This window comes from Caballeronia sp. LZ029 (assembly GCF_031451275.1).
In the GTDB taxonomy this organism is placed as follows: Bacteria; Pseudomonadota; Gammaproteobacteria; order Burkholderiales; family Burkholderiaceae; genus Caballeronia; species Caballeronia jiangsuensis.
In genome coordinates, this window is sequence record NZ_JARUXO010000002.1 from 751,166 (window position 1) to 808,551 (window position 57,386).

Genomic DNA, 57,386 nt, shown 5'->3' on the forward strand with positions numbered 1-57,386 from the left:
CGCGGCGACGACCCCGCGCCAGGGCGCAGCGATCGCGACGATCGGCGATGGCTTCCAGGGCGCACCGTCGGCATCGCGCAGCATGTTCGCAGCGGGCGTCGGCATTATCCACCGCTTCTGACCAGAACGAATCGTTTCGCTTCGAGCGTCCGATCGCCTGCACGCGTCGTCGTGCGGGCGATGCGAACGCGCGCCATTCAAAAGGAAGTCAAGGAGATAAGCATGAGAGCTCTGGATCCCAGGCGATTACTGACATTGCTGGCCGCGTGCATCGTGGCCGCCACCGTCGCGGCATGCGGCGGCGGTAGCAGCAGCACGGGCAGCGACAGCGCCACGAAAACACCGTTGGCCGTCGTGAAGCCTGTCGTCGATTGTTCGAAGCTGGCATCGATCGATCTCAGCGATATCGGCGGCGGCGGCAGCACCATCAGTTCGGCCACGGTCACGGCCGCGACGGTCAACGGCGCGACCGTCAATTTCTGCACGGTGAAAGGCACGCTCGCACCGTCGAACACGTTCGAGGTCGCGTTGCCGGTCGACTCGTGGACGCAGCGTTTCGCCGAGTTGGGCTGCGGCGGCCTGTGCGGCAATCTCAGCGATCCGACCAAGCAAAGCTCGTTCAGCTTCAGCTATACCTGTCCGCTCGTTCAGCAAGGCGGCTTCGTCACGGCGGCTACCGACATGGGCCACTCGGGACAGAGTTCCGCATGGACGACCGATCCGCAGAAGCAGGCCGACTTCGCGTATCGCGGCCAGCACATCACGACACTCGCCGCGAAGAAGCTGATCAAGGCGTACTACGGACAGGAACAGAAGTACTCGTACTTCGTCGGCTGCTCCGATGGCGGCCGCGAGGCGCTGATGGCCGCGCAACGCTATCCGGCGGACTACAACGGCATCGTCGCCGGCGCGCCTGCTGCGCACTTCCAGATCCAGAACTCGCTCTATCACGGCTGGAACGTCGAATCGAACAGCACGACGGGCACGAGCGCCGGCAAGGCCGTGCTCTACGCCGACAAGGCTCAGGTGCTGCACAAGGCCGTCGTCGCCGCATGCGGCGGTCAGGCGAGCGTGGCCGATGGCCTCATCGCCGATCCGCGCACGTGTCATTTCGATCCCGCGACCATTCAATGCGCGGCCAGCGCGTCGAGCACGAGCAACTGCCTAAGCGCTGCGGAAGTCGCGACGGCGAAGAAGATCTACAGCGGCCCGACCGATGCGAACACCGGCATGCTCATGCTGGGCGGCTCGCCGTTGTACGGCTCGGAAGCGAACTGGATCGGCGTCGAGGTGCCGACTTCGAACTCGACGGATGCGCCCGTGCCCGTGACGAGCCTCTTCAGCTACATGATCGTGACCGGCGCGTATAACCTGATCTTCACGGGATCACCCTCGATGCCGAACATCGACACCTTCGGCTATACCGACGCGAGCTTCTATCCGAACTATCTGCAGACCAACCATGCGCTCAACGATGCGACGAGCCCGGATCTGTCGGCGTTCAAGAATGCGGGCGGCAAGCTGATTGTGTGGCACGGCTGGGCCGATCAGCATATCTCGCCGCTCTTCACGATCCGCTATTACCAGGCCGTGAAGGACACGATGGGCGAAGCGAGCGCGAACGAATTCTCGCGCCTGTATCTGGTACCGGGCGTGGGTCATTGCGGCGGCGGCGAAGGCTTTCCGAACATCGATCTCGTATCGCAGATCACCGGTTGGGTCGAGCAGAGCACCGCGCCGAATGCCGTCATGACCTATCAGACCGATGCGACGACGAACGCGGTGACGGCATCGCGTCCGGTCTATCCGTATCCGGCCGTGGCGAAGTTCAACGGCAACGGCGACTGGCACGACGGAGCGAACTGGGCTCAGGGTGCGCCGCCGTATAACGATCCTGCGCCCGCGTGGGCAGGGGCGAGTTTCTATACGTCGTATAGCCCGAAGACGCAGGGGGTCGCGGCGCCGTAAGCGGCTACGCCATCACTCCATCATCGCCATTGTTGCGGCGGCGCGCGTATGCACTCTGCGCCGCTGCAATCCGAGCAGACACACGAGCGATACGGCCGCGAGCGAGCTATAGAACAACGCAAGCGGCCACCACTGCCCCGGCCACGCATGCGCGAGCACGGTGCCGATGAGCGGCGTCAATCCACCCGCCAGCGCCGCGCACGACTGATACGAGAGCGAGATGGCCGAATACCGCACGCCGACATCGAACGCGTCGGTCATGAGTCCGGCCATCACCGCATACGAACTCGACATGCACATCACCGCGATCGCGATACCGACGACGATCGCGACAGGCCGTCCCGTCGACACGAGCACGAACATCGGATAAGGCGACAGCATCGCGAGCCCTGCGGCCCATGCGAGAAAGCGGTTCGCGCCGACACGCTGCGCGATCCATCCCGATGCAAGCTGCGTGAAGAGCTGAATGAACGCGACGACGAAGAGACAATCGAGAACCAGCGCACGTTCGAGCCCGAGCGTTTCCGTCGTGAAGCTGAGCATGAAGGTGTTCACGAACCACGCGCCCGCCACGCCGATAACATTCGCGCCGAGACACAGCAGAACCGTGGGCCACGCGTTGCGCAAGACATCGACGACAGGCAAGCGCGCGGGCTTCTGCCGCTCGCTATACGCGGTGAACTCCGGCGATTCCGCGACGCGCGCGCGAATGAATACGCCGACGACAAGCAACAGCGCGCTCGCCATGAACGGCACGCGCCAGCCCCAGTCGAGCAGCGTCTCGCGCGGCAGATGTCCGACCGTGCGAAACGCGAGCAACGCGAGAATCAGACCTGCGGGGCTGCCGAGCTGCGCAAACGACGCGAGAAACGTCCGCTTGCCTTGCGGCGCATGTTCGCCTGCCATCAGCACCGCGCCGCCCCACTCGCCGCCGATCGCGATGCCCTGCGCGACCCGCAGCAACACGAGCAGCGCGGGCGCGAGCGCGCCGGCGGTCGCATAGGTCGGCAGGAAGCCGATCCCTACCGTACCCACGCCCATGATCGCGAGCGTGGCGACGAGCGCCTTCTTGCGCCCCACGCGATCGCCGAGATGCCCGAACACGAGTCCGCCGAATGGCCGCGCGAAGAAGCCCACCGCGAAGGTGCCGAACGATGCGAGCGTGCTGTAGAACGCATCGCCCGATGGAAAGAACAGCTTGCCGAACACGAGCGCCGATGCGGTCGCGTAGATATAAAAGTCGTACCACTCGATCGTCGTGCCGAGGAACGCGGCGAACGCCGCGCGGCCGGGCTGGCGGGCCGGGCCGCCGTGAGCATTGCTATGCATGAATCGTCTCCTGTTGATGACCGGTCTGCGTGCCGGTTCGTCCGTTCGGTTGTCTAGCCCTTCAGTACGCCCGCTTCGAAAAGGCGCTGCTGCGTGGCGGCATCGATGCCGAGCGTATCGAGCACCTTGCGCGTATCGCCGCCCAGCGCGGGAGGCGGCGTGCGATACGTCGCGGGCGTGCGCGACAGCTTGATCGGCGTGCCGGTGCCGCGATACGCACCGAGTTCCACGATCAGCTCGCGATGCAGCGTATGCGGATGCGCCGCGACGGCATCGACGGTATGCACCGGGCCGCATGGCACGCCGCCGCGAATCAGCGCCGCCGCGAGCGGCTCGCATTCATGCGCTTCGAGCAACGCTTCGAGCGCTTCCTTCAACTCGCGGCGATGCGCGCAGCGGCTCTTGTTATCGACGAAACGCGGATCGTCGGCGAGTGCGGGCGCGTCGAGATGCGCGCAGAGCTTCGCGAACTGACGATCGTTGCCCACCGCGAGAAAGATCGGCGCGGTGCCAGTGCGATAGCTGTCGTACGGTGCGATGTTCGGATGCGCGTTGCCGCTGCGCTGCGGCGTGCGTCCATTACCGAAGTAGTTCGGCAGATGCGGATGCAACAGCGACACCGCGCAGTCATACAGCGCGATATCGAGGGACTGCCCGCGTCCGCTCTTTTCGCGTTCCGCGAGCGCGAGCAGAATACCGGCAAGTGCGTTGAGACCCGTCACCATGTCGACGACCGGAAGGCCGACGCGCAACGCCGGACCATCGCGTTCGCCGTTCACGCTCATGAGGCCCGCCATCGCCTGAATCGCGGCGTCGTATCCGGGCAGGCCGCCGAGCGGGCCATCGGGACCGAAGCCCGACACCGCGCAATGAATGAGGCGCGGAAAGCGCTTCGAGAGATCGCGCTCGTAATCCATGCCCCAGCGCGCGAGCGTCCCCGGCTTGAAATTCTCGACGAGCACATCAGCGCCTTCGAGCAATCGCCACAGCACCGCGCGCCCTTCCTCGGACGACAGATCGACGCAAATCCCCTGCTTGTTGCGATTCACGCCGACGAAGTACGACGCCGTCTCGCCGACGAAGGGCGGCCCCCAGCCGCGCGTTTCATCGCCGCCCGGCGGTTCCAGCTTGATGACTTCGGCGCCGTGATCCGCGAGCGCCTGCGTGCAATACGGGCCGCCGAGCACGCGGCTCAGATCGATCACGCGCAGGCCGTGCAGCGCGCCATGAATACGTGCCGTGCTCATCGTGCGTCTCCTTCGCGTCGCGGCAGAAGCGTCATGGCTTCGTCGATGGTGACGGGCGTTTCATCGACGAGCTTGCGCAAGAGCGGCGCGTCGTCGCGCACGTCATGCGGCGCGAGCGGATCGCGCGGCATCAGCTTGTGACGCACGATCAGATGCGCGAGCGCGAGTCTGCGATGATCGGGCGCGACGCGTGCGGCTTCCGTCGCCATGAGCACGGCAGTGCTCGCGTGATAGAGCGCGCTCGCCGCCGCGCGCACGGATTCGTCGCGGCCGCATTCCGCGACGCTGTCGAGTGCTTTGCATGCGCGTGCGAACACATCGCGCAACATCGCAGTGCTCGCCGATGGCAACGCGCAATCGTCGAGCATCGCGCCGGCGTATTGCGCGAGCGTATCGAGCGCGCCCTCGCGACGCGCGGCCCGCGCGACATCGAGCGCGACGATATTGCTCGTGCCTTCCCAGATCGAGCCGAGATGCGCATCGCGCACGAGACGCGGATCGGCCCATTCCTCGATATAGCCGACACCACCGCGCACTTCCATCGCATCGCCCGTCACGCGGCGCGCATCGCGACATGCGCGGAACTTGATGAGCGGCGTGAGAATGCGCACGCACTTCGCCGCGAGCGCATCACCGCGATCCGCGCGCGCGAGCAGCGTCGCGATCTGCATGAACATCGAGCGCGCCTGTTCAGCGGGAAGCATCAGCTTGAGCAACTGGCGCTGCATCAGCGGCATGTCGATGAGCTTGCGGCCGAACGCCTCGCGATTTCGCGCGACGTGCAGCGCTTCGGTCAACGCGCGACGCATGAGCCCCGCCGCGCGCACGCCGTTCGACAGCCGCGACATGTTGATCATGTCCGCCATTTGATGAAAGCCGCGCCCTACCTCGCCGATGAGATACGCGTGCGCGCCTTCCAGCACGATCTCGCCGCTCGCCATCGAACGGCTGCCGAGCTTGTCCTTCAGCCGCACGATGCGATACGCGTTGCGCGTGCCGTCTTCTCGCGTCTTCGGCAGAAGGAAGAGCGCGAGACCCTTGATGCCGTCGGGCGCGTCGTCGGGGCGTGCGAGGACCATCGCGAGATCGGCGTCGGCGTTCGAGCAGAACCATTTGTCGCCCGTGAGCTTCCACACTTCATTGCCGTGCGCATCGACGCTGCGTGTCGCGCGTGTCGCGATGCGTCCGACATCCGAGCCCGCCGCCTGTTCGGTCATGAACATCGCGCCTTGATACAGCGTGTCGAAATCTTGCGATGCGAGCATCGGCAGATAGCGCTCGATCAACGCCTTCGTGCCGAAGCGGCGCAACGTGCGCGTGAGCGAATCGGTCATGCTGACGGGACAGCACAGGCCGAACTCCGCCTGCACGAAAAGATACGTGAGCGCGTATTTGACGAGCGGCGGCGGCGCGTTCTCACGATGACTCATCGCCGCGAGACCGAGCTCGGCATACGCGACGCGTTCGAGCGCGACGTAATCCGGATGCTTGTCGATATGCTGCAACGCTTCGCCCCGCCGCGTGCGCTGACGCAGTTCCGGCGGATGATGATCGGCATTGGTCGCCCATGCGTCGAGTTCATCGGATGCGCGCTGACCGAGATCGACGAGTTGTTCTTCGATGCCGCGATACGCCGTCTCGCCGAGATAACTCTTCAGCAGCGCGCTGAACGACGGATCCTTGTTGAAGAAGTTGATGCCGCGGCTGTCTGGAATGTTGGACGTGCCCGCATCGGGACGGATGTCTTGCATGAACTGTCTCCTGGCTTTTGTGTGGCGCAACCCGCGCTGCGCCAATCTTGAAACCAGACTACGTTCGCTTTCGATAACCGTCCAATACAATTGCTGGCACGTACGATAAGATCCGTCTATCGTAGCGCCGGAGAAAGCCGATGGAACTGAAGCAGCTTCGCTATTTCGTCGCGGTCGCGGAGGAACTGCATTTCGGGCGCGCAGCGCGCCGGCTTTTCATTTCGCAGCCGGCATTGAGCTTCGATATCCGTCGTTTCGAAGAACACCTCGGCGTGAAGCTTCTGGAGCGCAGCAACAAGTCCGTGGCGCTGACCAACGCGGGCCACGTATTGCTCGGTGAGGCGCAGCGCCTCTTGCAGCAGGCCGAGGAAGTAGCGCAAGTGACGACGCGTTCGGCGCACGGACTCGCGGGGCGTCTGCGCATCGGCTTCGTCAATTCGATGCTGTATCGCGGCTTGCCCGAAGCCGTGCAGCGCTTCGAAGCGGATCATCCTTCCGTCGAAATCGTGTTGAAGGAGATGAACACGGCGGAACAGGCGCGGGCGTTGCAGCAATTGAATATCGATCTCGGTTTCGCGCACTGGGGACATTTTCCGGCGGAGGTCGAAAGCCATCTGTGGTCCTCGGAGGCGTTTCTGTGTTGCCTGCCGGTCGATCACCGGCTCGCGAAACGAAGACGAATCGAGTTGAGCCAGTTATCGCGCGATCCGTTCATTCTCTTTCCGCGCGCCGTCTCTCCGCACTATCACGATCAGATCATCGCGACGTGTGTCGATGCGGGCTTCAGTCCGACGATTCGTCACGAAGCGCGCTTGTGGCAGACCGTCGTGACGATGGTCGAGTTCGGCATGGGCGTCGCGCTGGTGCCGCAAGCGCTGGCGAAGACGCAATCGCAACGCGCCGTCTTCAGGCCGCTCACGCGCAATCCGTTTCCTTCGCAGATCCTGCGATTGACGCGCGCCGAAAGTCATTCAGATGTCACGCGGAGCTTCGTGGCGTTTTTGCGGAAGTCGTAGCGACTTCACGTTCGGTGCATGCCCTTTCGCCCATAGAAACGGTTACGTTCAAAGAGATAAAACGTAGAAGGGACTATTCGAAATCTCACTACAGGCAAGATGTTTTTTCTGATGTCCGGTTTACTTCCACATCAGAACAAAGTAATCTTGCCTCGCTGAGTTGATACCGGCAGCGCATGTCCCGCGTAGAAAGTACTTCGCGTCATCGTCAGCAATTTTGACGTCCCCGACATGCAGTCGTTGCACATGTTACCGATGCCAAGCGCTCGAATCGAGCCTGTCATCTTCGAGCGCGCGCCAGATATCTGGCGGCGGTCCCGCTATCCGATCTCTGCACTGCCCCTGAATGTTCTGGCGCACCGTCTGCGCCCGATGCAGCAAACCACATCAGGCAGTCGTTCGGGTTACTAACGATACTTACCAATCGCTTCCGATGCGCAACGCACGCGATCGCTGTGCGCATTCCGGTTGGTCAATCTCATCGATATGAACAGTTCTGCCCTTCCCTTTTTTTCCCAATCCATCGCAGCGGCGGTCGTCGCAAGCGTGATGCTCGCCGCTTGCGGCGGCAGCGACAGCCCCGCCGACACCGCCTCGACCGGCAAGAGCGCCGCATCGCCGAAGTCCACCGCGAAAGCCGCCAGCGGCAGCGGCTCGATCTTCTACGGCGCGAACGGCCATAACAGCAACGGCGGCGCATACGACTTCACGAGTGTGCAGACGCAGCTCTCGCAGTTGCAGGATCTCGGCGCGACGATCTATCGCAATGACGTCTACAGTCAGACATCGGCGAACATGGTCGCCGGCGTCGCGAAGACGATGGAGGAAGGCGGCGTGACGGTGTATCCCGTGATGCTCATGAACCTCAACTACGACAGCGAGGACGACGCCTACAACGCGGGCTTCAAACTCGGTCAGCAAACCGCGAACAGCTATCACTACAAGTACTACGAGGTCGGCAACGAGCTGGAGGCGAAGGCGCTCATCGGCAATGTCGATGGCACCGTCTGGTATCAGTACAACAACTGGTCCTACACGCTCGCGCGCGGCGCGATCCGCGGCCTGATCGCGGGCGTGAAGTCCGTCGACGGCTCGGCGAAGATCGTGCTGGGCGGCACATGGATGCACACCGCGTTCTTCCAGATGCTCGCGGACGGCTCGCAACCGGATGGCACCTGGGGTCATCCGGCCGTGAGCTGGGATGTCACGTCGTGGCACTGGTATTCGAACGAAGGCGACATCACGCATGCCTGCGGCGGCACGGGATGCCATGACGTGCTCCAGATGCTCCACGACATGGGCAAGCCGATCTGGATCAACGAGTTCGGCGTGCGCCCGGACTTCGGTTCATACGATCAGATTGCGACATACATGACCGGCAATCTGATGATGGCGCAATTCGCGAGCGTCGCGTCGAAGTACAACATCCAGTCGATTCAGGCCTTCCAGCTCTATGACGACGGCGAAGGCGCCTACGGTCTTCTCGAAGGCGACGGCATCACGAAGAAGGCCGCGTACTGGGCGTACAAAGCCTTCGTGCAGAGCCACCCGATGTAAGTCGATCGGCGGCAAGAAACGAAAAAGTTGCCGCCGAATTAATAGCTTGAAATAACCTGCACGATTGGCGCTTTGCTCCGCATATCGAATCGCGGCGCATAGCGGGAAGATCTCGATGCGTGATGTCCGCCGAGGACATCACGCCCATCTTCCTTCGACACTACGCCAAGTCATGCAAGCTCAACCTTCAGGCAACTTCCGTCTCCTCTCGATGCGTCGCGCGCTCGTCGCCGTATCGCTCATGGCGCCGATGCTTTCCGCATCCGCCGAAGATCTCCCCGACGTCTGCTCCGCGCTACAGACCATCGTCGATTCGCCCTCGTTCGATACGCTCGCCAAGGGTCGCCCGCTGATGCCGACCGCTTCGCCCGGCCAGGGCGTATGCCGCGGCAGCGCGCATGTCTATGACTGCCGCTGGCGAGCGCATTGGGGCCCGGACGGCTTCGTGGGCGACCCGTTGCAGGAACTCGGCGCGGACATCGCCGCCTGCTTTCCCGACGTGCGTCACGACGTGAACACGGCCACGCGTCAGCACTTCGCGCTGCGCAACGTGACCGGCAAGCACGTCGTCACGATGACCGCCACGATAGAAACGCCGAACACGATGCGGCTGCGCATCGTCCGCTGAGTTCCGATCGCGGACGACGGCGAGAGCATGTTCAGAACGCACCTTTCTCGCGCACTCCTTGCTGTCGGCGCGGGTGCGCTTTCCGGCTGCACGTGGACGCTGATCACCGCCGCCGATGCTGCGGGCTCGCTCGTGCAGGCGGGCTTCACGGTTGCGTCGAACTATTCTTCGCCGACTTCGGTGACGGGCCCGCCCGCTGCGCTGCAATCCGTATGCATCGAATTGAATCAGAGCGTGGCGACGGGCGATTTCGTACCCGTGCTGCAAGTCGCGTTGCGCCGGCGCGGCGTGAATTCGGTGGTCTACAACCCCGGCACGTCGCCGCCCGGTTGCGAGGCGATGCTCGTCTACGGCGCGACGACCAGTTGGGACCGGCGCGCTTTCACGAGCGAGCCGGTGTCGTATCTGTCGGCGATCGATCTGACGCTCGTGCGGCATGGGCAGATTCTCGTGACCGCGCGGTATGACACGAATGGTCTGAACATCGACCGTTTCGCGAGCGCGCGGCAGAAGCTGGATGCGCTGGTGGACCGGATGGTGGTCTCCCGCACACAGTAATGCGCGCTTTCCTTACGGCATCTTTCCGATGCGATTTCGCGCGTCGAAGCAATGCTAATCTGCCCACGCTGTAGTTGTTGACCGATCCCTCTTGCGGCTCGCCATTTGTTTTCTGGCGAGCCGTCTTTTTTTGGTCCGACTACTTCGAATGGCCGAGCACTCACGCCGACTTCAGGAATGCTAGCATCGCCCTGAACGAAGATTCTTTTGCAAGTGGTCGGACCAGTGAGGCGCAGCATGCTCGAAGACAACCAGGAAGAGGCGTTACAGATCGCGGATGTCGTCGCCGGACGTATCGAAGCGCTGATCGTCGACGGCGTGCTGAAACCCGGTCAGGCGCTGCCTTCCGAGCGACGGCTGACCGCGAAGCTGGGCGCGTCGCGATCGGCGGTGCGGGAAGGATTGAAGGTGCTGCGCACGCGCGGCATCATCGAAACCTCGCACGGACGCGGCTCGTTCGTCGCCGCGCTGACGACGCAGCCCGCGCTCACGCCGATGATGCATCTGCTCGGTTCGCAGCCGCGCACCCTGTACGACATCTTCGAAGTGCGCGAAATGCTCGAAGCCGAATCGGCGCGACTGGCGGCGCTGCGCGGCACGCAGGCCGATTTCGCGCTCATCACCCGCCGATACGAAGAGATGCTCGCCGCGAACGAGAGCGACGTGGGCGAATCGGCCCGCGCGCGGCTCGACTATAACTTCCATCTCTCGATCTGCGAGGCGTCGCACAATCCCGTGCTGGTGCACACGCTGAGTTCGCTCACGGATCTGCTGCTCAGTTCGGTGTTCGCATCGGTCAACAACCTCTACCATCGCGAGGCGCGAAAGCGCGTCATCGATAAACAGCACGCCCGTCTCTACAAGGCCGTGCTCGGCAAACAGCCGGAGCAGGCGCGCAAGGCCGCGAGCGCGCATATCGCGACGACGACCGCCTGCATGCGGGAAATCGAGGCCGAAGAGCAGCGCCTGGTGCGCGCGACCTTGCGGCTCAAGGGCTGGACGTGATCCCGCGCCGCGCGTGCACGCACAAGCGTGCGAAAGACCGCGAGCCCTCGCCGCCATTGATTCACGCGGAAAAGCACATCTGGCACGCGAAAAAGAAGTGGTAGGACCAGTGGTTCGACATCTCGACAGTCTCTTACTGGCGCGGAACAATGCGCTGCAGCAAAGCCAGTAGCGGCACGAAGCCGCACGATTCAGGAGACTCTCACGATGAACCCAACCAGCCCGACAGCCACGACCGAGTTCGAAAACGCGACGTATGCGAAAGTGACCTTGCGTCTGCTGCCCTTCCTTTTCATCTGCTACGTCGCGGCCTATCTGGATCGCGTCAACGTCGGATTCGCGAAGCTGCAGATGCTCAACGACCTGAAGTTCAGCGAGTCCGTGTACGGGCTGGGCGCGGGTATTTTCTTCATCGGCTATTTCCTGTTCGAGGTGCCGAGCAACATCCTGCTGCATCGCGTGGGCGCGCGCGTGTGGATCAGCCGCATCATGGTGACGTGGGCGCTGGTGTCGGCGGCGTCGCTCTTCGTGAAGACGCCCGCGATGTTCTACACGCTGCGCTTTCTGCTCGGCGTCGCCGAGGCCGGGTTCTTTCCGGGCATCGTGCTGTATCTGACCTACTGGTATCCGGGAAAGCGGCGCGGCCGCATGAACGCGCTCTTCATGATCGGCATTCCGGTCGCGGGCGTGGTCGGCGGTCCGCTGTCGGGCTGGATCATGCAGGCGTTCAACGGCGTTCACGGCCTGTCGAACTGGCAATGGCTTTTCCTGCTCGAAGCGGTTCCGTCGCTCGTGCTCGGCATCCTGACCTTGTTCATGCTGCCGAACGGCATCCGCGCCGCGTCGTGGCTCAACGCGCAGGAGAAGCAGCTTCTCGAAGACAACATCGCACGCGATGAACCCGCCGGCGCGGATCATTCGCTGAAGAGCGTCGTGTCGAACAGCCGTGTGTGGCGGCTCGCCGCGATCTACTTCTGCTGCATGATGGGCCTCTACGGCGTGAGCTTCTATCTGCCGACGCTCATCAAGACGGCGGGCGTGAAGGACGCGCTCGACGTCGGCCTGTTCACCGCGATTCCCTACGCGGTCGCGATGGTGTCGATGATTCTCGTCGCGCGCTCTTCCGACCGGCGCAACGAACGCCGCTGGCATCTCGCGCTTGCGGGTATCGCGGCTGCGGCGGGCTTCTACGCAAGCACGCTTCACACGGGCAACCTCACGCTCGCGCTGGTCACGCTGTCGGTCGGCACGGCCGGCGTGCTGTCGATGATGCCGGTCTTCTGGACCTATCCGAGCAGCGTGCTGACCGGCACCGCCGCGGCAGCCGGCATCGCGATGATCAACTCGATCGGCAACCTCGCCGGTTTCGTGAGTCCGTCGATCATCGGCTGGATGAAGGATGTCACGCATAGCACGAATGCAGGTCTCGTCGTGGTCGCGGGTGCGCTCGTCGTCGGCGCGGTGCTGACGCTCACGCAGCGCGCGACGGCGGGATCATCGGCGGAGTCTTCGTCTTCGGCACCGCGCCGCGCGTGAGGCCATCATGTCCGTCACCGCCCCTTCCGCCCGTTCGTTCGGCGCGTCGCGCACGAGCCTGCTCGCATCGCTCGGCGATATCGTCGGCACGCACAACGTGCTCACCGGCGACGGCGAAACGCGCCGCTATCGCACCGGCTATCGCTTCGGCAGCGGCCGCGTGCTGGCGGTCGTGCGGCCCGGCACGCTCGTCGAGCAATGGCGCGTGCTTGCCTCATGCATCGCCGCGCGCGCGATCATCATCACGCAGGCGTCGAACACGGGTCTGACGGGCGGTTCGACACCCGATGGCGATAGCTACGATCGCGACATCGTCATCGTCAGCACGACGCGCATCAGACGCGTGCATCTGCTCAAGGGCGGAACTCAGGTGGTCTGCATCGGCGGCACGACGCTCGATCAACTCGAACGCGCGCTTAAGCCGCTCGGACGCGAGCCGCATTCGGTGATCGGCTCGTCGTGCATCGGCGCATCGGTGCTGGGCGGGATCAGCAACAACTCGGGCGGCTCGCTCGTGCATCGCGGGCCGGCTTATACGGAGATGGCGGTGTTCGCCGCCGTCGATGCATCGGGCGTGCTACGCCTCGTGAATCATCTGGGCATCGAACTCGGCAGCACGCCCGACGAGATTCTCGCGCGCATCGAAAACGGCACGTTCACCGATGCCGATGTTCGCGAAGGCGCGGCCGCCTCGGATCACGAATACGCGACACATGTCCGCGATATCGACGCTGCCACGCCCGCGCGCTTCAACGCCGATCCGCGGCGTCTGTTCGAAGCATCCGGCTCGGCGGGCAAGGTGATGACGTTCGCGGTGCGTCTCGACACGTTCGCCGCCGAGCGAGGCGCGAAGGTGTTCTATATCGGCACGAACGACACGAACGTGCTGACCGACATTCGACGCCACGCGCTCGCGAACTTCACGCATCTGCCGATCGCGGGCGAGTATCTGCATCGCGATGCGTTCGATGTCGCGAAGCAATACGGCAAGGACCTCTTCGTCATCGTCGACAAGTTCGGCACGGATCGATTGCCCTTGTTCTTCAATCTGAAGACGCGTTGCGATGCGTGGTTCGAGCGCCTCGGCTTCATGCCGAAGCACTTGAGCGATCGCGTGCTGCAATGGTTGAGCGAACGTTTGCCGGATCATCTGCCCGCGCGTCTGACGAGGTATCGCGAACAGTACGAGCATCATCTGATGCTGAAGGTGCCGGCGGCGGGCATCGAGGACGCACGCGCGTTTCTGGCGCAACGTTTCGCGAACGGCGGCGGCGCGTTTTTCGAATGCACCGATGAAGAAGGCCGCAAAGCCTTTCTGCATCGCTTCGCGGCGGCGAGCGCGGCGGTGCGCTATCGCGCGGTGCATCATCGCGAGGTCGAGGATATCGTCGCGCTCGATATCGCGTTACGGCGCAACGACCGCGACTGGTTCGAGCGACTGCCGGAAAAGATCGAGCGTCCGATCGTTTTGAAGCTGTATTACGGGCACTTTCTGTGTCACGTGTTCCATCAGGACTACATCGTCGCCAAGGGCAACGACTGCATGGCGCTGGAACACGAGATGCTCGAACTGCTCGATGAACGTGGCGCCGAGTATCCCGCCGAGCACAACGTGGGGCATCTGTACGAGGCGAAGCCGCAGCTTGCCGACTTCTACAAGCAACTCGATCCGTGCAATTGCTTCAATCCGGGGATCGGGAAGACATCGAAATTCGCGGCTTATCGGGAACGTGCGGCGGAAGCCTGAACGCGTCGTCTACGCGATCAACTTCGCCCGCAACATCGCCACATCCGCACTCGTCATCGACAAGCCCTGCGCGAGATAGCGGCTCAACGTCCCGTATTCGCGATGCATCTCGTCGAACGCCGCTTCGATCGTCGCGCTTTGCGCCTGATACAGCGGCGCGACGGTCTGCGTATCGGTTCCAAGCCGCGTCGCGTGCGCGGTCATGCGTGCATCGATCTGCGTCTGCGCCACGGTGTTCGTCAGCAGATAGTCCTGGATGATCACGTCGAGCGGCACATCGGCGATGGAGAGCAGGAGCGCCGCCGCCCAGCCGGTGCGATCCTTGCCCGCCGTGCCGTGAATCGCCTGCGGGCCCGACACGCGCGCGAGTCGCGTCAGCAGAAGGCCGAACTGCAAACGCGCGACCGGGTCCGTGACGAGTTGCCGCTGGCGCTCGACGATCCATGCGCTCGCGGCCGCGGCGTCGGCCGGTGCCGCGGCGGCGACGTCGATCGGCGCGATCTCATGCGTCTCACGCACCGCGCCCGACGGCACGCGATCCGGTGCAAGCGACGCCTCGCCCACCACGCGAAGATCATGCACCGCGCTCAGCGACAAGCGCGCGAGCGCGGCCGCGTCGGCATCGTCGGGCGTGAGCGCGCCCGAGCGATAGAACACGCCGCGCCGCAAGCGCGCGCCATCGACGGTCGGATAGCCTTCGCCCGTCCCCGCAACATCGCGGAAGTTTTCGACGGTGGATAGCTTCGGCGTTTCGGTGACGCTCTGATCGTCGCCCGCGCCGCCGCATGCCGACAGCAGCGCACTCGCGCCGAACGTGCTCGAAAGCAGCGCCACGCGTGCGCCGCCTCTGATGAAAGCACGACGCGACAAAGGCATCGAACGCATGGACGAAGCGGGCTTCATGTTTCTTCGCAGGGAATGACGATGCGCACGATCAACCCGCCGCCTTCGGCATTGCCGATTTCGCAGCGGCCGCGCTCTTCGCGCGCAAGACGTTCGACGATGGTGAGCCCGAGCCCGCAATGGCCGTTGCCGCTGCGCGCGGGGTCGAGCCGCACGAACGGCCGCAACACGTCGTCGAGGCGCTCATCGGGAATGCCGGGTCCGTGGTCGCGCACTTCGATCAGCCAGTCATCGCCCTGACGCGCCGTGCGGATCTCCACGGGCGGCTCGCCGTGCTCGAGCGCGTTGTCGACGAGATTGGTCATCAGGCGATCGATGAAAGTCCGCGGCAGTCTGAACGTATCGCCCGCTTCGAGCGACAGCGCGAACAAGGGCTCGTCGCCATCTTCGGGCGATGCGAACTGCTCCGCGATGAACGCATCGACGCCGGTCTTCGTGTTATCCGAAGACGAGCGCCCCGCGAATTCGAGAAACTGCTGCACGATGCGCGTCATCGAATCGATGTCGCGCAGAAAATGGGCGCGCTCGCGTTCGTCCTTCGCAAGCACGCTCGCGCGCAGCGACAATCGCGTGAGCGGCGCCTTCAGATCGTGCGCGATGCCGGCGAGCATCACGGCGCGATCGTCGTCGGCGTCGGTGAGTTTCTTCATCATCTGATTGAACGCGCCGATCAGTTCGCGCAATTCGCGCGGACCGTTTTCCTCGACGGGCACCGGCCGCTCGCCGCCGCCGAAGCGACGCGCCGCCTGCGCGACGCGTGCGAGCGGACGCTGCAATTGCCATGTCGCGATGAGCGAGAGCACGAGCGCGCCCGCGAGCAGCACGATGCCCTCCGTGATGAACGGCGCGGGCGGCGGCAGATCGATCGGCGCGACGATCCACACGTTGCTCTGCGGATAACGCACCCAGAGCCGCGACTTGTTGTGGCCGTCGATATCGATGGCGATCTGCGAGCCTTCCGGCAAGCGGTCGGCGAGCTGGCGCGCGAGGTGCGCATGGCGCGTCTTCGCGGGATCGCGCAGCGTGAGCGGCTCGGGCATGTTCCACACCGGCACGATATGCACGCGCGTCTCGCGCATGAGCCGCCCGCCGAGCGCGACATCGTTATGCGCCGCTTCGAGCACGATGAGCAACGCGCGCGCGTAGCCATCGGCTTCCTTGTGCGGCCCTTGCACGTGGAGAATCGCGAACCATCCGCCCTGAAGCGCGAGCAGCACGCAGATCGACACGATCGCCATGCGGCCGAACAGCGTGTCGATGAAACCGCGCGGCCTACGCGCGGACTGCCAGAAACCGGAACGCATCGTGGTTACGCCCCGGTCCAGTCGAAAGCCGGAGCGTCCGTGTCGGGAACGAAAACGTAGCCCTGCCCGCGCACGGTCTGCACATGACGCGGATGCGACGGATCGTCTTCGATGAGGCGGCGCAGACGCCAGATCGGCACGTCGAGGCCGCGATCGCGGAAAGGCAGATCGTCGCGATGGACGAGATCGTGAATCAGCACGCGCGACAGCACCTTGTACGGATGCTTGATGAACACCTTGAGCAACGCGAACTCGCTGTCGCGCAGCGCGATGCGTTCGCCGCCGCTCGACAGCGAGCGCGTCACGAAATCCACTTCGAAACGCCCGAAGCGTTCGCGCGGCGCGGGCTCGGGACGGCTCGGCGCGCTTGCGCGGCGTCTGAGCACCGCCTCGATGCGCGCGAGCAGTTCACGCGGATCGAACGGCTTGGCGAGGTAGTCGTCCGCGCCCGACTGCAGCCCGGCGATCTTTTGCGGCACGCTATCGCAACCGGTCACGAAGATCACCGGAATGTCCTCGCCCGCCGCGCGCAGATCGCGCAGCGCGCGCAGGCCATCGATGTCCGGCATCATGATGTCGAGCACGACGATGGACGGACGTTCGAGTTCCAGCCGCCGGCGCAGCCCGCCGCCGTCGTGCAGCACGGAAACGTCGATGCCCTGCGTATTGAAGAAGCGGCGCAGCAGGTCGCGCACCGCGGGGTCGTCGTCGACGATGAGAACCGATGTAGACATCTCAAAATTTTATTCGGCCTTAATCCGTAATCGCGCGTCGTGCGCGTGGCGCGACATTACGGATGTTTACGGAAGCCATCCCGGACGCGATGAACGCGCGGAGCACGTGCGTGCTAATTCCCGTGGACCCGCGCACGCCGGAGACCGGGCCGCGCATCGCCGTTGAAACACGCCGTAACGGAAAGAAATGGAAAGTTCGCGGCGGTCGCGACGGCATGGGCCTAGCGCTTAGAATCCGCGAATGAAACCACATGTACTGATGGTCGACGACGACCCCGTCGTGCGCGATCACGTTCGCGACTATCTGCAGCAGCACGGCTTCGATGTCTCCGTTCTCAGCGACGGTATGGACCTCAAGCGCCGCGTGCAGGCCGAGCGTCCCTCAATGATCGTGCTCGACGTGATGATGCCCGGCAAGGACGGCATCAGCGCGCTGCGCGAATTGCGCAATGCCCGCGACGATATCCCCGTGATCCTCCTGACCGCGCGCTCGGACGTGCTCGATCGCGTCATCGGGCTGGAACTCGGCGCGGACGATTACCTCGGCAAACCCTTCGATCCGCGCGAGCTGCTCGCACGCATCCGCTCGATTCTGAGGCGCTTCGAGAGCGTTCCGCCGATCACGGCCAGCGCGCCGGAGATTCGGCCGTCTTATCGTTTCGGCCCCTTCGAAATGGACTTCGGCGCGCGCGAGTTGCGCCGCGACGGCGAGCGCATCACGCTGCGCTCGGGTGAGTTCGCGCTGCTCAAAACGCTCGTCAAGAACGCGATGATCGTGCTCACGCGCACGGAGCTGAACGAAAAGATGCGTGGGAATGGAGCGCATCGCGATCGCAGTCTCGATGTGGCGATTTGGCGGCTGCGGCGGCTGCTTGAAGTCGATCCGTCGGAGCCGCGTTATGTGCAGACGGTTTGGGGGCAGGGGTATATTTTTGTACCGCATGGGGATCCGACTGCGGCGGGGCGGATTGCGGCGCAGGTGGATGAGGTCGGCTGAAAAAATGGAAGCCATCGCTTAGTAGAAACCAGAAGCGGACAGAAACGGTCCGTGTTTCCATGGCTTCCCCGCTAATCTTGGCTCTCTGCAATAAATAGGATTACTAGCTTAAAACCGGACACCGGATCACTTTGTCACTCGTCCAGTCGAAAACTCCTAGTTGTTTTGCGAAGCTGATTTACGGGATGCATCGCGTCAAATTGTGTTGTCACTGAGCCATCACACTCGCTTTCATCGAAACTATGAAAGTCGTTCCGACGCCTTTGGACAATTGGCGAGAGTTGCTTGGTGACAAACATCTATTTGAAAATTGACGGCATCACGGGGGAATCAAACGTGTTTGGTCACGAAGGAGAGATTGACGTGGTGAGCTGGGATTGGCTGCTGTCTCGCAACGTGCGCGACCAATCACCTCAAAATAAGACATCGGTCGATCACCTCACTTTTGTTCACGAGGTTGGTCTTGCATCATCTGGATTGCTGAATTACCTGATTCAGAACAGGGTGGCAGCCAAAGCTTTGTTGCGCGCCTACAAGCCGACTGCGCAACCCCAGGCTGTGGGCGCGGTCGGCACACTGCTCCCGCCCCAGCCGTTTTTGAGCCTGACGCTGGAGAACGTCATGGTCATGAGTATCAAGCCATACGATTGCGCGGGTGGTCACTACGAGGAGGTCGGACTCTCATTCAGCGAGTTCAAACACGAGTATGCGAAGGGAGTGGCTGGACTTCCCGGCCCGAAAGCAACCGTTGAGCATGATTTGCGCCGATGATTAAGCCCGTGAAGCGTCGTATCGGTTTATTTGCAGCCCTTCTGGGAATTTTTCTTCTCTGCATTCAGCGTCCTGCTCTCCCGTCTACTGTCGACTTCCTGAAAACTTCAAAAGTCGTTCCGGGCGAAGTGGTAAAGCTGGTGCCAGACGGCAAGCATCCCCAAGTCGAATTCACGACCCTGGATGGACAGCACATTTCGGTGACAGCGAGCAGCGAGTCGTCGCTCAGCGTGGGCGACAAGGTTCAGATGCGTTACGACCCAAGGCAGCCCTATGTCGCAGAGGTGAGTACCCTGTGGGACGTCTGGGGCGTTCGCCTGTTCTTTGCGTGGCCGGCGATGGGTCTGCTTGTGGGCGAATTACTCGGTCTTTCTGCCAGGTGGAAGTCGATATCCGAGGGGAATCGATGACTGACCGCACACGGCGTCGCATTAACTGGCCTGTTGTTTTCAGCGGCATAGCCTTGTTCTGCATCCAGCTTTCTTTTCTGCCATCTACCCTCGAGTTTGTGCGTACCTCCAAGGTGGCGATCCGACCGGACGCAAATTCAAGTTCACCTACCATACCGGCGGAATGGGTCTGGGCCTGGCGGCTCGCTTGCCTTCCCGGTTTCGTCTGCCCGAAATCAAACTGCCTCGGTTCATTTCGAAGGGCGGCACCATTGCCGGGACCGGCGCAACCAGCGACTTCGAAGGCGGCGGTGCGATTTTTCGGCTCAGGAACAAGGAGCTGACACGCACGGACTACACCGGGCTAACCCTCAGTTTAGAGTTCGGCGGCGGTGTGCTTGTCGCGGGAAGCTTCACGTTGTTCTTAACGGGACTGAAGCAGGGCATGGTTGTGGCGTGGCTGTTCAATCCGGGACTCTTCACGAACGTTCTGTTTCAGTCTGCCACGGCTCTCGTCGTGTTGGCTGGCGTAAGCGAAGGCCTGGTAGATGCCATCGGCGTTTCGCCGATGCTCGGCTCAATTTCCTACGATGGACCATACCAGGACACGTCGCACTGAGCACGCTTGAATCCGCTAAGGGACGCTGGCGTGACGCGCATCGCCCCCGCCCCGCATCATCAAAACGTCAACACACTCATAAAAAGCCGTTGCAACCACCCCATCGTCGTCGAATCGGCGAGCATCCCCACGCCCGCCTGTTCGATACGCGCATTGGCCACCTTGTTCGACGCCACATAATTCCCCGCCTCGATATCCTTCGGATTGACGATGCCCGAGAATCGCAGACGGTCCTGATTGCCGCTCATCGCGATGATCTTGTCGCCCGCGACCACGAGATTGCCGCCCGGCAAGGTGCCGATAACCGACACCGCCAGCGTGCCGCTCATCGCGGAAAGGTTGCTGGTGCTGCCATTGCCCCTGAACGACGTTTCCGCCGAGCCGACGTTGAAAAGCCGCGCAAGCCGCGCCGCCGCCCCGCTCGACTTGTCGGCGGCCTCGGCGCTGATGCTGCTCGCGCGGCTCGCGCTGGCATCCGCGGAATTGCTGCCCTGATACGACTCCGCGAGCCGGATCGTCAGCACGTCGCCGACCTTCTGTGCGCGGGATGTCTCATACAGCGAGACCGAACTGCCCGCCTGATAGATCGCGCCCAACGTGTTGACATTGACCGGCTGCGCGACGGCCGGCGCATAAGTCGGCATCTCGACGATGGAGCGCGACCCGGACGACGAGCACGCGGCGAGCGCGAGCACGAACGCCGCGCATGGCAATGACGCCAGTTTCATGAACAATCCTCTCCTTCGATTCAGGGCGTGTCGTGCACCGCGGCAAGACGCCATCTGTCGGTCGTATCGCGCAGCCACGCCTCGTATGCCTTCAGCCGATAGATCACGCGCGCCGACGCCGCCGCTCCGTTCGCTTCCAGCGTGATCGAGCTCGCAGCGTTTTCCCACGTGCGCGTCTGATAGCCGTTCGCGCGCTCGACGCGGCTCTTGCCGAATTTCGACGACAGCGCCTGCGCGAAGTCATCGGCGACACGCGCGTCGATCACGAACGACATGCGATAGAGCCGGGGCGACGCATCGCCCGGCATCGCCATGAAGCGCAGCACGTGATCGCGCGCGGGCGCGCCATCGACGACCGCCAGCGATTCGCTCCATCCGCTTTGCGTGCGATGCGCCCACTTGCACGCGATCGACAGGCTGTGCGCATCGCGCAGCACCATGCCGAGCGAAGCCGCTTCGAGATCCGTGTCGCACACGGCGACGCTGCCCGGCGGCGTCGCGCGCGCGGGCTCCTCGTGGCGAAACGCATCGAGCGAGATGCCGAGCCGCAGGCCGCGGAAGTCGAAAGGCTTTTGCGCCGCCGCGAACGCAGGCATCGCCATGCAAACGAGAAAGGCACAACCAAGGAACGTTCGCTTCATGTCAGTCGATGGCGGTGGCGCAGGCATCGAAGGGCGTGGACGCGGCATGACCCACGACCGGCACGATCTTCAGCGCGGCCGATGTCACGCGGCACGGCAACGCCGCGAGCGCGCAGCCATCGAGCACGATCGGGCACGCCGCGAGCGCGACGCACGCGAGTACGAGACGAAATGACGTCGCCATGATTCACGCGGTCGTATCGACGTGATTGCCCAGATGCGCCGGATTGCCCGGCGTCGTCTTCGCGTTCGGCGTGCCGGTTTCCACCGTCGGGGTATCGGTGCCGCGCCTGATGGGCAGCGTGTGCGACGACGCTTGCGTCGTGTGTTGGGTGCTCGGGCTGGTGACGTTCATGCTGCGCGCTCCTTGAAGGCGGAAGACCGTTGCGGATTGCAACGCGGCAATCTTCCGTGAGCGCGCGCTAAGGCGATCGCACGAGAAAAACACGCTTTTCGCGAGAGCTTACGAGCCGTTACGCCGCTGTTACCAGTTATTGCTGCAACGCGGCGAAAGCGGCGAGATGGTATGACTGTTACGCGCAAAAAGCGGGTTAACGTGAATTAAAAGTGGGCGAATAGCTTCATATAGTCAATCTATCTCGGCGCCGTTGCATCGACAGTTGAAAAACCCAAATACCGGAATGGCGAAGAGATAAATAGAACAACGAATTAAAAGGTTATTCCAGAATCATTCGAACAAGATCGATAAATAGCCAACGGATGGAGGAACCACTGACATGAAACGCCGCACCGTGTTAGTCGCGATGGCCGCCGCGCCCCTGAGCGCAATGCTCCCGCTTCCCGCCTTCGCGCAGAAACCCATCGTGCTCGGCTTCGCGCAGGTCGGCGCCGAAAGCGAATGGCGCACCGCGAATACCGAGTCGATCAAGTCGAGCGCGAAGGAAGCCGGCATCGACCTGAAATTCTCCGACGCCCAGCAGAAGCAGGAAAACCAGATCAAGGCGATCCGCTCGTATATCGCGCAAAAGGTCGATGTGATCGCGTTCTCGCCGGTCGTCGAAACCGGCTGGGAAACCGTGCTCGTCGAAGCGAAGAACGCGAAGATTCCCGTCGTGCTCACCGACCGCGCGATCAGCAGCAAGGACGACACGCTCTATGTGACGTTCATCGGCTCCGACTTCACCGAGGAAGGCCGCAAGGCGGGCCGCTGGCTCGTCGAGAAGGAAAAAGGCAACGCGGGGCCGATCAATATCGTGGAATTGCAGGGGACGGTAGGTTCCGCGCCCGCGATCGATCGCAAGAAGGGCTTCGAGGAAATCATCAAGTCCGATCCGAAGTTCAAGATCATCCGCTCGCAGACCGGCGACTTCACGCGCGCGAAGGGCAAGGAAGTGATGGAAGCGTTCCTCAAGGCCGAGGGCAAGAAGATCAACGTGCTCTACGCGCACAACGACGACATGGCGATCGGCGCGATCCAGGCTATCGAGGAAGCGGGCATGAAGCCGGGCAAGGACATCATCATCATTTCCGTCGATGGCGTGAAGGGCGCGTTCGAAGCGATGATGGCGGGCAAGCTCAATGTATCGGTCGAATGCAGTCCGCTGCTCGGGCCGCAACTGATGTCGGTCGTGAAGGACATCAAGGCGGGCAAGTCCGTGCCCAAGCGCATCGTGACGCAGGAAAGCATCTTCCCGATGGAGGTCGCGGCGAAGGAATTCCCAAATCGCAAATACTGATCTCCGATGACATCACCCGTACTGGAGTTGCGAGGCATCGACAAGCGCTTCGCCGGCGTGCATGCGTTGCAGGATGTGAACCTCGTCCTTCATCCGGGCGAGGTTCACGCGCTGATGGGACAGAACGGCGCGGGCAAGTCGACGCTCATCAAGGTGCTCACCGGCGTCGTGAGTCTCGACGCCGGCGAAATCCTGCTCGACGGCCGCGCGATTCGCCCGGAGTCGCCGCTCGACGCGCAGAAGCTCGGCATCAGCACGGTCTATCAGGAAGTGAATCTCTGCCCCAATCTCTCGGTGGCGGAGAACATCTTCGCGGGCTACTTTCCGCGACGCGGCGCGCTTGCCGGCTATCGCATCGACTGGGACGCGACGAACCGGCAGGCGCGTGAGCTGCTCGCGCGCATCGGGCTCGATATCGACGTGACGCGCGTGCTGACGAGTTATTCGGTCGCCGTGCAGCAGATGGTCGCGATTGCGCGGGCGTTGAAGCTGTCGTCGAAAGTGCTGATCCTCGACGAGCCGACCTCCAGCCTCGACGACGACGAAGTGCGCCGCCTCTTCGACGTGCTGCGCCGTCTGCGCGAACAGGGTCTCGCCATTCTGTTCGTCACGCACTTTTTGAATCAGGTCTACGCGATCTCGGATCGCATCACGGTGTTGCGCAACAGCCGGCGCGTCGGTGAATGGCGCGCGAGCGAACTGGGCACGCAGGCGCTCATCGCGGCGATGCTCGGGCGCGAGCTCGCCGCCGCGCAGGCGCGTCAGGCGCCGCCCGAAGAGTCCGAGGCAGGCGTCGCGGATAACGCCGTGCTCGACGCCATCCGGCTCGGCCAGAAAGGACAACTGCAACCGCTCGATCTGCGCGTGCGCGCGGGCGAAGTGGTCGGCGTCGCGGGGCTGCTCGGGTCCGGGCGCACCGAGCTTGCGAAGCTGCTCTTCGGTCTGGAGAAGCCCGATGAAGGCGAACTGCGCATGGATGGCGTACCGGTGTCGTTCGCGACGCCCGCGCAGGCGATCCGTCACGGCATCGCGTTCTGTCCGGAGGAGCGCAAGGCGGATGGCATCGTCGCGGAGCTGTCGTTGCGCGAGAACATCGCGCTCGCGTTGCAGGCGCGCATGGGCGCGCGACGCTGCCTCACGCGCGCCGAACAGAACGCGCTCGCCGAACGCTTCGTGCGCGCGCTCGGCATCAAGGCCGCGACGCTCGACATGCCGATCGGCCTGCTCTCCGGCGGCAATCAGCAAAAGGCGCTCATCGCGCGATGGCTCGCGACCGAGCCGCGCCTCCTGATACTCGACGAGCCCACGCGCGGCATCGATGTCGCGGCGAAGCAGGAAATCATGGACGAAATAATGCGCCTCGCATCGACAGGCATGGCGGTGCTCTTCATCTCGTCGGAGATCTCGGAGATCGTGCGCATCGCGAACCGCATCGTCGTGTTGCGCGACCGTCGCAAGGTCGGCGAGCTTCCGGCGGGAACGAGCGAGGACACCGTCTGCGAAATGATCGGAGCCGAACATGGATGACACCGTGCGGCGTGGAATGCTTCGCTCGGCGATGGAGCATCGGCTCGGCTGGCCGATCGTCACGCTCGCGCTGTTGCTTGCGTTGAACGCGGCGTTCAATCCGGGCTTCCTGCATGTCGAATGGCGCGATCATCATCTCTACGGCAGCCTCGTCGATATTCTCAATCGCGCCGCGCCGCTCGCGGTCGTCGCGCTCGGCATGACCATCGTGATCGCGACGCGCGGCATCGATATCTCCGTGGGCGCGGTCGTCGCCATCGCGGGCGCGGTCGCCGCATGGGCGATCGGCGGGTCGGTCGCGGGCACCGTCACGCGCTTTCCGCTGCCCGTCGTGATCGTGCTCGCGCTCGGCGTCGCGTTGCTGTGCGGGCTGTGGAACGGCGTGCTCGTCGCGCGCGCGGGCATGCAGCCGATCATCGCGACGCTCATTCTCATGGTCGCCGGACGCGGCATCGCGCAGCTCATCACGAGCGGCCAGATCATCACGATCTACTACTCGCCCTACTTCTTCTTCGGCGGCGGTTATCTGCTCGGCGTGCCGGTGTCGATCCTGATCGTCGCGCTCGTGTTCGTGCTGCTCTATCTCGCGATCACACGCACCGCGCTCGGGCTGTTCCTTCAGGCGATCGGCATCAATCCGACCGCCGCCCGCGTCGCGGGCGTGCAGGCGCGCAGGCTCACGCTCGGCGCGTATGCGTTCAGCGGATTGTGTGCGGGCGTCGCGGGCATACTGATCAGCTCGAACGTGAAAAGCGCCGACGGCAACAACGCGGGCCTGCTGCTCGAACTCGACGCGATCCTCGCCGTCACGCTCGGCGGCACCGCGCTGACCGGCGGGCGCTTCACGCTCGCGGGCAGCGTGATCGGCGCGCTTATCATCCAGACGCTCACGTATCTGATCTATTCGCTCGGCGTGCCGCCGGAGGTGAATCTCGTCGTGAAGGCAATCGTGGTGTTCGTGGTGATGATGCTGCAATCGGGCGAATTCCGCGCGACGGTCGCGAAGTTTGCGCGCCGCCCCGCTCTTTCCGACCGCGAGGTGCGCCGATGAATTCGGGCCTGCCCACGCTCACGCAGCATCGCAAGGGCGATACGCCGCCGCGCAAGACATCGCGCAGCCGCTACCTGCCGCTCGCCGCGACGATATCGCTGTTCATCGCCGTATCGGTGCTCGGCTCGGTGATGTACACCGGCTTCTTCTCGCCGCAGGTCTTTCTCAATCTGCTGATCGACAATGCGTTTCTGATCGTCGTCGCGGTGGGCGAGACCTTCGTGATTCTGTCGGGCGGCATCGATCTGTCGGTGGGATCGGTGATCGCGCTCACGACGATGGTTTCCGCCGCGCTCGTCGAAAAGGCGGGCTGGCATCCGCTCGTGGTGATTCCGCTCGTGCTCGCGATGGGCACCGCGTTCGGCACGCTGATGGGCTGGCTGATCGCGCGTTTTCGGCTGCAGCCGTTCATCGTCACGCTCGCGGGAATGTTCCTCGCGCGCGGGCTGTGCTATCTCATCAGCATCGATTCGATCAGCATCACGGACCCGTGGTACGCGGCCGTCTCGCAGCTTCGCATTCCCGTGATGAGCGGCGCGTCGCTGTCGCTCGGCGCGGTGATCGCACTCGTCGTGCTTGCCGCCGCGGTGTTCGTCGCGCATTACACGCCGTTCGGACGCACCATCTACGCGGTCGGCGGCAATCCGCATTCCGCGCTGCTGATGGGCTTGCCGGTGAACGCGGCGACCATCGGCGCCTATGCGCTGTCGGGGTTCTGCTCGGCGCTCGGCGGCGTGCTGTTCACGTTCTACATGCTCTCGGGTTACGGCCTGCACGCGATGGGTCTCGAACTCGACGCGATCGCTTCGGTCGTCATCGGCGGGACGCTGCTGACGGGCGGTGTCGGCTATGTGATCGGCACGCTGTTCGGCGTGCTGCTGCTCGGCATCATCCAGACGCTTATCTCCTTCGACGGGTCGCTCAGTTCGTGGTGGACGAAGATCGCGGTCGGCGCGCTGCTGCTCGTGTTCTGTCTGTCGCAGCGGGCCTTCGGTGAGCGCGGCGCGGCGAAACGCTGACGACGATATGGACTATCGACATCCACAGCCCCGCAAGAGCATGCACGCGCGCATCGTGCAGGAGCTCGGCATCGAGATCGTGAGCGGCAAGCTCAAGCCGGGTGATCGTCTGCCCGCCGAGGCGAAGCTGTGCGAAGCGTATGGCGTGAGCCGGCCCGTGCTGCGCGAAGCGACGCGCGTGCTGGTCGCGAAAGGTCTCGTGCTGTCGAAGCCGCGTCTGGGCAGCGTCGTGCGTCCGCGCGATGAATGGCACACGCTCGATCCCGATGTGCTTTTCTGGACGATCAACAGCGTGCACGAAGGCGAGTTCTTTCAGTCGCTGCTCGTGGTGCGCAGAATCGTCGAGCCGGCGGCCGCTGCGCTCGCCGCGTCGAACGCGACGGAGGAGGATGTCGCGCTTATCCGTGATGCGTTCGAGCGCATGTCGCATGCGGCCACGCCGGAGGCCTTGCTCGCGCCCGATCTCGAGTTTCATCGCGCGATCATGACCGCGACGCATAACGATATGCTGATGTACATCGGTCATATGCTGACGCTGGCGCTGTCGGAGTCGATCAAGCTGACGAGTCGTCATCCCGATACGCATGCGCTTTCATTGCCTCGGCACAAGGCGATTCTCACTGCTATCGCGAATCGTGATCCGCTCGGGGCGCGGCATGCGAGTCTCGTGCAACTCGACAATGCACTGGCTGATGCGCAAAGTGTGTTATCGGCGGTTTATCAGGAATAGTGTTTTTGCTTAGGTTTTTTGGGGTTTTTTTTCGCCGGATCCCGTGTTCGTGTCGGTCTATTAGCACTGCCCCTGTGCGGGGCGGCAGTCACTTTCTTTGCTGCTGCAAAGAAAGTAACCAAAGAAACAGCTTCTCACCGCCCGCGGTCACACGCAGTTTGGCCAAACTTGCCAGCCGCCAATGGCACTCGCCTAAGTGTCGCCCTCAAAGGCCCAATCGGGCTTGGCTCGCGCACGGTCTGACAAGCTAGTTGTTTAAGGGCGCTGGTTCAGCGCCAAATAGCTTCGGCACAGCGCTTCGCGCTGCCGTTGGGTATATGAGGGAAACCGTCGAGAAGAAGCACGCGCGCACCCGATTGACCCATCGGCCGCGAAGCGGGCCGGAGCTATTTGGCGCTGGACCGGTGAGGCAAACGACGCGATGTGTCAGACCGTGCGCGGTCCAAGCCCTTGTCTGCTTGTGGGGGCACTCGCTACTGCCGGGCCATTCAGCCAATCGTCTGTGCCGCGGCCGGTGTGAAGTGCTTAGGCTGGGGATAGCTGTTTCTTTGGTTACTTTCTTTGCAGCAGCAAAGAAAGTGACTGCCGCCCCGCACAGGGGCAGTGCTAATAAACCGACACGAAACCGGGATCCAGCGAAAAGCACGTCAACAAGATTCTCCCCTATGTGCACCGTCGCCACGCGTTCCCGTCCAACGCCTTGTCGAGCGCATCGACAGACCAAACCTCATCGATTGCCTGTCGAAGCAGCGCCTGCTGGCTCATCGGCGCAAGCCCGCCAATAGGTGGATCACGATCCAGATTCGTCGGAAACGCATAACCTTCCGCGCACGACGCGATGACCGCATCCAGTTCCGCATCGCTCATCCGTCCCGTCGACTTGCACTCGAGCAACACCGGAAAAACCGCTTCGCACATGCGCGCGCGATCGAGCGATTCCATCGCACGACCATATGCCGATGAAACCTGCAACAGGTTCGCCATACGCTGCACGTCGTGTGTGCGGTTCGCGCCCGCAGCATGAAAGAGCGCCGGGCTAAAAAAAAGCGCGTCGCCCTTTTCGAGCGGCAGTTGAACGTAGCGTGCTTCGAAGTACTCGCGAAAGTCCGCGCGACGCCACGCGACATAACCTCGGGCGTACCGTTGCGAGAACGGCAGCAGTTTCGTCGGACCGCTCTCCACAGGCATATCGCTATGCGCGACCGCGCCTTGCAGCGTGAGAAACGGCGACATCGCATGGACATGCGCCGGATAGCGCCGCACTTCATCCGCCGTCTGAAAGCCGAGGTGGTAGTCGCGATGCGCCTGCTGCGCGTCGCCGCCCGGACGCACCACATTGACCTGCGACGTCATCTGGAAACCGGGACCGAGCCACGCTTGCGCGGCACACTCGATAAACGGATTCGCGAAGTAGCGCGCGAACACGCCAGGCGCCTGCAGACAGAGCTTTTCCTGCGCATTCCAGATGCGATCGTTCGCACCCGCCTTCGCGAAGTGATCGCCCGCGCTCACGCCTTGCGCACGCTCCTCGCGGATGATGGATTCGAAAATCGCGGTGGCTTCGTCGACCGGGCCGGTATCCGCATACGCATGCTTCAGCACGAACACGCCCGCGCCGTCGCGCAGCACTGTCGCCCATTCCGCCTGCAACGCCATGACCTGCGATGGGTCGCGCAATACATCGGCGAGCGCGCCGCAATCGTAGAGCGGAATCTGCCGCTGGATTTCCGACGCGAACGCCGGCTTCCTCGCGGTATCACGCTCCAGCAGGCTCGCAAACTCGTCGAGCGAACAGCCGCTTTCCGTGTACCAGTTCGTCTCGTTCATGTCTCGCTCCGTTTTCCCTAAGCATAGCCGGTGCGGCGAAACGTGAACCATCAATAAAACATCAAAAAACCATCAACAAGCATTACGCCCGCTTCAGATAGCGCTCCAGAAAGTCGATGAACACCCTCACCTTCGCCGACAGATTCAGCCGCTCCGGATAGATCGCGTAGATATCGGCGGGCGGCATCGACCAGTCGGCGAGCACTTGCTTCAGCGCCCCCGAATCGAGATACGGCTGCGCGTCCCATTCGGAGCGCACCAGCACGCCGTGGTCATCGAGCGCCCAGCGCAGGGTCGCTTCGCCGTCGTTGCTGCTCATCGCGCCCTGCACCTTCACCGTCTCGTGGCGCTTGCCCTTCGTGAAATGCCACGTGCCATACGCGGTGTCGTTCTCACGCAGCACGATGCACCGATGAGCGCGCAGATCGTCGGGCTCTTTCGGCGTGCCGTGCGCCTTCAGATACGCCGGCGATGCGCACACGAAACGCCGGTTCGCCGCGATCTTCCTGCCGACGACGCGCATGTCCGGCAACTCGCCGAAGCGTATGCCGACATCGAATGCGAACTCGGCGAGATTCATCGGACGATCGGTGAGATCGAGCTGCACGTCGACTTCCGGATATTCCCGGCGAAACCCGGACAGCGCCGGCGCGATGTGCCGCCGCCCGAAGCCGAACGTCGCGTTCACCTTCAGCAATCCGCGCGGCAGATCGCGGCTGCTCGACACCATGCGTTCGAGTTCCTGCACCTGTTCGAGCAGGCGCGAGCCGGTGCCGAGATAAAGCTCGCCTTCCTGTGTCATCGCGAGCCGCCGCGTCGTGCGATTCAGTAGCTTCACGCCGAGACGCCGTTCGAGCTGACTCAGACGCGCGCTCACCGCGGGCGGCGTCACCCCGAGCTCGCGCGCGAGCGCCGACAAGCTGCCCTGCGTGACGAGCCGCGCGAAAAACTCCAGGTCCGCGATCGAGTTCATTTATAAAACCATCTTAATAATGGGTTAAATGAGTCTGCATTTTACGGCCTCCAGTATCGAATTACACTGGCTTCGACTTATCCGAGGGCATCGAGGGAGACAGCATGGGACAGACGCTTTACCGGAAGATCGTGGAGAGCCATACGGTTTTTCGCGTCGATGAAGAGCACGTCGCGCTATACGCCGACCTGCACATCATGAACGAGTACACGAGCCCGCAGGCATTCGCGGGACTCGCGGAGAAGAACCTGCCGGTGCGTTGCCCGGAGAAGCAGATGGGCGTCGTCGATCACGTGATTCCGACGCATCCCGTGGCCGTCGACAAGCGCACGATCATGATCGACGCCGCCGCGCATCAGGCCGCGAACTTCACGCGCAATTGCGCGCGGCACGGCATTCATCTCTTCGACGTGCGGGACCGCGCGCAAGGCATCGAGCATGTGGTCGCGCCGGAAATCGGGCTGATTCGTCCGGGCATGGTCGTGCTGTGCGGCGACAGCCACACGACGACATACGGCGCGCTCGGTGCGCTGGGCTTCGGCATCGGCACGTCGGAGGTGGAACACGTGCTCGCGACGCAAACGCTCGTCTATCGCGTGGCGAAGGACATGCGCATCGTCGTGGATGGCGCGCTGGCGCATGGCACGACATCGAAGGATCTCGTGCTCTACATCATTTCGAAGATCGGCGCGCAGGGCGCGCGCGGCTTTGTCGTCGAATACGTGGGCAGTGCAATCGACGCGCTCTCCGCCGAAGCGCGCATGACCTTGTGCAACATGACCGTGGAAGCGGGCGCGCGCGGCGCGCTGATCGCGCCCGACGAGACGACGATTCGTTACGTGGCCGAGCGCATCGGAGACGATACCTTCGTCGCGCAATGGAAGCAGATCCATTCCGACGCCGATGCATCGTTCGACATCACGCATCGCTTCGACGCACGCGACGTCGCGCCCTTCGTCACCTGGGGCACGAGCCCGGATCAGGCGATTGCGATCGACGCGCGCATCCCCCGCCTCGCCGATGAACCGGTCGCGAAACGCAACGCATCGAAGGCGCTGGACTACATGGGGCTGGACGCGGAACAGGCGCTCGACGGGCTCGCGATCGATCACGTGTTCATCGGCTCGTGCACGAACGCGCGCATCGAAGACCTGCGCGCCGTCGCCGACGTCGTGCGCGGCCGCAAGGTCGCGCCTTCCGTGCGTGCGATGGTCGTGCCCGGCTCCGGCATGGTCCGCGAGCAGGCAGAACGCGAAGGCATCGCGAGCGCGCTGATCGAAGCGGGTTTCGAATGGCGTCAGCCCGGCTGCTCGATGTGCCTCGCGATGAACGACGACATCCTGCAACCTGGCCAGCGCTGCGCCTCCACGACCAACCGCAATTTCGAAGGTCGCCAGGGACGCGGCGCGCGCACCCATCTGATGAGTCCGGCGATGGCCGCCGCTGCCGCGCTCGCGGGCCGCATCGTCGATGTACGAAAGGAGTTCGAGCATGTCTGAGCACGCAACCCTGGCGGGCATCGCCGCGCCGCTTCCCCTGAACAATCTCGATACCGACCAGATCATGCCGAAGCAGTTTTTGTTCGGCATCGACAAGTCCGGTCTCGCGCGCGGCGTGCTGTATGACTTGCGCTTCGACGCGTCGGGCAATGCGCGTGAAGACTTCGCGTTGAACAAGCCCGAATACGCGGGCGCGCGCATTCTCGTCACGGGCGCGAACTTCGGTTGCGGATCGAGCCGCGAGCACGCCGTATGGGGCCTGCAACAAGCGGGCATCGATGTAGTCATCGCGCCGAGCTTCGGCGAGATCTTCTACTTCAACGCGCAGAACAACCGGCTGCTGCTGATCACGCTCGATGAAACCATCGTTGCGACATTGACCGCGCTCGTGAGCGATCCGGCAACGAACCGCCTGACCATCGATGTCGAGCATCAATGCGTGAGCACGAGCGATGGCACTCATTACGCCTTCGATCTGCCGCTGCGCCAGAAGCGCATGTTCATCGAAGGCCTCGACATGATCGGCATAACGCTCGCCGACAGCGACGCGATCCGCGCGTTCGAAGCGAAGCATGAAGCCGCGCATCCGTGGATGAAGATCGATCTGCCGAAGCTACGCAAGACACAGGCGGCGTAACCCAAGAAGAGACGCACGAGCGTCCAGCGCCGCACCATCCCCCATCAGGAGACACGTTATGGAAAGCCCTTCGTTGCGCACGGGCGCGGCGCCGCTCGGACTGCGCGCCCGCTTCTCGATGTTGACCATCGGCGGCATGCCGATCGCGATGTTCGCCGCGCTCGCACTGGTGACGATTCTCGCCGCCGCCACCGGCAAGCTGCCGAACGACATGATCGGCGGCTTCGCCGTGCTGATGCTCTCGGGCCTGCTGCTCGGCGAAATCGGCAGCCGCATTCCGGTGTTCAGGCATATCGGCGGCCCCGCGATTCTCTGCCTCTTCGTGCCATCGGCGCTGCTCGGCTACAAGCTGATGGACGACGCCGCGCTCAAGGCCATTACCACGACGATGAAGACCGCGAACCTGCAATATCTGTATATCGCGTGTCTCGTCGCGGGCAGCATCCTCGGGATGAATCGCAAGATCCTGATTCAAGGCTTTCTGAAGATGTTCGTGCCGCTGCTGGTCGGCACCGTGACGGCGATCGCGGCGGGCGTGCTCGTCGGTCTCATGTTCGGCCATGACCCGAAGCACACGTTCTTCTATATCGTCATGCCGATTCTCGGCGGCGGCATCGGCGAAGGCATTCTGCCGCTGTCGATCGGCTATGCGGAGATTACCGGCACGGCGCAAGGCCATCTCATTGCGATGATGGTGCCGGCCGCGCTCATCGGCAACGTCGTCGCGATTCTCGCGAGCGGCCTGCTCAAGCGTTTCGGCGAGAAGCATCGCGCCTACAGCGGCGACGGCATGCTCGTGAAAAGCGGCGACGATCAGACGCTCCTCAAGGAGCAAAAGGCCGAGGCCGCGCTCGATCTGCGGCTCATGGGCTTCGGTCTGCTGCTCGGCTGCACGGTCTTCATTCTCGGCATGTTGCTCGCGCCGGTCACAGGCATCCCCGGTCCTGTGCTGATGATCGTCGCGGCCGCGGTGCTGAAGGTCGCGCGCGCCATTCCCGAGCGTATGGAGATCGGCGCGTATCAGATCTACAAGTTCATGTCGACGAATCTCACCTTCGCGATTCTCGTCGGACTGGGCACGCTGTTCGTGTCGTGGGACAAGCTCGTCGGCGCATTCTCGCCCGCGTATTTCGTGATCTGCGCATCGACGGTCGCGGCGATGATCGTGTCGGGCTTTTTCGTCGGTGCGTGGCTGAAGATGTATCCGGTCGAAGCGGCGATCATCACCGCGTGCCACAGCGGCCTCGGCGGCACCGGCGATGTCGCGATTCTTTCCTCTTCGAACCGCATGGGCCTGATGCCCTTCGCGCAAATCTCGACGCGCATCGGCGGCGCGGGCATGGTCGTGTTCGCCACGCTGATGATGAAGTGGTTCGGCTGATGCGCCCGCGCTCTTCGCGTCAGAACCGCTCGATCATGCCGACCTGCACGCCGCGCACCGGCGCGCCGGGATAAGCCGCCGGAATACCGACGACGTTCACGCCGCGCAGCGTGAACGTCGCGTCACCATGATTGCGCAGCATCGCGCCGCTCGCGTAGAGCAGCACCTTCGGTGAGAGATCGTATTCGCACGCGACGCTGAACTGGTCCGCGTCGTTGTCGCCGCCCGAGCGGTCGCGTGCAAACGCATAGCCGAGTGACGCGCGCAGGCGCGGCGTCACTGCATAGCGCATCGATACCGAAAGACCGTCGCTGTGATAACGCGGCGATCCGCCATCGCCGTTGAAGTACGAAAGAAAGGCCGTCGTCTTGCCGATGCGATACGACACGCCGCCGAGATTCGCACGCAGACCGGTGTCGCCTTGCGTCTCCTGATGCGCGTAGGAAATGCGAAACGGCCCGTTGTGATACGCGAATGTCTCGTAGTTCCCGGATAGCCCGTTGCCATCACCGCTATCGCGCAGGGCGACCATGAGCGTCGTCGTGAAGCCGTGGAAATCGGGCGACAGATACGCAATGCCGTTATCCGTATAAGGCGTGATCTTCGACAGATTGTTGAGACCCGACGCGATCGTGCCCGCGCCGAAAGCATCGAGACCGCCCTTGAACGGGATATAGATCGGCGAGTACTGGCGGCCCATGCGCAACTCGCCCCACGGCGCGCCGAGACCGATCCAGGCCTGCCGGTTGAAGATCGTGTTGGCGGTCGCGAAGGTGCCGTCCGCCGAACTGAAGCCGCTTTCGAGATCGAAGATGAGGCGCGTGTCGGCGCTCAATTGCTCATAACCGCGCAGGCCGAAGCGCGAGCCGCGATACGCGCCCGAATCCATGCGCGGCGTCCACGACGAGCCGGGGTTCGTCACTTCGATGCTGGTGTCGATGGTTCCGTACAGCGTCACGGCGCTCTGCGCGTGGGCCGTCGATGCACCAATGCCGCATGACATCGACATGGCCAGCAGGCGAATGAAAGTCTTTGTCGGACGCATGAAATCTTCGGCCCAAATAACGAGCCGACAGGATCGGGGTAAAAGGGTTGGCCGGACGAAGCGGCGGCAAGCACGCCAGCGCCGCCGCCCGCCATGATAATCGCCCGGGCGGACGATCAGCGATTCAATGCATACGCGATGACGTAATCGCCGCGATCGGGCGACTGCCGCGCGCCGCCCGCCGAGATCAGCACGTACTGTTTGCCTGTCCTCGGCGATACGTAGCTCATCGGTCCGCCCTGGCTTCCGACCGGCAGGCGCGCCTTCCATACTTCCTTGCCCGTCGCGCTGTCGAATGCGCGCAGATAGTAGTCTTGCGTACCCGCGATGAACACGAGTCCGCCTTGCGTCGTGAGCGTGCCGCCGAGCGTCGGCATGCCGATGGGCATCTTCATGCGCATCTTGATGCCGAATGGTCCCGTGTCCTGCACGGTGCCGACGGGCACTTGCCACAACAATTTGCGCGTCTTCAGATCGACGGCCGACAACGTGCCGAACGGCGGCTTCTGGCACGGAATGCCGAGTGGCGACATGAAGCGGTTCTTGTTCACGGCGTAAGGCGTGCCCTTCAGCGGCACCGCGCCCATGCCCGTGTTCACCGCTTCGCCGCCGTTGCTCGCGGGTGCGCTGTCGGTTTTTTGCGGCACCATCTGCACCCAGAGGCCGAGACGCATGTCGTTCACGAAGACGACGTGATGGTTCGGATCGGTCGACAAACTGCCCCAGTTCATGCCGCCGAGCGAGCCGGGAAAGCTCAGCGAAACGTCTTTGTCGGGCGCGGTGAAGAGGCCGTCGTAGCGCATCGATTTGAAGCTGATCCGGCACACCAGCTGATCGAACGGCGTGGCGCCCCACATGTCCGATTCCTTCAGCGTATCCGCGCCGATCGTCGGCATGCCGGCCGAAAACGGCTGCGTGGACGAGTATTGCTCGTTGGGGATCGTGCCCGTCTTCACCCTGCGTTCTTCGACACGCGTGAGCGGCGTGCCCGTCATGCGGTCGAGCACGAAGATCTGGCCGGACTTGGTGCCGAACACGACAGCGGGTTTCGTCGATCCGTCCTGCTCCGGAAAGTCGATGAGACTCGGCTGCATCGGCACGTCGAAGTCCCACAGGTCGTTGTGGACCGTCTGGTACACCCACTTCTGCTTGCCGGTGGTCGCATCGAGCGCGAGGATCGACGTCGCGTAGCGATGATCCAGCGGCGTGCGATTGCCGCCCCACAAATCCACCGACGAGCTGCCCATCGGAATGAACACGGTGTTCATCGCGGGATCGTAGGACATCGGCGCCCAGGAGTTCGGCGTGCTGCGCGCGTAGGTCTGGCCCGGTTGCAGGCGCGCGTTGGGATCGTCGCGGCCCGGATCGAAGGCCCAGCGCATCTCGCCGGTGATGACGTCGAAACCGCGCAACACGCCGCCCGGCATGTCGGTCTGGACGTTGTCCGCCACGCGCCCGCCCACGACGACCGTCGTGCCGGCGAGCGTCGGCGCGGAGGTGAGCTGATACTTCGGATCGTCGGCGACGCCGAGGCCCGCCTTCAGATTCACGAATCCATGATCGCCGAAGCCTTCGCATAGCGCGCCAGTGTCGGCGTCGATCGCGACGAGGCGCGCGTCGATCGTGTTCATCAGCACGCGGCGCTGGCAACTCGCTCCCGCCGCGACGACAACGGCCGTCACGGGCGTCGAGCCTGCCACGGAAGGTTGCGCCGGAGGCTGGGTCGCATCGAAATAGGCGAGACCGCGGCAGCGGTTCCACACTTGCGCCTGCGCGTCGATCTCGCGCTTCCAGATTTGCTTGCCGCTGTCCGCATCGACGGCGATCACGTTGTTATGCGGCGTGCACATGTAGATGCGATCGCCAATCTGCAGCGGCGTCTCCTGATCTTCCGCGCCGTTGCCGGTGGGACTGTCGGGGATATCGCCCGTATGGAACGTCCACGCGACATGCAAATCCTTGACGTTGTCGCGCGTGATCTGGTCGAGCGCCACGAAGCGGCTGCCGCCGGGCGTATTGCCGTAGTTGCCCCAGTCCTTCTGCGCGTGTTCCTTCGCAACGGGTACGAGCGGCGCTTCGCTGCCTTCGGACGCGACGGTCGGATGCGGCTGGAACATCTGCACGAAGGCGACGAGCATCCCCACCGCGATGAGGCCGGCAAGCCCGTATGCACGCTTCGACGCGCGCTTGCCCGTCTCATGCCTGCGCAACGATGGCCATGCGAGCAGCGCGAGGACCATGAAGCCGGCCGGCAGCATCAGGCGCGACACGAGCGGCCAGAAATCGAAACCGGCGTCGATGGGCGCCCAAATGAGCGTGCCGATGAACGCCGCGGCATACATGAGCACCGCGGACGATTTCGCCCGCATGAACTGCACCGCCGACACGACGATGACCGCGCCCGCGATCACGAAATAGAGGCTGCCGTGCAACAGCGCGAGCTTCGCGCCGCCGACGACGAAAAACAGACCAGTGGCCAGCAACGCGAGGCCCAGCAATACGCACCCTGTTCTCAGCGCGGCTGAGAGACGGGCTTCACTCGTAGACATCGAATCTTCTCCAGGAATCTGCCATGCGATCCGGCGTCGGCCGGCGAAATGGAATGCCGCGGCCATGTCGCGCCGCGCGAGGAAAAGCGTTCCGTTGAAGTCAGCGCGTCGGACGACGCACTTCGTCATTCGCCGATGCCGCGGCACATGAGGAATCGGCAACGCGTGAATGCGTGCGCCGAAGTGCGCGGCTGGATCGCCTGCCCTGCGCGGTCATGAGAACCGGCAAGGACATTGGCGTAAACCACTACATTCTAACTGGATAGTTAAAAATTCGCTGCATTCAGCCTTCGTGCTCGCTCGCGAACGCCTCGCCCTCGCGCTCCAGCCACGAGCGAAACAGCGCGATCAGATCGTCGTTGGCCTTGTCATCGGCGACATAGGTGCAATAGCTTCGCGACGGCAGGCGCGGACCGTCGAACGGCGCGACGAGGCGGCCTGCGGCGAGATCGTCGGCGACGAGCGCGGTCGGGCCCATCGCGATGCCCATGCCATCGACGGCGGCCTGCAAGGTCAGATAGAAGTGATCAAAAGTCAGCACCGCCGCGGGCGTGAACGCGGGCAGATCCACCTGCGCGAGCCAGTCGGGCCAGACGCGCGGCAGGCTCGACGTATGCAGCAACGTGTGCCGCTGCATGTCCTCAGGCGTTCGCAGCGGCGAACGCCGCAATAGCGCCGGACTGCAAACGGGCAAGCGTTCTTCTTCGAGAAACGGCCGCATGACATAGCCGTAAAAGGTATCCGGGCCGCCGCGGATCACGATGTCATGCGTGTCCTTCAGGCTCTCCACCGGCTCGTTCGATGTCTCTATCCTCACTTCCACATCGGGATGAAGCACGCGGAATCGTTCCAGCCTCGGCACGAGCCAGCGCAAGGTGAATGTGGCGGGCGCATTCACGGTCAGCGTTCGCGACACCGTCTCGGACAAGCCGTAGCGGGCGGTGGCCTGCGCAAGCCGATCGAACAGCGGACCGATTTCCGCGAGATAAGCCCGCGCCGCGGGCGTGAGCACCACGCGCCGGTTATGACGCTCGAACAGGGACGCGCCGAGCCATGCTTCGAGCAGGCGCACTTGCTGGCTGATCGCGCCGTGAGTCACATGCAGTTCCGCGGCGGCTTCCTTGAAGCTGCCGAGCCGCCCCGCAGCCTCGAAGGCGCGCAACGCGTTGAGCGAAGGCAATGCCGGTCTCATTCACCAGAGTTTTTCTAACACGACAACGCAATTTATATGGTTTGTGCGGGGCTTACAAGATAGTTATTCTATGAACTATCCGTCACATAACCGACATAAAACGCATGTTCACCTACACCGGCGGTGTCGTTCTCTTTGCAGCGGTACTCCACGCGAGCTGGAACGCGATGCTCCACGGCAACCGCGACCGGTTCCTTTCGATGACATGGATGAGCATCGCCATCGGGGTCGTGTCGGCGTTCGTCGTCTTCTATTTGCCGATGCCTCCGAAAGCCGCGTGGCCGTATATCGTCGCTTCGGGGCTCGTGCATATCGTCTATAACGTGAGCCTCGTGCGCTCGTACCGTCGTGGCGATCTCGCGCAGGCTTATCCGATCGCACGCGGTTCTTCGCCGATGCTCGTCACGCTCGGCGCGGCGCTCTTCGCGCACGAAGGCATCGGCGCGCTGCATGCGTTCGGGATCGTGCTGATATCGGGCGGCATCATGGCGCTCGCTTTGCAGGGCGGCCGCGTGTCGCGTGCGGGCGTGCTCGCCGCGCTGACGACGGGCGTGACCATCGCGATCTACACGGTGATCGACGGCATCGGCGTGCGTCTCTCCGACGGCGAAGCGCTCACCTACACCACGTGGATGTTCATGTTCTACTGGCTGATGCCGGTGATCTTCGTCGCTAAGCGCGGCCTGCCGGCGCTCTGGACGCCGGTGAAGGAAACGCCGATGGCCGTGGGCTCGTCGCTCGCGGGCGGACTCGTATCGATTGCCGCCTACGGCATCGTGATCTGGGCGATGCAATCCGGCGCGATGGGCGCGGTATCCGCGTTGCGCGAGACGAGCGTCGTGTTCGCGGCGCTCATCGGACGCGTGTTCCTGCGCGAGCCGGTCAGCGCAAAGCGCTGGCTCGCGTGCGTGGTCGTCGCGGCCGGGGCCGTTTGCCTGGGGCTATGAAGTATGCGTCGAACTAAGGCCCAAGCTTGCCTTTGATCGACGAATCGGGATTGCGCAGGGTTCGATAAATTGCCGACGTGGCATTGGGCACGTTACCGATAAGAATCGAGAAGAACCTTGCAACCCGTACACGAATGGCACGCGGCGCCTCTGCCCGCAGATGAAGCGAAACGGCTCCAGTTGCTGCGCAGCCTCGACCTGCTCGACTGCGCGCAGGAAGAAGTCTTCGACCGCGTGACGCGCGTCGTCGCCGAATTGTTGCAGGTGCCTATCGCGCTGGTGTCGCTCGTGGACGAGCATCGGCAGTGGTTCAAATCGCGCGTCGGGCTCGATGTATGCGAAACCGCGCGCGACGTGTCCTTCTGTGCGCACGCGCTGCATTGCGGGCGTCTGCTGCTCGTCGAAGATACGCAGGACGATCCGCGCTTCGCGGGCAATCCGCTCGTCACGGGCGCGCCTCATATCCGCTTCTATGCGGGCGTGCCCTTGCGCTCGTCGGATGGCCTCGTGCTCGGCACGCTATGCGCCATCGACACGAAGCCGCGAACGCTGAGCGCGTCCCTGCAAGCCGCGTTGTGCGATCTCGCGGCGACCGTCGAGCGCGAAATCATTCAGCGTGAAGCGGCACGCGAAACGCGCGAGCTTCAGGAAGCGGACCGCCGCAAGCTGCGTCTGTCCGAATCGCGCTTTCACACGATCTTCCAGCGGACGCCGACGGGCAAGGCGATCGTCGATCTGAGCGGCCGCTTCGTCGAAGTCAATCCGAAGCTGTGCGAAATCACCGGTTATAGCGCCGACGAACTCGTCGCGATGACCTTCCAGCAGATCACCGAGGAAGCGGACCTTCCCGCCGATCTGCAACTCGTGAGCGAATTGCTCGACGGCGCCAGAAAGACCTATACGCTCGAAAAACGATACCGACGCCGCGACGGCGAGCCTGTGTGGATCGAGCTTTCCGTCGCGCTGATTCGCGACGAACGTGGCCTGCCGCTGCACTTCGTGAGCGTGATGCACGACATCACGAGCCGCAAGCATAGCGAAGAGATGTTGCGCGATTACCGGCAGGAACTCGAACGCCGCGTGCTCGAACGCACCTGCGAACTGACCAGCAGCCGCACCACGTTGCAGACGATCACGGACAACCTGCCGGTGCTGATCGCTCATGTCGATGCCGACCTGCGCTATCGCTTCAACAATCAGATGTATCGCGAGGTGTTCGGCGTCGAGCCGGCCGCATTGCGCGGCAAATACGTGCTCGACACGATCGGCGCGGCGACGTTCGAGCGTTGCCTGCCCTACTTCCGCCGCGTGCTCGCGGGCGAACGCGTGACGCACGAGGATATCGTCTACGAGGGCGCGCCCGGCCGCATCTGGAACGCGACGTATATCCCCGAATACCGGCGCGATGATGTCGGTGGTTTCTACATCATGTCGCAGGACATCACCGAGACGAAGCGGCGCGAGAACCAGATGCGCTCCGAAGTGATGCTCGACGCGCTCACGGGCCTGCCCAACCGGCGCGCGCTTGCCGAGCAGCTCGCGCTTTCCATCGATGCGGCCCGCGACGAAGACGTCCCCTTCGCACTCTTCTTCATGGACCTCGACGGCTTCAAGAGCGTCAACGACCAGCACGGCCACGACGCGGGCGACGCACTCCTCAGACAAGTCGCCGCGCGCCTGAAGAAGACGACACGCGCGGGCGACCTCGTCTGCCGCCTGGCCGGCGACGAATTCGTGTTGCTCGCGCGGGGCATTTCGTCGGCGAGCGCATGCAGCCGGATCGCGCAGGATATCTGCCGCGCGATCGGCCGGCCTTTCGAACTCGGTTGCGGCGAGGCGCATCTCGGGACGAGCGTGGGTATCGCGATGTGCGCGGGCGGCTTCGATACCTCCGCCGAAGCGATCCTCGCCGACGCCGATCGCGCGATGTACGAGGCCAAGCGCAAGGGCCGCAACGGCTTTCGCTTCGCGCCCGTGTTTGCGGAAACGGCGACGCCCGCGATCGACGACTATCGACACGAAATTCTCACGATGCGGAATTGAGGTCCGTTTCCCGAAAATCTACGCTGCATGGCAGCACGGCGCGGGTTGCACATCGGAGGATCGGCTTTCTCATCATGAGAGCGTGCGCATAGCGCGTTGATTCATATCGATTTTTATTTGGTGCGCAACACCACGTACGGCACCCGGCCGCCGTCGTTTCTTCGATAACCTCTTATACAAGAGGTGCACGTTCGCCGATGCGGACCGCCCAGTGCTTTCCAATCATTCGGGAGTAACGCAATGCAGAATGTTTATATCGAACCGATGCCGAAGGGCCAGTGGGGACCGATCGACGGCTACACGCTCGAATTCCATGACGGCACGAAGATCACGCAGCAGGTTTATCGCTCGGAAAGACTCGCCGCCGACGAAATCAAGCTGCGCGGATATTCCCCGATGGTCGCGAAGGTGCGCGTGACCGACAAGACCGTGGACGATCACTGGCAACCCGCCGCATAAGCCTTCCATAAGCCTTCAAACGCGCTTCGCGTCTCGCGCGAAGCGCATCCCCCGCCAACTCCCCCCCGTCGCATCGCGCTGAAAACGCACTGACGTCGTGCGCGATGTCATAAAAGCGTCGACTGGGCGATGCACGATGCATGTCTGTCTTGCATGGAGACCGACAATGTTGATTGCCTGCGCCGCCTATCAGGACGGCCGAAAACTCGGCGACATCACCATCGAAGAAATCAGCGATTACGTGCAGAAGCCGGAGTGCTTCGTCTGGGTCGCGCTGAAAGACCCCGAGCCCGCCGAACTCGATGCGATGAAAGAAGAATTCGGTCTGCACGAGCTCGCTGTCGAGGATGTGCGCGCGCATCATCAATGGCCGAAGATCGAGGAATACGGCGAATCGCTCTTCGCGGTGATGCACACCGTCGAGTTGCAGGACGACGCCAGTCTGTTGTTCGGCGAAGTCGACGTGTTCGTCGGCAGAAACTACGTGCTCTCGGTACGCATGCGCACGATGCACGGCTTCAAGAAAGTCCGCGAACGCTGCGAGCGCGAACCGCCGCTTCTCCGGCAAGGTTCCGCGTTCGTGCTCTATGCGCTGATGGACGATATCGTCGACGGCTATTTTTCCGTGCTGGAAACGATGACCGCCGAACTCGAAGTGCTGGAAGACCGCATCTTCTCGCGTCAGGAGGGCCGCGATTCGCGCGAGCTGATCGAAGACCTGTATCGCTTCAAGCGACAGCTCGTGGTGCTGCGTCATCACGTCGGCCCGCTGCTCGAAGGCGTCGGCAAGCTGACCGGCGGCCGCGTGCCGGGCCTCTGCGAAGGCATGACCGCCTATTTCAAGGACGTCTACGTGCACCTGGAGCGGATCGTCGGCGCGATCGAAGGACGCCGCGAAATGGTGATCACCGCGATTCAGGTCAACCTCGGCATGATCGCGCTCGCCGACAGCGAAATCACCAAGCGCCTCGGCACGTTCGCGGCGATGTTCGCGGTGCCGACGATGATCGCCGGCATTTACGGCATGAACTTCGAGCACATGCCGGAATTGCACGCGCGCTTCGGCTATCCGACAGTCATCGCGGCAATCGTCACCATCGACTTCCTGTTGTTTCGCTGGTTTCGAAAGGCGAAGTGGATTTGAGCTTCCGCTTAATTTTTCGTTTTGCCCGGCTTCCAGCTTCCGTCGGTGGTCATGGCGGGTTTCACCGGCGCAGGGATGGCCGCGACCTTTTGGAATTCCTTCGGCGCGGTTTTCGTTCGTGCGACCGGCGCGGGACTCGGCGACTTGGCCGCCTGCCGGTTCTTCGGCTCCGCGCTAGCCACGCGGCGTTGCGGCGGCTCGGTACATGCGCGACCGGCTTTGTGCGCACACGCGGGGGCGGGCTTCGCTTTTGAAGCGACCTTGGAAACGGCTTTCGAATCGGTCTTCGAAACCGTTTTGGGCGCGGCTTTGACCGCGTGCTGCGCGCGGGACGCCGGACGCTTCGCCGCGACCGGTCGTTCGGGAACGACAACCGCGGGCGTGTCGTGGACCTCGCTCGACGCGGCTACCGCCATCAACGGCGAAGGCGTTTCGGCTGAAGAATTCGCCGGCCCGCGATGCGTCGCCTCGACGATTCGCTGCGGCGCCACATCGATCTTCGGCGGGTTCTGTTGTCCGACGCTGCCCGCGACCGCCACAGGCAGTCCGGCCGCGCGCGCCGTCGACGGATGTTGCTCGAAATAGGCGCGTATGAGGAAACACGCGCCGATCACAATACCGCCCATCGCGACAGTGGCCAGTATCGAATTCGAAGCGCGCTGCGTTTCGATCACGACCGTGCTGGCCGCGGTCGTGGCGGTTGCTGGCGCGGGCAAACGCGGCTCGCGCCGGCGCGGACGCACGCTCCAGCGCACGCGCGCCACTTCGCTCGGCTCCTGAAAATGACGCGTCACGCCGCGCGCCGCCTCGACGGCCCGCACCGCCGTCTCCGCGCCTTTCGTGAGTACGGCTCCATGGCGGTCGGCGCCGCAGAACGGGCATACGCTTTCTTCTACTGATGAAAGGCTTTCACACCGGGGGCAGATGATGAGGTATAGCGACGAGCCGCCGGCCCGCTGGTCCATTGTCACACTCCGTCCGAATCAGTTCGGAAGGCCGATCGACAATCAGCGATCGCCCGGTCGCAAGTAATACATACGAATCACCGTAGCATACCGGGCAACGTTTCGGAAGATCAAACAAACGCATCGGGAAGCGTTCAATTGTCAGGCGAATAAGGTGCTTTTCGCGACGCGGCCATTAATTCGGCGCTCGACGATCGCATCGCCGTGAAGCCTGTCGATATCGTGCGCGCGCTGGAAAGCGCCTATGACATGGGGCTGGTTGCAGGCTATCACCTGACGCGCGGAAAGATGTGCCCGCGATAATCGGCGCTGAGCTTATCTTTCGACTAGTGGCGTCACGCGCGTTTCGGGTTGCAAGGTTCCGTTCTTCGTTCTTTTCATGAAGGCGCGCATAGCTTCGTTCAGAGGACGCTCCATCGTCAGATAGGCAAGATAGCCAACGAATATCGACGCCATCACAAGCAGAACGCATGCGATATCACCTTGCAAAGCCCGCGACTTGTCGAAGTGTCCGAGACCGTGGGCGATCATGGGTACTGTGAGCGTATGCGTCAGATAGATCGAGTAAGACGCATTGCCGACGGGAAGCAGAACGAGTTTCGGAATCCATCCATTCGCCGATTCCCAGAAAACGAACCCCGCCACGAGCAGCGCCGATGGAACGCCGGCGAAGATGAACCGATGCTCCATTTCGGGCGTGATGGGCGATATGAAGAAACCCAGTATTCCGGCCACTGCCATGCAGGCTGAGACGGCGATGGGAACCTTCATCCGTTGCGTATACATCCATCCGATGATGCAGCCGAAAACGAATTCGAGCATCATCGGGTTCGTCATGAAACGCCAGTAAAACGCATTCGCCTGAGCCGTGATCGACCCGAGTCCAAGCATCACGAAGAACGCCACGATGCAATACCGCATGAGACGCTCGGCAAAGCATAGCGAGATAGCGAAGACGACATAGAAGAACATCTCATACGTGAGTGTCCATCCAACGTACAAGACGGGATATGCATGTCCCGCCTCTTTGACTTCATAGGGCAGAAATAGATAGGACGTGATGGTCCGCGCGAGACTGAACTTTTCGGTGCTGAAAACGGAAGGCACGAACAACAGGAGCATCACCATGAACGTCGTCAAAAGCCAGTACATGGGTGCGATGCGAGTCAGACGCGCGAGCATGAATTTCCGGGCGGCATCGATGCCGCGCGGCCTGTTGGCCGTGGTCAATACCATCACGAAGCCGGAGATCACAAAGAAGATATCGACGCCCGCCATGCCCCGGATAGCGAATCCCGATGTGTACTCGGGAATCCAACCGGCGTTTTTCAGGCTATTGACCGCGTGAAATGCTACGACAAGGCTGGCCGCGATGCCGCGCAGCCCTTGCAAAGAATCCAGTTTGGTCATTGCGGATAACCTCGTTGCCGCCGGCGTCGTCAAAACGTTTCCCGAGGCTTTGCGCGCCTCATTTCACCAAAGCCTTGATAGCCAGCTTCTTAGCCATCTGGAATGTCTTGGGAAATGTGGTTTCAATGCCCAGCACCACGCGGCTGGACAGCCGCTCCATGTCCTTCGGGCAATTGAACGCCATGCCATCGAACTCGCGCAGATTCAGCGGCTTGATCTTCGACTGGAACTGCAGGAACCGATGAGAGGCCGGAATGAAATGCGACGTCAGGGAACTGCGAGAAAATTCCGGCCGCGTCGTGCGCAAACTTCCATGGATCGTTTTCGAATTCCAGACGAGCACGTCGCCTTTTTGCAGGAACGGCGCGCGGAATTCGAGCTGTTGTTCGGCGAGGATCTTCCTGACAAGCTCTTTGTATTGACCGTGATTGAACGCAACGTCGAAGTTCTTTCCGTTCTTCACCATGTCGATACGATGACTGCGCGGCACCACGAAGAAGCGCCCCGCGCCCGCGTCGATATCCTCCAAGGCGTACCAGCAGCCCACCATCGTGCCGATTCTCTCGCTGTCGAGATAATACGTGTCCTGATGAGGCCACGTTTCCGCGTTTCCTTCGAAGTACATGCTCTGTACAAGCTTGCCGTCTTCCCCAAAGAGTTCTCGCGTGATGGCCTTGATCGGCGTACTCGCAAAGGCTCTGACCGCTAAACGCTTTAGCGGCGCGAACTCCAGATCACCAAGAGACTGAAGATTGAGCAGCGGATTCATCACGAAGCCGTACTCGTTGATCCTGTTCTTTTCCGGATTCGCCGTCGCCTGCCGATAGATGTATCCCGGATAGCGCTTGACGGTATTCTCGAATGCATTGCGAATGGAATCGCACACGGTCTGATCCACTACGCCGCGCACGACGACATAGCCATTTTCCTCGTAGTATCGCTTTGCATCGGCGAGTTCGATCAAATCGAACGTGGTCGAGTTCTGAGCCACGCTTTCCGGAATTTCGATTTCAGTTCCAATCGGACTAAGGATCTTGTACATGGTAGGCACCGAAGGCTGATTAGACCGGCATGATCGCTCTCTCGGGAGCCCTTACACGCTACGTCGAACGCGTCGGCCTGCGTCGCTCCTGACGGATTCCGCCAAGGGATTGGCCTGAAGTGGCAAAAACGCCGGCGGTGCTTCCGGCGCTCACGACTTCGCCGCCGCGCGCGGCAAATGCGGCGCGGTCTGCGCGATGTGATCGAGTTCGTCGCGCACCGCATCGATCACACATGTGTCGTGCACGCAGGGATCGGCGGCATGGAGCGCTTCGAGACGCCGCCGCACCGCGCCGTACTGCGCGCCCGCACGGCGATGCAGTTCGGCCCGCTCGCTGTAGCGCAGGAGCGTCTGCAACGAGGCCAGCACGGCCGCGCTCAGACTCGTCATGCCGATGATGATGCGCACGTCCGGCGACACCGCCTGCGCAACGAGCGAAAGGAACGCCGACGTGCCCGTCGCCGCCGTGATGCCGATGACGCCGAGACCGAGGCGTCGACCGCAGCGCGTCAGCCGATCGGCCATCGTGTAGTGACGAATCTGCGATTCGCGGGCGCGCCTGATCCACGCCAGCACGAGCGCCGGCGTGTCGCGAGGCGGATCATACGAGGAAGCCGTGCCGGTTCGTTGCGATTGAAGGAGCAAGTCGGTCATGTTCGAAGCATTTCATGAACAGACCTCATCGTCGCCGCGAACACGGACAGATCGTGTCCCGTTCAGCGCGGCGCCCGAATCATCTTCCAGCCGTTGCCGGCGGGATCGCGAAAGCCCGCATCGACGCTGCCGAAGCGTTCCACCGGCTCCTGCGTGAACTCCACGCCGCCCACCTTCAGCCGCTCGTAGGTCGCGCGGCAATCCGCGACGGACAACACGAGCGGCGGCATCGCGCCCTTCGCGACCATCGCGCGCAGGGTGAGCGCGGTGGCGTTGTCGTGAATGGGCGGGCCGGGCGCGAACAGGCCGAGCTGGAACGATGGCTGATCCGGATGCTGCACGGTGAGCCATCTGTACGTGCCGTTGCGCACGTCGGTGTGAACGCGAAATCCGAGCTTGTCGACGTAAAACGCGAGCGCTTCGTCCTGATCGTCGACATAGATGCCCACCACGCTGATGCCCTGGTTCATGTGACCTCCTTCGTTGAAGATGGCCGCACTGTACCCGTCGCGCCCCGCCGCCGCTTCTCCAAAACTGCGATCGTGAGATCGGGGCGCTGCGCGGCCTTCAGCACGCATGCGGGCACGCGATCGAGCGCGGGAGCGACGGCGCGGGACTCGACGCGCATCGCGCCCGGACTGTGGCCCGTGATATCGCGAAAGATGCGGCCGAAGGTGCCGAGGCTTTCCCAGCCGGTGACGAAGGCGATGTCCGTGATGGAAAGCTCGGTGTCGCGCAACAGCGTGACGGCCTGCTCGATGCGCCGCGTCAGCAGATAGCGATGCGGCGGAATGCCGAACGCCCGCTTGAACGAGCGCGCGAAATGCGCTTCGGAGACGCCGCTGACTTCGGCCAGACGCCTGACCGGCCAGTCCTCGTGCGACGACGCATCCATGCGGTCTTTGGCGCGCAGGAGGCGCCGCAGCAGTGCCGGATCTTGCGAGACGTCGGCGCTGTCGTGATCGCGTGATGGCATGACGTTCGGAGCGCGAAAAGTAAGCGGTTAGTGTAGCCCGCACACGCCGACTTCGGCCGCAAAAGAAAAGCGTCGTGCGGACGAAAATCCGCACGACGCGAAGATCGCTCACTCCCTGGAGGGAAAAGAGCTAGAGGGGATGGAAATCATCTTAGCGCGCGCAAATCCAGCGCCAAGCGCCGGAAAGCGGGCGATTTGCGGTTCACTTCGCCGAATCGAATCAAAGCAACGGCAGCGTCAACCGGATGTGCTCGGCAAACGCCGCCGTCAGCAGCGAAGGCCGCTCCCGCGCGAACTTCAGCGATATGCCCACGCCCGGCAACGCGGGCAGGCCAGGATCGGCATTCAGCACGGAGAGATCCGCGGGCACCGCTGTCTGCGTGATGACCGCGAACGCCTGTCCCGAGCGCACCAGCGCGGTGAGACCCGCGAGACTGCTGCTCGCATACGCGATGCGATACGCCTTGCCCGCGCGTTGCAGCGCCTCGCACGCGGCGATGTGATCGAGCGTATCCGGATCGGAGAGTGCGAGCGGCAGCGGATCGTAGTGCGCCGAATCCATCCCCGGACAGCCGATCCAGACGAGTTGCTCGCGCCGGATCACGTCGTCGCCGGGACTGTCTTCGGGCAGCGAGAGCATCGCGAGATCCAGCGCGCGCTTCTTCAACTGCTCGGCGAGCCTCGGCGTCGGGCCGCACACGACTTCCACCAGCGCGTGCGGATGCTGACTCGAAAACTGCCGCAGCAGACTCGGCAGGAAAACGGCGGCGTAATCGTCCGGACAGCCGAAGCGGATGCTGCCCGAAAGCCCTTTGCCGCACAGATCGGCCATCGCTTCATCGTGAAGCCGCAGGATGCGCTGCGCGTGCACGAGCAGACGCTCGCCGGGATTCGTCAGCACGACGCCGCGTCCGGTGCGCTGAAAGAGCGGCTGATCGACGATATCCTCCAGCCGCTTCATCTGCTGACTGAGCGCGGATTGCGTCCGGCCGATGCGCTCGGCCGCGCGGCTCAGCGCCCGCACCTCCGCGATGACGGCGAACGATCGCAGCAATTCGATCTCAAGCGAAAGACTCAAGATATTAGATCCTCTTCTATCTCGCATTAGAACTATTCGATTCTATAAAACCAGAGCGCCGACTACACTGCAAGTTCTTTCACCTTTCGCCAGGAGAAGCACGGTGTCCCGGAACAACGACGCAACTTTTTGGCAGAACGCCAGGCAGCACCTCATCCGCTACGGCGGCACCTTCGAGCCGATGATCATCGAGCGCGCTCAGGGCAGCTTCGTGTACGACGCCGACGGCCGCGCGATTCTCGATTTCACGTCGGGACAGATGAGCGCCGTGCTGGGTCACAGTCACCCTGACATCGTGTCGGTGATCAGCGAATACGCGGGCAAGCTGGACCATCTCTTCAGCGGGATGCTGTCGCGTCCCGTGGTCGATCTCGCGACGCGTCTCGCCGATATCACGCCCGCCGGGCTCGATCGCGCGCTTCTGCTCAGCACGGGCGCGGAGTCGAACGAGGCGGCGATCCGCATGGCGAAGCTCGTCACGGGGCGATATGAAATCGTCGGCTTCGCGCAGTCGTGGCACGGCATGACGGGTCATGCCGCGTCCGCCACGTACAGCGCGGGACGCAAGGGCGTCGGTCCGGCGGCGGTCGGCTCGTTCGCGATTCCCGCGCCGTTTCCGTATCGCGCGCGCTTCGAGCGCAATGGTCACTACGACTGGCTCGCGGAACTGGATTACGCGTTCGATCTCGTCGATCGTCAGTCGAGCGGCAATCTCGCGGCGTTCATCGCGGAACCGATACTGAGCTCGGGCGGCATCATCGAGTTGCCGGAAGGTTATATCGCGGCGTTGAAGCGCAAGTGCGAGGAGCGCGGCATGCTGCTGATCCTCGATGAAGCGCAGACCGGTATCGGCCGCACGGGCACGATGTTCGCGTGCCAGCGCGACGGCGTCACGCCCGACATCCTCACGCTATCGAAGACGCTGGGCGCGGGATTGCCGCTTGCGGCCACCGTGACTTCGGCGGCGATCGAAGAACGAGCGCATGAGCTCGGCTATCTGTTTTATACGACACACGTGTCCGATCCTTTGCCGGCTGCCGTCGGGCTGCGCGTGCTGGATGTGGTCGAGCGCGATGGGCTCGTCGCGCGCGCGAACGTGATGAGCGCGCGGCTCAGGCGCGGTCTGCTCGATCTGATGGAACGGTTCGACTGCATCGGCGATGTGCGCGGGCGCGGTCTGCTGCTCGGCGTGGAGATCGTCAAGGATCGACGCACCAAGGAACCCGCCGATGGTCTCGGCGCGAAGATCACGCGCGAATGCATGAATCTCGGGTTGAGCATGAATATCGTGCAGTTGCCTGGAATGGGTGGAGTGTTTCGTATCGCGCCGCCGCTCACTGTCAGTGAGGAAGAGATCGATCTCGGGGTTGATTTGCTTGGGAAGGCTATCGAGAGGTCGTTGTAGAGGTTTGATTTGTGACGTGGTTGTTGTGGTTCGGGGTTTGTTTTCGCCGGATCCCGGGGTCGTGTCGGTCTATTTGTGTTGCCCCTGTGCGGGGCGGCAGTCACTTTCTTTGCTGCTGCAAAGAAAGTAACCAAAGAAAGCAGCTCGTTCAGGCCCGCGGTCACACGTACGTTGGCCATGCTTGCCAGCCACCGGTGGCACTCGCCTAAGTGGCGCCCTCGAAGGCCCAATCGGGCTTGGCTCGCGCACGGTCTGACGAGCTGGAAGTTATAGTGCGCTGGTTCAGCACGAAATGGCTCCGGCACTGCGCTACGCGCTACGCGCTACCGCCGCCGAGGCCGATCAGCCGAAGGAATTCGATCACTGAGCTTTTAGCCGCCCGCCGCCGCGCGCTCGATCTCGGCGATGTCGATCTTCTTCATCGTCATCATCGCGTCCATCGCGCGCTTGGCGGCTTCGCGATCCGGGCCGCTGAAAATCTCGAGCATCCGCTTCGGCGTGATCTGCCATGAAAAACCCCAGCGATCCTTGCACCAGCCGCACCGACTTTCCTCGCCGCCATTGCCGACGATCGCGTTCCAGTAACGATCGGTCTCTTCCGCGCTGCCGGTATGCACCATGAAGCTCACCGCTTCGTTCGGCTTGAAGTTCGGGCCGCCGTTCAGTCCGAGGAAGCGCTGGCCGAGCACGGTGAACTCGACAGTCAACTCCGGCCCCTGCCCCACGCCCGGCTTCGCGGACGCATGGCCCGCGCCGACGCGGCTATCGGGAAAGGTGGCGGCGTAAAACTCCGCCGCTTCACGGGCATTACCGTTGAACCACAGGCAATTGACGAGTTCGGCCATTGCGCGCTCCTTCGGACAGTGAACAGTGCGCCGACGATATCACGCCGGCGTGTTCACCTTCACCTGCGACGATGCGCCGACATGCACGCGCTTCGAAGGCAGGCGCTGCGACACCGCCTCCGCGACGACCTCAGCCGTCGCCGCCGACAAGGTCCAGCCGAGATGCCCGTGCCCGGTGTTGTAGAACACGCCCGGACGCTTGCCCTGCCCGACCTTCGGCAGCATGCTCGGCAACATCGGGCGCAAGCCGCTCCACGGAATCACGCGCGCGGTCGATACATCGGGGAAATGACGCCGCGTCCATTCGACGAGCGGCGCGATGCGATCTGCGCGGATATCGCGATTGAAGCCGTTCAGCTCCGCCGTGCCCGCCACGCGGAAACGGTCCGCGCCGAGCCGGCTCGTGACGATTTTCGCGCGGTCGTCGAGCAGGCTGACCCACGGCGCGTGATCGCGGCTGCGGGCGTCGTCGAGGCAGACGGTGATCGAATAGCCCTTGACCGGATAGACGTTGAGATGATCGCCCGCCATCGATGCGAACGCACGGCTGCCGACGCCCGCGCAGATCACGATGCCGTCGAACTGGAGCGCCTGCGTCTCGCCCGCATGCTCGACGCTCAGCGCGAGCCGCCCCGCCTGTTCGTCGATCGAGGTCACCGACGTGTCGTAGCGGAACTCGACACCGCGCCGCGCGCATGCATCGGCGAGTCCGCGCGTGAACTTGTGGATGTCGCCGGTGGAATCGGACGGCGTGAAGAAGCCGCCATGAAACGCACCGCGAAAGGTCGGCTCGATCGATGCGATCTCTTCCGGCGTGACCGCGTGACGGTCGAGGCCCGCGCCGGTGAGGATCTCGTTCACTTTCGCTGCGGCGTCGAACTCCTTGCGGCTCGCGTAGAAATGCAGGATGCCGCGCCGTTCGAGATCGAAGTCGATTTTCTCGTCCCGCGCGATGCGAAACAGATGCTCGCGCGCCGCGATCGCAAGACGCACGGTCTCGGCCGTATTCGCACGATAGTTCGGAATCTGCCGCAGGAACTCGCCCATCCAGCTGTACTTGTGCCAGCCCGGCCGCGGATTCATCAGGAGGGGCGCGTCGCGCGTGAACATCCACTTCAGGCCTTTCAGCACGGTGGCGCGGCTGTTCCACACTTCGGCATTGCTCGCCGACAGTTGCCCGCCATTGGCGAAGGACGTTTCCATCGCCGCATAGCGATGCCGCTCGATGACAGTGACGTGAAACCCGCGCTGCGCAAGGGCGTAAGCGGTCGTGACGCCGGTGATCCCGGCGCCGATGATGGCGATTCGTGACATGACATGATCCAGATTGATTGAGCATCGCCGGCCTTGGCCACATGCCGCAGCCGGCACCGATGCCCCATCTGTCCATGTACCTGAGAGTTTCGCCCGCGTGCCGCCCGACGTTCACGTCGGCAGCCGGGGCTCCCCTTCGGTGGGCGCATAAAAGCGCCGCTCTCCAGATGTTCCAGCGCGCACGGTCCTTTTGCCTGAGAGTTTCCGGGGCGGTTGCTCCGTCGGCGTCGTCGCGAGGACGAACTCTTCCGTGACGCTTTGTCGAACGCTTGCACAATACCGGTACGAAATGCGCATGGCAAGCCCCCGCCGACACGTTGACAGAACGCGGCCCTCGCCCTCAGACTCCCGTCGTCCGTTATTCGCTGCTCAAAATATGCCGTCTTCCCAGTTGTCCGTCTATTTTTTCGCCCAGGCCGCGGTGATCGTGCTCGCGAGCCAGTTCGTCGGCAGGCTCGCGCAGCGTGTGGGTCAGCCGCAAGTCGTCGGCGAGATGATCGCGGGCGTGCTGCTCGGCCCGTCGCTCTTCGGGATGCTGCTGCCGCACTGGCAACAGGCGCTCTTTCCCAAGGCGACGATGGGCACGCTCTACGTCGCCGCGCAGCTCGGCGTCGGGCTCTACATGTTTCTCGTCGGCACGGAGTTTCGCGCGGACCATTTCCGCGCCCGCGCGAAGAGCGCGATGAGCGTGTCGATCGCGGGCATCGTCGCGCCGTTCGCGCTCGCGTTCGCGCTGACGCCGTGGCTGCAAACGATCCCCGGTCTCTTCGCGGAAAAGGTGCGGCTCTACGAGGCGTCGCTCTTTCTCGGCGCAGCAATCGCGATCACCGCCTTTCCGATGCTCGCGCGCATCATCCACGAACGCGGGCTGACGGGCACGTCGCTCGGCACGCTCGCGCTCACCGCAGGCGCATTCGACGATGCCGCCGCGTGGTGCATCCTCGCGATCGTGCTCGCGAGCTTCGGCGGCTCATGGATGGGCGCATATGCGGCGATCGGCGGCGGCGCGGCTTTCGCGCTCTTCATGATCTTCGCCGGCGGCAAGTTGCTGCGCCGGCTCGCTGCCGGATTGAATCCACACGCGCCGTTGCCCACGAGCGTGCTCGCCGCCGTGCTGGCGCTGTTTTCGCTCTGCGCATTCGCGATGGACGCCATCGGCATTCATGCAGTCTTTGGCGGCTTTCTGCTCGGCGTCGCGCTGCCGCGCGGCCCGCTGACGGAAAAGCTGCGCGACATGCTGCAGCCCTTCGTCGTCGTGTTCCTGCTGCCGATGTTCTTCACCTACTCGGGCCTCAACACGCGGCTCGACATGCTGATGGACCCGGCCATCATGCTCGCGGCCGTGGTGATCCTGCTCGCGTCGTTCGGCGGCAAGGGCATCGCATGCTGGGCGGCCGCGCGCGCGAACGGCGAGCCTTCCGGCGACGCGATGGCCATCGGCGCGCTGATGAACGCGCGCGGGCTGATGGAGCTCATCATCATCAACATCGGACTTGCGGCGGGCGTCATCCTGCCCGGACTGTTTTCGATTCTCGTGCTGATGGCCGTGCTCAGCACGCTGATGGCCACGCCGCTCTTCAACTGGATCGTGCGCCGCGATGCGGCGCTGCGCTCGGCCATCGCGCGTTAGCGGATCAGAGCGCGGGCTTAGAATAGCGGGACCCACACGTATCTCGTCTAGCCCATCATGCGCTCCTGGCGACTCGACCGCGTCTCCTCGAACGGGCAGCTGGATCTCAGCCGCGCGACGGAGCTCGTATCGTCGATCGGCAGCGAGGATTCCAACGCGCTCGCCGCCGAAGTGCTGAAGCTGCTCGGCGACGTCGCCGCGATCTCGCAATGCACGATCTTCGCGTATGAATTCGGCAACCGGCCGCGCACGGTGTCGGTGGCGGATCATCGCGGCGGGCGTTTCCTGCGCGATGTCGCCGACACTTACGCGCGCCATTTCTACGCGCTCGACGGCAATCAGAAGATCGTTTCCTCGGCACGCAACGAGAAGCCCGGCTCCATGCTCGTGCTGCATCGGCAGACGAGCGAGGATATCGCCAACGAGGCGTATCGCGCGGCGTGTTATCACCAGCCGAACGTGTCGGATCGCGTGTCGCTGCTCGTGCAGCCGGGCGCGGACCTGTGGCTCTCCGTGAACCTGTATCGCGACACGCGCTTCGGCAATTACCATCCACGCGAGATCGCGCTGATCGAAGCGATGGCGCCGCTCATCGCGCACGCGGCGAAGCATCATTACGCGATCTGCGGGCAGCGCGACATGCCGATCTCGCATCTGATGCTCGCGCGCGTGCGCGGCCTGTGCCCCGAACTTTCCAAGCGCGAACTCGACGTGCTCACCGGCGTGCTCGAAGGCCGCACCGCGCAGGAAATCGGCGATGCGATGGGCATCAAGGCGACGAGCGTCGTCACGTATCAGAAGCGCGCATACCGCAGGCTCGGCATTTCGAGCCAGCGGCAACTGTTCGCGCTGTGCATCGGGCCGGGCAAGGTCTGACAATTCTTCGAACGTATCCGTGTTTTCCCCGATCCGCTGACGGCCTCGCGCTGTACCCAAATTGAGGACAGGCGGCCCGATCCCGCGCTTCATACTCCGACGCATCAGATGTCCGACACAGCGACACGACCGGAGACGACAGCATGGAATCCACCCGCGCAAGCGGCGCATTGAACGCGACGCCCCTACCCCGCACGCACGAACAACCGGTGATCGCGAAAGTCTCGCGGCATCTGCTGTGGTTCCTCTTCGTGCTGTTCTTCTTCTCGTTTCTGGACCGCATCAACATCGGCTTCGCGGGCCTGACGATGATGAAGGACCTCGGCCTCACGAGCACGCAATTCGGCCTCGCGACGACGCTCTTCTATGTCGCCTACATCGCGTTCGGCATTCCTAGCAACATCGTGCTCGCGCGCATCGGCGCACGCCGATGGATCGGCACGATCATGATCGCGTGGGGCCTCGCATCGACGGCCACGATGTTCGCGACGAGCCCCACGTCGCTCTATGTATTGCGCGTGCTGGTCGGCGTGACGGAAGCGGGCTTTCTGCCCGGCATCCTGCTCTACCTCACGTACTGGTTTCCCGGCGCATACCGTGCGCGCGCCAATGCGCTTTTCATGATCGCGATGCCCGTGACCGCGGCGGTCGGCTCGGCGCTTTCCGGCTTCATTCTCGGGCTCGACGGCACGCTCGGCCTGAAGGGCTGGCAATGGCTCTTCCTGCTCGAAGGCTTGCCGTCGGCGCTGCTCGGCCTCGTCGTGTATCGCTATCTCGACGACAGTCCCGCCACCGCGCGCTGGCTCGATGCCGACGAAAAGCGCGCGCTCGCCGCCACGCTCGCCTCCGAACATTCCGGCGCCGCGACCACGCCGACGCAGCACGTGCCGGGCACGGGCATCGTCGCGGAACTGCTTTCGCCGACCGTGGTGAAGTTCGCGATCGCATACTTCTGCCTCGTGAACACGCTCGCGATGGTCGCGGTATGGACGCCGCTCATCGTCAAGAGCTTCAGCCCCGATGCGAGCAACCGCACGATCGGCCTGCTCGCGGCGATTCCGCAAATCTGCACGATCGTCGCGATGATCGTGTGGGGCCGCCGCTCGGATCGCAAGCAGGAGCGCAAATGGCATCTGATGCTGCCGATGCTCTTCTCCGCCGCGGGCTGGCTCTGCACCGCATGTTCGACGAACCCCGCGTTGCGTATGCTCGGCGTGTGCCTCGCGTCGGCGGGTTCGTACACGGCGATGTCGATCTTCTGGACCACGCCCGATCACGCGTTGAGCTTTAAAGCGCGCGCCATCGGCATCGCGGTCATCAATGCGACCGGCAACATCAGCTCGGCGCTCAATCCGCTGATCGTCGGCTGGCTGAAGGACGCGACGCACAGCTTCACGTCGGGGCTGATCTATTCGGCGGTATTGCTCGCGCTCGGCGCGCTCGTCGTGATGATGTTGCCGATCACGCAAAACAAAGCGCAAGCCGTCTAAGGAATCACGCAAGGAGCACTGGATGAACAAGCCATTCAAGCCGTATCCGTTCACGGCGAAACAGTATGCGGCGCGCGTTCCGGCGCTGGAAAAAGGCGTCGATGCGAAGCGTCATGACGTGACGATCGTCGGCGGCGGCCCCGTCGGGCTCGCGATTGCGCTCGGGCTCGCGAATCACGGCGTGCGCTCGGTGCTGATCGAAGCGGACGATTCGGTGTGTCACGGCAGCCGCGCGATCTGCATCTCGCGGCGCAGCCTGGAGATCATCGAACGTCTCGGCGCGCTCGACGGTTTTCTGAAAACAGGCCTGCCGTGGACGGGTGGCCGAAGCTTCTATCGCGACACGGAAGTGCTGCATTTCACGATGCCGCAAGACGAAAACCAGAAGCTGCCGCCGATGGTCAATCTCGCGCAGTATCACATCGAACAGTTTCTGCTCGATGCCGCCGAGAAGCGCGCCGAGCTCATCGATATTCGCTGGCAGACACGCGTGAAATCGATCGACGCGCGCGACGATGGCGCGACGCTGCAACTCACGACACCCGATGGCGAT

General features: G+C 63.2%; 53 protein-coding genes and 2 riboswitches (1 of these 55 cut by a window edge). Of the genes, 29 read left to right on the forward strand and 24 right to left on the reverse strand.

Going from position 1 to position 57,386, the window contains the following annotated elements:
* The first annotated feature begins 222 nt into the window (after positions 1-222).
* Complete coding sequence (locus QCE73_RS18255; RefSeq protein WP_309882824.1) at positions 223-1,968, forward strand: tannase/feruloyl esterase family alpha/beta hydrolase; 1,746 nt, start codon at positions 223-225, stop codon at positions 1,966-1,968.
* Positions 1,969-1,980: 12 nt separating this feature from the next.
* On the opposite strand, the gene QCE73_RS18260 is transcribed toward QCE73_RS18255, so the two are convergent.
* Genes QCE73_RS18260 through QCE73_RS18270 form a run of 3 tightly spaced genes read right to left on the reverse strand, consistent with a single transcriptional unit; the run spans position 1,981 to position 6,295 of the window.
* Positions 1,981-3,297, reverse strand: coding sequence for an MFS transporter (locus QCE73_RS18260; protein ID WP_309882826.1), 1,317 nt, complete (start codon positions 3,295-3,297; stop codon positions 1,981-1,983).
* A 53-nt stretch (positions 3,298-3,350) separates the two neighbouring features.
* Positions 3,351-4,544, reverse strand: a complete 1,194-nt coding sequence (locus tag QCE73_RS18265) for a CoA transferase (protein WP_309882828.1) — start codon at positions 4,542-4,544, stop codon at positions 3,351-3,353.
* Positions 4,541-6,295 carry an acyl-CoA dehydrogenase family protein gene (locus tag QCE73_RS18270; protein WP_309882830.1) on the reverse strand — a complete coding sequence of 585 codons (1,755 nt, stop codon included), beginning with the start codon at positions 6,293-6,295 and terminating at the stop codon, positions 4,541-4,543. Before QCE73_RS18270 ends, QCE73_RS18265 begins: the two co-directional genes overlap by 4 nt.
* 140 nt (positions 6,296-6,435) lie before the next feature.
* Here QCE73_RS18270 and QCE73_RS18275 point away from each other — a divergent pair, with 140 nt between their 5' ends.
* From QCE73_RS18275 to dld, 7 genes are all read left to right on the forward strand, one after another.
* Complete coding sequence (locus QCE73_RS18275) at positions 6,436-7,311, forward strand: LysR family transcriptional regulator (RefSeq protein ID WP_238212259.1); 876 nt, start codon at positions 6,436-6,438, stop codon at positions 7,309-7,311.
* A 549-nt stretch (positions 7,312-7,860) separates the two neighbouring features.
* On the forward strand, positions 7,861-8,868 hold the full coding sequence (locus QCE73_RS18280) for a lipopolysaccharide biosynthesis protein (RefSeq protein WP_309882833.1): 1,008 nt from the start codon (positions 7,861-7,863) through the stop codon (positions 8,866-8,868).
* Between the two features lie 172 nt (positions 8,869-9,040).
* Positions 9,041-9,496, forward strand: coding sequence for a hypothetical protein (locus QCE73_RS18285; protein WP_309882835.1), 456 nt, complete (start codon positions 9,041-9,043; stop codon positions 9,494-9,496).
* 27 nt (positions 9,497-9,523) lie between these two features.
* Entirely contained in the window at positions 9,524-10,054 is a 531-nt protein-coding gene (locus QCE73_RS18290) for a hypothetical protein (protein ID WP_309882838.1), read from the forward strand.
* Between the two features lie 237 nt (positions 10,055-10,291).
* Complete coding sequence (gene glcC, locus QCE73_RS18295; RefSeq protein WP_309882840.1) at positions 10,292-11,059, forward strand: transcriptional regulator GlcC; 768 nt, start codon at positions 10,292-10,294, stop codon at positions 11,057-11,059.
* A 207-nt stretch (positions 11,060-11,266) separates the two neighbouring features.
* Positions 11,267-12,595, forward strand: coding sequence for an MFS transporter (locus QCE73_RS18300; protein WP_309882843.1), 1,329 nt, complete (start codon positions 11,267-11,269; stop codon positions 12,593-12,595).
* Positions 12,596-12,602: 7 nt separating this feature from the next.
* A complete protein-coding gene (gene dld / locus QCE73_RS18305; protein ID WP_309882845.1) occupies positions 12,603-14,342 on the forward strand; it encodes a D-lactate dehydrogenase in 1,740 nt (579 codons plus the stop codon).
* A gap of 9 nt (positions 14,343-14,351) precedes the next feature.
* Here the strand turns inward: dld and QCE73_RS18310 are convergent, their stop codons facing one another.
* From QCE73_RS18310 to QCE73_RS18320, 3 genes are read right to left on the reverse strand one after another with little or no spacing between them, the layout of a single operon-like run.
* On the reverse strand, positions 14,352-15,245 hold the full coding sequence (locus QCE73_RS18310; protein WP_309882846.1) for a tyrosine-protein phosphatase: 894 nt from the start codon (positions 15,243-15,245) through the stop codon (positions 14,352-14,354).
* Positions 15,242-16,549 (reverse strand): ATP-binding protein, encoded by a 1,308-nt coding sequence (locus QCE73_RS18315; protein ID WP_187606809.1) that lies wholly within the window; start codon positions 16,547-16,549, stop codon positions 15,242-15,244. The genes QCE73_RS18310 and QCE73_RS18315 overlap by 4 nt, the downstream gene beginning before the upstream one ends.
* 5 nt (positions 16,550-16,554) lie before the next feature.
* On the reverse strand, positions 16,555-17,283 hold the full coding sequence (locus QCE73_RS18320) for a response regulator (protein ID WP_187606810.1): 729 nt from the start codon (positions 17,281-17,283) through the stop codon (positions 16,555-16,557).
* Between the two features lie 241 nt (positions 17,284-17,524).
* Between QCE73_RS18320 and QCE73_RS18325 the strand changes: the two genes are divergently transcribed.
* From QCE73_RS18325 to QCE73_RS18340, 4 genes are all read left to right on the forward strand, one after another.
* Positions 17,525-18,280: a response regulator gene (locus tag QCE73_RS18325; RefSeq protein WP_309882851.1), complete on the forward strand. Its 756-nt coding sequence runs from the start codon at positions 17,525-17,527 to the stop codon at positions 18,278-18,280.
* 288 nt (positions 18,281-18,568) lie between these two features.
* On the forward strand, positions 18,569-19,051 hold the full coding sequence (locus tag QCE73_RS18330) for a type VI secretion system tube protein Hcp (RefSeq protein ID WP_309882853.1): 483 nt from the start codon (positions 18,569-18,571) through the stop codon (positions 19,049-19,051).
* The gene (locus tag QCE73_RS18335) at positions 19,048-19,461 is read left to right on the forward strand and encodes a DUF3592 domain-containing protein (RefSeq protein ID WP_309882854.1); all 414 of its coding nucleotides are present in this window, start codon (positions 19,048-19,050) and stop codon (positions 19,459-19,461) included. The genes QCE73_RS18330 and QCE73_RS18335 overlap by 4 nt, the downstream gene beginning before the upstream one ends.
* Positions 19,462-19,624: 163 nt before the next feature.
* Positions 19,625-20,059, forward strand: coding sequence for a hypothetical protein (locus QCE73_RS18340; protein ID WP_309882856.1), 435 nt, complete (start codon positions 19,625-19,627; stop codon positions 20,057-20,059).
* Positions 20,060-20,118: 59 nt separating this feature from the next.
* On the opposite strand, the gene QCE73_RS18345 is transcribed toward QCE73_RS18340, so the two are convergent.
* Genes QCE73_RS18345 through QCE73_RS18360 form a run of 4 tightly spaced genes read right to left on the reverse strand, consistent with a single transcriptional unit; the run spans position 20,119 to position 21,783 of the window.
* On the reverse strand, positions 20,119-20,787 hold the full coding sequence (locus QCE73_RS18345) for a flagellar basal body L-ring protein FlgH (protein WP_309882859.1): 669 nt from the start codon (positions 20,785-20,787) through the stop codon (positions 20,119-20,121).
* 20 nt (positions 20,788-20,807) lie between these two features.
* Complete coding sequence (locus QCE73_RS18350) at positions 20,808-21,428, reverse strand: hypothetical protein (protein ID WP_309882862.1); 621 nt, start codon at positions 21,426-21,428, stop codon at positions 20,808-20,810.
* Position 21,429: 1 nt separating this feature from the next.
* Positions 21,430-21,612: a DUF6726 family protein gene (locus QCE73_RS18355; protein ID WP_035500446.1), complete on the reverse strand. Its 183-nt coding sequence runs from the start codon at positions 21,610-21,612 to the stop codon at positions 21,430-21,432.
* Positions 21,613-21,615: 3 nt separating this feature from the next.
* Positions 21,616-21,783, reverse strand: coding sequence for a hypothetical protein (locus QCE73_RS18360; RefSeq protein WP_309882865.1), 168 nt, complete (start codon positions 21,781-21,783; stop codon positions 21,616-21,618).
* A gap of 382 nt (positions 21,784-22,165) precedes the next feature.
* Here QCE73_RS18360 and QCE73_RS18365 point away from each other — a divergent pair, with 382 nt between their 5' ends.
* Genes QCE73_RS18365 through QCE73_RS18385 form a run of 5 tightly spaced genes read left to right on the forward strand, consistent with a single transcriptional unit; the run spans position 22,166 to position 27,452 of the window.
* On the forward strand, positions 22,166-23,125 hold the full coding sequence (locus QCE73_RS18365; protein ID WP_035500445.1) for an ABC transporter substrate-binding protein: 960 nt from the start codon (positions 22,166-22,168) through the stop codon (positions 23,123-23,125).
* A 6-nt stretch (positions 23,126-23,131) separates the two neighbouring features.
* The gene (locus tag QCE73_RS18370; RefSeq protein ID WP_309882868.1) at positions 23,132-24,652 is read left to right on the forward strand and encodes a sugar ABC transporter ATP-binding protein; all 1,521 of its coding nucleotides are present in this window, start codon (positions 23,132-23,134) and stop codon (positions 24,650-24,652) included.
* The gene (locus tag QCE73_RS18375) at positions 24,645-25,703 is read left to right on the forward strand and encodes an ABC transporter permease (protein ID WP_238212277.1); all 1,059 of its coding nucleotides are present in this window, start codon (positions 24,645-24,647) and stop codon (positions 25,701-25,703) included. The genes QCE73_RS18370 and QCE73_RS18375 overlap by 8 nt, the downstream gene beginning before the upstream one ends.
* Positions 25,700-26,722, forward strand: a complete 1,023-nt coding sequence (yjfF, locus tag QCE73_RS18380; RefSeq protein ID WP_035500439.1) for a galactofuranose ABC transporter, permease protein YjfF — start codon at positions 25,700-25,702, stop codon at positions 26,720-26,722. Before QCE73_RS18375 ends, yjfF begins: the two co-directional genes overlap by 4 nt.
* Positions 26,723-26,729: 7 nt before the next feature.
* A complete protein-coding gene (locus tag QCE73_RS18385) occupies positions 26,730-27,452 on the forward strand; it encodes a FadR/GntR family transcriptional regulator (RefSeq protein WP_035500438.1) in 723 nt (240 codons plus the stop codon).
* A 663-nt stretch (positions 27,453-28,115) separates the two neighbouring features.
* On the opposite strand, the gene QCE73_RS18390 is transcribed toward QCE73_RS18385, so the two are convergent.
* Positions 28,116-29,279, reverse strand: a complete 1,164-nt coding sequence (locus QCE73_RS18390; protein WP_309882872.1) for a phytanoyl-CoA dioxygenase family protein — start codon at positions 29,277-29,279, stop codon at positions 28,116-28,118.
* Positions 29,280-29,361: 82 nt separating this feature from the next.
* The gene (locus QCE73_RS18395) at positions 29,362-30,252 is read right to left on the reverse strand and encodes a LysR substrate-binding domain-containing protein (RefSeq protein ID WP_309882873.1); all 891 of its coding nucleotides are present in this window, start codon (positions 30,250-30,252) and stop codon (positions 29,362-29,364) included.
* 104 nt (positions 30,253-30,356) lie between these two features.
* Between QCE73_RS18395 and leuC the strand changes: the two genes are divergently transcribed.
* From leuC to QCE73_RS18410, 3 genes are read left to right on the forward strand one after another with little or no spacing between them, the layout of a single operon-like run.
* Positions 30,357-31,751 carry a 3-isopropylmalate dehydratase large subunit gene (gene leuC, locus QCE73_RS18400; protein ID WP_309882874.1) on the forward strand — a complete coding sequence of 465 codons (1,395 nt, stop codon included), beginning with the start codon at positions 30,357-30,359 and terminating at the stop codon, positions 31,749-31,751.
* A complete protein-coding gene (gene leuD, locus QCE73_RS18405; protein WP_309882876.1) occupies positions 31,744-32,388 on the forward strand; it encodes a 3-isopropylmalate dehydratase small subunit in 645 nt (214 codons plus the stop codon). The genes leuC and leuD overlap by 8 nt, the downstream gene beginning before the upstream one ends.
* Before the next feature lie 58 nt (positions 32,389-32,446).
* Complete coding sequence (locus QCE73_RS18410; protein ID WP_309882878.1) at positions 32,447-33,769, forward strand: 2-hydroxycarboxylate transporter family protein; 1,323 nt, start codon at positions 32,447-32,449, stop codon at positions 33,767-33,769.
* 19 nt (positions 33,770-33,788) lie between these two features.
* On the opposite strand, the gene QCE73_RS18415 is transcribed toward QCE73_RS18410, so the two are convergent.
* The 3 genes from QCE73_RS18415 to gcvA all read right to left on the reverse strand — a co-directional run bounded on the left by QCE73_RS18415 (position 33,789) and on the right by gcvA (position 38,555).
* Entirely contained in the window at positions 33,789-34,814 is a 1,026-nt protein-coding gene (locus QCE73_RS18415; RefSeq protein WP_309882880.1) for a porin, read from the reverse strand.
* Between the two features lie 116 nt (positions 34,815-34,930).
* Positions 34,931-37,363, reverse strand: a complete 2,433-nt coding sequence (locus QCE73_RS18420) for a glucose/quinate/shikimate family membrane-bound PQQ-dependent dehydrogenase (protein ID WP_309882882.1) — start codon at positions 37,361-37,363, stop codon at positions 34,931-34,933.
* Between the two features lie 283 nt (positions 37,364-37,646).
* Positions 37,647-38,555 (reverse strand): transcriptional regulator GcvA, encoded by a 909-nt coding sequence (gcvA, locus tag QCE73_RS18425; protein WP_309882884.1) that lies wholly within the window; start codon positions 38,553-38,555, stop codon positions 37,647-37,649.
* A 104-nt stretch (positions 38,556-38,659) separates the two neighbouring features.
* Here gcvA and QCE73_RS18430 point away from each other — a divergent pair, with 104 nt between their 5' ends.
* The 4 genes from QCE73_RS18430 (at position 38,660) to corA (ending at position 43,148) form a co-directional block, all read left to right on the forward strand.
* Positions 38,660-39,502 carry an EamA family transporter gene (locus QCE73_RS18430; RefSeq protein WP_309882886.1) on the forward strand — a complete coding sequence of 281 codons (843 nt, stop codon included), beginning with the start codon at positions 38,660-38,662 and terminating at the stop codon, positions 39,500-39,502.
* 117 nt (positions 39,503-39,619) lie between these two features.
* Positions 39,620-41,545 carry a diguanylate cyclase domain-containing protein gene (locus QCE73_RS18435; protein WP_309882889.1) on the forward strand — a complete coding sequence of 642 codons (1,926 nt, stop codon included), beginning with the start codon at positions 39,620-39,622 and terminating at the stop codon, positions 41,543-41,545.
* A gap of 240 nt (positions 41,546-41,785) precedes the next feature.
* On the forward strand, positions 41,786-42,004 hold the full coding sequence (locus QCE73_RS18440) for a hypothetical protein (RefSeq protein ID WP_035511148.1): 219 nt from the start codon (positions 41,786-41,788) through the stop codon (positions 42,002-42,004).
* Positions 42,005-42,170: 166 nt separating this feature from the next.
* Positions 42,171-43,148: a magnesium/cobalt transporter CorA gene (gene corA, locus QCE73_RS18445; RefSeq protein ID WP_035511146.1), complete on the forward strand. Its 978-nt coding sequence runs from the start codon at positions 42,171-42,173 to the stop codon at positions 43,146-43,148.
* Positions 43,149-43,156: 8 nt separating this feature from the next.
* On the opposite strand, the gene QCE73_RS18450 is transcribed toward corA, so the two are convergent.
* From QCE73_RS18450 to QCE73_RS18480, 7 genes are all read right to left on the reverse strand, one after another.
* Complete coding sequence (locus QCE73_RS18450) at positions 43,157-43,969, reverse strand: hypothetical protein (protein ID WP_309882890.1); 813 nt, start codon at positions 43,967-43,969, stop codon at positions 43,157-43,159.
* Positions 43,970-44,428: 459 nt separating this feature from the next.
* Positions 44,429-45,556, reverse strand: a complete 1,128-nt coding sequence (locus tag QCE73_RS18455; protein WP_309882891.1) for an acyltransferase — start codon at positions 45,554-45,556, stop codon at positions 44,429-44,431.
* Between the two features lie 25 nt (positions 45,557-45,581).
* Positions 45,582-46,487 (reverse strand): phytanoyl-CoA dioxygenase family protein, encoded by a 906-nt coding sequence (locus tag QCE73_RS18460; RefSeq protein ID WP_309882893.1) that lies wholly within the window; start codon positions 46,485-46,487, stop codon positions 45,582-45,584.
* 228 nt (positions 46,488-46,715) lie between these two features.
* Positions 46,716-47,219 (reverse strand): SLATT domain-containing protein, encoded by a 504-nt coding sequence (locus QCE73_RS18465; RefSeq protein ID WP_051627272.1) that lies wholly within the window; start codon positions 47,217-47,219, stop codon positions 46,716-46,718.
* Positions 47,220-47,281: 62 nt separating this feature from the next.
* Positions 47,282-47,689, reverse strand: coding sequence for a VOC family protein (locus QCE73_RS18470; RefSeq protein WP_309882894.1), 408 nt, complete (start codon positions 47,687-47,689; stop codon positions 47,282-47,284).
* Positions 47,686-48,195 (reverse strand): AraC family transcriptional regulator, encoded by a 510-nt coding sequence (locus tag QCE73_RS18475; protein WP_309882896.1) that lies wholly within the window; start codon positions 48,193-48,195, stop codon positions 47,686-47,688. Before QCE73_RS18475 ends, QCE73_RS18470 begins: the two co-directional genes overlap by 4 nt.
* Positions 48,196-48,415: 220 nt before the next feature.
* Complete coding sequence (locus tag QCE73_RS18480; RefSeq protein WP_309882899.1) at positions 48,416-49,300, reverse strand: LysR family transcriptional regulator; 885 nt, start codon at positions 49,298-49,300, stop codon at positions 48,416-48,418.
* A gap of 76 nt (positions 49,301-49,376) precedes the next feature.
* Here QCE73_RS18480 and QCE73_RS18485 point away from each other — a divergent pair, with 76 nt between their 5' ends.
* On the forward strand, positions 49,377-50,678 hold the full coding sequence (locus QCE73_RS18485) for an aspartate aminotransferase family protein (RefSeq protein ID WP_309882901.1): 1,302 nt from the start codon (positions 49,377-49,379) through the stop codon (positions 50,676-50,678).
* Between the two features lie 371 nt (positions 50,679-51,049).
* On the opposite strand, the gene QCE73_RS18490 is transcribed toward QCE73_RS18485, so the two are convergent.
* The gene (locus QCE73_RS18490) at positions 51,050-51,523 is read right to left on the reverse strand and encodes a VOC family protein (RefSeq protein ID WP_309882903.1); all 474 of its coding nucleotides are present in this window, start codon (positions 51,521-51,523) and stop codon (positions 51,050-51,052) included.
* Between the two features lie 39 nt (positions 51,524-51,562).
* The gene (locus QCE73_RS18495) at positions 51,563-52,837 is read right to left on the reverse strand and encodes a D-amino acid dehydrogenase (protein ID WP_309882905.1); all 1,275 of its coding nucleotides are present in this window, start codon (positions 52,835-52,837) and stop codon (positions 51,563-51,565) included.
* A gap of 65 nt (positions 52,838-52,902) precedes the next feature.
* Positions 52,903-53,007: riboswitch (glycine riboswitch) on the reverse strand.
* 2 nt (positions 53,008-53,009) lie between these two features.
* Positions 53,010-53,098, reverse strand: a riboswitch (glycine riboswitch).
* Between the two features lie 115 nt (positions 53,099-53,213).
* On the opposite strand from QCE73_RS18495, the gene QCE73_RS18500 reads away from it, so the two are divergent.
* The 4 genes from QCE73_RS18500 to QCE73_RS18515 form a co-directional block, all read left to right on the forward strand.
* Positions 53,214-54,467, forward strand: coding sequence for a cation:proton antiporter (locus QCE73_RS18500; RefSeq protein WP_309882907.1), 1,254 nt, complete (start codon positions 53,214-53,216; stop codon positions 54,465-54,467).
* Positions 54,468-54,524: 57 nt separating this feature from the next.
* Positions 54,525-55,343, forward strand: a complete 819-nt coding sequence (locus QCE73_RS18505; protein ID WP_187606850.1) for a helix-turn-helix transcriptional regulator — start codon at positions 54,525-54,527, stop codon at positions 55,341-55,343.
* A gap of 143 nt (positions 55,344-55,486) precedes the next feature.
* On the forward strand, positions 55,487-56,833 hold the full coding sequence (locus tag QCE73_RS18510) for an MFS transporter (protein WP_309882909.1): 1,347 nt from the start codon (positions 55,487-55,489) through the stop codon (positions 56,831-56,833).
* Between the two features lie 22 nt (positions 56,834-56,855).
* On the forward strand, positions 56,856-57,386 hold the 5' end (the start) of the coding sequence (locus tag QCE73_RS18515; RefSeq protein ID WP_309882910.1) for an FAD-dependent oxidoreductase. 1,176 nt of this gene lie beyond the right edge of the window; the window shows 531 of its 1,707 coding nt (coding positions 1-531); the start codon lies at positions 56,856-56,858; its stop codon lies off the right edge, out of view.

Bases quoted from the DNA above. Each gene is read 5' to 3' on its own strand.
- QCE73_RS18255 (WP_309882824.1), top strand. From the start codon at position 223: ATGAGAGCTCTGGATCCCAGGCGATTACTGACATTGCTGGCCGCGTGC.
- QCE73_RS18260 (WP_309882826.1), bottom strand. From the start codon at position 3,297: ATGCATAGCAATGCTCACGGCGGCCCGGCCCGCCAGCCCGGCCGCGCG.
- QCE73_RS18265 (WP_309882828.1), bottom strand. From the start codon at position 4,544: ATGAGCACGGCACGTATTCATGGCGCGCTGCACGGCCTGCGCGTGATC.
- QCE73_RS18270 (WP_309882830.1), bottom strand. From the start codon at position 6,295: ATGCAAGACATCCGTCCCGATGCGGGCACGTCCAACATTCCAGACAGC.
- QCE73_RS18275 (WP_238212259.1), top strand. From the start codon at position 6,436: ATGGAACTGAAGCAGCTTCGCTATTTCGTCGCGGTCGCGGAGGAACTG.
- QCE73_RS18280 (WP_309882833.1), top strand. From the start codon at position 7,861: ATGCTCGCCGCTTGCGGCGGCAGCGACAGCCCCGCCGACACCGCCTCG.
- QCE73_RS18285 (WP_309882835.1), top strand. From the start codon at position 9,041: ATGCAAGCTCAACCTTCAGGCAACTTCCGTCTCCTCTCGATGCGTCGC.
- QCE73_RS18290 (WP_309882838.1), top strand. From the start codon at position 9,524: ATGTTCAGAACGCACCTTTCTCGCGCACTCCTTGCTGTCGGCGCGGGT.
- glcC (WP_309882840.1), top strand. From the start codon at position 10,292: ATGCTCGAAGACAACCAGGAAGAGGCGTTACAGATCGCGGATGTCGTC.
- QCE73_RS18300 (WP_309882843.1), top strand. From the start codon at position 11,267: ATGAACCCAACCAGCCCGACAGCCACGACCGAGTTCGAAAACGCGACG.
- dld (WP_309882845.1), top strand. From the start codon at position 12,603: ATGTCCGTCACCGCCCCTTCCGCCCGTTCGTTCGGCGCGTCGCGCACG.
- QCE73_RS18310 (WP_309882846.1), bottom strand. From the start codon at position 15,245: ATGAAGCCCGCTTCGTCCATGCGTTCGATGCCTTTGTCGCGTCGTGCT.
- QCE73_RS18315 (WP_187606809.1), bottom strand. From the start codon at position 16,549: ATGCGTTCCGGTTTCTGGCAGTCCGCGCGTAGGCCGCGCGGTTTCATC.
- QCE73_RS18320 (WP_187606810.1), bottom strand. From the start codon at position 17,283: ATGTCTACATCGGTTCTCATCGTCGACGACGACCCCGCGGTGCGCGAC.
- QCE73_RS18325 (WP_309882851.1), top strand. From the start codon at position 17,525: ATGAAACCACATGTACTGATGGTCGACGACGACCCCGTCGTGCGCGAT.
- QCE73_RS18335 (WP_309882854.1), top strand. From the start codon at position 19,048: ATGATTAAGCCCGTGAAGCGTCGTATCGGTTTATTTGCAGCCCTTCTG.
- QCE73_RS18340 (WP_309882856.1), top strand. From the start codon at position 19,625: ATGGGTCTGGGCCTGGCGGCTCGCTTGCCTTCCCGGTTTCGTCTGCCC.
- QCE73_RS18345 (WP_309882859.1), bottom strand. From the start codon at position 20,787: ATGAAACTGGCGTCATTGCCATGCGCGGCGTTCGTGCTCGCGCTCGCC.
- QCE73_RS18350 (WP_309882862.1), bottom strand. From the start codon at position 21,428: ATGAAGCGAACGTTCCTTGGTTGTGCCTTTCTCGTTTGCATGGCGATG.
- QCE73_RS18355 (WP_035500446.1), bottom strand. From the start codon at position 21,612: ATGGCGACGTCATTTCGTCTCGTACTCGCGTGCGTCGCGCTCGCGGCG.
- QCE73_RS18360 (WP_309882865.1), bottom strand. From the start codon at position 21,783: ATGAACGTCACCAGCCCGAGCACCCAACACACGACGCAAGCGTCGTCG.
- QCE73_RS18365 (WP_035500445.1), top strand. From the start codon at position 22,166: ATGAAACGCCGCACCGTGTTAGTCGCGATGGCCGCCGCGCCCCTGAGC.
- QCE73_RS18370 (WP_309882868.1), top strand. From the start codon at position 23,132: ATGACATCACCCGTACTGGAGTTGCGAGGCATCGACAAGCGCTTCGCC.
- QCE73_RS18375 (WP_238212277.1), top strand. From the start codon at position 24,645: ATGGATGACACCGTGCGGCGTGGAATGCTTCGCTCGGCGATGGAGCAT.
- yjfF (WP_035500439.1), top strand. From the start codon at position 25,700: ATGAATTCGGGCCTGCCCACGCTCACGCAGCATCGCAAGGGCGATACG.
- QCE73_RS18385 (WP_035500438.1), top strand. From the start codon at position 26,730: ATGGACTATCGACATCCACAGCCCCGCAAGAGCATGCACGCGCGCATC.
- QCE73_RS18390 (WP_309882872.1), bottom strand. From the start codon at position 29,279: ATGAACGAGACGAACTGGTACACGGAAAGCGGCTGTTCGCTCGACGAG.
- QCE73_RS18395 (WP_309882873.1), bottom strand. From the start codon at position 30,252: ATGAACTCGATCGCGGACCTGGAGTTTTTCGCGCGGCTCGTCACGCAG.
- leuC (WP_309882874.1), top strand. From the start codon at position 30,357: ATGGGACAGACGCTTTACCGGAAGATCGTGGAGAGCCATACGGTTTTT.
- leuD (WP_309882876.1), top strand. From the start codon at position 31,744: ATGTCTGAGCACGCAACCCTGGCGGGCATCGCCGCGCCGCTTCCCCTG.
- QCE73_RS18410 (WP_309882878.1), top strand. From the start codon at position 32,447: ATGGAAAGCCCTTCGTTGCGCACGGGCGCGGCGCCGCTCGGACTGCGC.
- QCE73_RS18415 (WP_309882880.1), bottom strand. From the start codon at position 34,814: ATGCGTCCGACAAAGACTTTCATTCGCCTGCTGGCCATGTCGATGTCA.
- QCE73_RS18420 (WP_309882882.1), bottom strand. From the start codon at position 37,363: ATGTCTACGAGTGAAGCCCGTCTCTCAGCCGCGCTGAGAACAGGGTGC.
- gcvA (WP_309882884.1), bottom strand. From the start codon at position 38,555: ATGAGACCGGCATTGCCTTCGCTCAACGCGTTGCGCGCCTTCGAGGCT.
- QCE73_RS18430 (WP_309882886.1), top strand. From the start codon at position 38,660: ATGTTCACCTACACCGGCGGTGTCGTTCTCTTTGCAGCGGTACTCCAC.
- QCE73_RS18440 (WP_035511148.1), top strand. From the start codon at position 41,786: ATGCAGAATGTTTATATCGAACCGATGCCGAAGGGCCAGTGGGGACCG.
- corA (WP_035511146.1), top strand. From the start codon at position 42,171: ATGTTGATTGCCTGCGCCGCCTATCAGGACGGCCGAAAACTCGGCGAC.
- QCE73_RS18465 (WP_051627272.1), bottom strand. From the start codon at position 47,219: ATGACCGACTTGCTCCTTCAATCGCAACGAACCGGCACGGCTTCCTCG.
- QCE73_RS18470 (WP_309882894.1), bottom strand. From the start codon at position 47,689: ATGAACCAGGGCATCAGCGTGGTGGGCATCTATGTCGACGATCAGGAC.
- QCE73_RS18475 (WP_309882896.1), bottom strand. From the start codon at position 48,195: ATGCCATCACGCGATCACGACAGCGCCGACGTCTCGCAAGATCCGGCA.
- QCE73_RS18480 (WP_309882899.1), bottom strand. From the start codon at position 49,300: ATGCGAGATAGAAGAGGATCTAATATCTTGAGTCTTTCGCTTGAGATC.
- QCE73_RS18490 (WP_309882903.1), bottom strand. From the start codon at position 51,523: ATGGCCGAACTCGTCAATTGCCTGTGGTTCAACGGTAATGCCCGTGAA.
- QCE73_RS18495 (WP_309882905.1), bottom strand. From the start codon at position 52,837: ATGTCACGAATCGCCATCATCGGCGCCGGGATCACCGGCGTCACGACC.
- QCE73_RS18500 (WP_309882907.1), top strand. From the start codon at position 53,214: ATGCCGTCTTCCCAGTTGTCCGTCTATTTTTTCGCCCAGGCCGCGGTG.
- QCE73_RS18505 (WP_187606850.1), top strand. From the start codon at position 54,525: ATGCGCTCCTGGCGACTCGACCGCGTCTCCTCGAACGGGCAGCTGGAT.
- QCE73_RS18510 (WP_309882909.1), top strand. From the start codon at position 55,487: ATGGAATCCACCCGCGCAAGCGGCGCATTGAACGCGACGCCCCTACCC.